Annotated in this window: 49 protein-coding genes, 1 tRNA gene, 1 other RNA gene and 1 riboswitch (2 of these 52 only partly in view); of the genes, 40 read left to right on the top strand and 11 right to left on the bottom strand. The window is 43.9% G+C overall.

Annotated elements, in window-relative coordinates:
• Window positions 1–1,090, bottom strand: partial view of an ABC transporter substrate-binding protein gene (locus tag AC27KT_RS01505; RefSeq protein WP_487126790.1) — the 5' portion only. 614 nt of this gene lie to the left of the window's left edge; 1,090 of the gene's 1,704 nt are visible here — the first part of the coding sequence; the start codon lies at window positions 1,088–1,090; the stop codon falls past the left edge of the window.
• Between the two features lie 3 nt (window positions 1,091–1,093).
• Complete coding sequence (pspF, locus tag AC27KT_RS01500) at window positions 1,094–2,215, bottom strand: phage shock protein operon transcriptional activator (protein WP_487126788.1); 1,122 nt, start codon at window positions 2,213–2,215, stop codon at window positions 1,094–1,096.
• A gap of 220 nt (window positions 2,216–2,435) precedes the next feature.
• Between pspF and pspA the strand changes: the two genes are divergently transcribed.
• The 7 genes from pspA to maiA all read left to right on the top strand — a co-directional run bounded on the left by pspA (window position 2,436) and on the right by maiA (window position 8,849).
• Entirely contained in the window at window positions 2,436–3,119 is a 684-nt protein-coding gene (pspA, locus tag AC27KT_RS01495) for a phage shock protein PspA (RefSeq protein WP_487126786.1), read from the top strand.
• 75 nt (window positions 3,120–3,194) lie between these two features.
• Window positions 3,195–3,434 carry an envelope stress response membrane protein PspB gene (gene pspB / locus AC27KT_RS01490; RefSeq protein ID WP_014948683.1) on the top strand — a complete coding sequence of 80 codons (240 nt, stop codon included), beginning with the start codon at window positions 3,195–3,197 and terminating at the stop codon, window positions 3,432–3,434.
• Entirely contained in the window at window positions 3,431–3,877 is a 447-nt protein-coding gene (pspC, locus tag AC27KT_RS01485) for an envelope stress response membrane protein PspC (RefSeq protein ID WP_039222982.1), read from the top strand. The genes pspB and pspC overlap by 4 nt, the downstream gene beginning before the upstream one ends.
• 202 nt (window positions 3,878–4,079) lie before the next feature.
• Window positions 4,080–4,880 (top strand): phenylalanine 4-monooxygenase, encoded by an 801-nt coding sequence (phhA, locus tag AC27KT_RS01480; protein WP_487126783.1) that lies wholly within the window; start codon window positions 4,080–4,082, stop codon window positions 4,878–4,880.
• Window positions 4,881–5,094: 214 nt separating this feature from the next.
• The gene (gene tyrR, locus AC27KT_RS01475; RefSeq protein ID WP_487126781.1) at window positions 5,095–6,651 is read left to right on the top strand and encodes a transcriptional regulator TyrR; all 1,557 of its coding nucleotides are present in this window, start codon (window positions 5,095–5,097) and stop codon (window positions 6,649–6,651) included.
• Between the two features lie 364 nt (window positions 6,652–7,015).
• The gene (locus AC27KT_RS01470) at window positions 7,016–8,026 is read left to right on the top strand and encodes a fumarylacetoacetate hydrolase family protein (RefSeq protein WP_487126779.1); all 1,011 of its coding nucleotides are present in this window, start codon (window positions 7,016–7,018) and stop codon (window positions 8,024–8,026) included.
• A 169-nt stretch (window positions 8,027–8,195) separates the two neighbouring features.
• A complete protein-coding gene (maiA, locus tag AC27KT_RS01465; RefSeq protein WP_487126777.1) occupies window positions 8,196–8,849 on the top strand; it encodes a maleylacetoacetate isomerase in 654 nt (217 codons plus the stop codon).
• A 44-nt stretch (window positions 8,850–8,893) separates the two neighbouring features.
• Here maiA and AC27KT_RS01460 read toward each other — a convergent pair whose 3' ends face one another.
• Window positions 8,894–9,361 (bottom strand): Lrp/AsnC family transcriptional regulator, encoded by a 468-nt coding sequence (locus AC27KT_RS01460; RefSeq protein WP_014948689.1) that lies wholly within the window; start codon window positions 9,359–9,361, stop codon window positions 8,894–8,896.
• Between the two features lie 319 nt (window positions 9,362–9,680).
• On the opposite strand from AC27KT_RS01460, the gene AC27KT_RS01455 reads away from it, so the two are divergent.
• Window positions 9,681–10,739: a Glu/Leu/Phe/Val dehydrogenase dimerization domain-containing protein gene (locus AC27KT_RS01455; RefSeq protein ID WP_487126774.1), complete on the top strand. Its 1,059-nt coding sequence runs from the start codon at window positions 9,681–9,683 to the stop codon at window positions 10,737–10,739.
• Window positions 10,740–10,825: 86 nt separating this feature from the next.
• An RNA gene (ffs, locus tag AC27KT_RS01450) (signal recognition particle sRNA small type) lies at window positions 10,826–10,922 on the top strand.
• 14 nt (window positions 10,923–10,936) lie between these two features.
• On the opposite strand, the gene AC27KT_RS01445 is transcribed toward ffs, so the two are convergent.
• Window positions 10,937–11,230: a late competence development ComFB family protein gene (locus AC27KT_RS01445; protein WP_487126772.1), complete on the bottom strand. Its 294-nt coding sequence runs from the start codon at window positions 11,228–11,230 to the stop codon at window positions 10,937–10,939.
• A 270-nt stretch (window positions 11,231–11,500) separates the two neighbouring features.
• Between AC27KT_RS01445 and AC27KT_RS01440 the strand changes: the two genes are divergently transcribed.
• The 7 genes from AC27KT_RS01440 to AC27KT_RS01410 all read left to right on the top strand — a co-directional run bounded on the left by AC27KT_RS01440 (window position 11,501) and on the right by AC27KT_RS01410 (window position 23,258).
• A complete protein-coding gene (locus AC27KT_RS01440) occupies window positions 11,501–12,589 on the top strand; it encodes a tryptophan 2,3-dioxygenase family protein (RefSeq protein WP_487126770.1) in 1,089 nt (362 codons plus the stop codon).
• Between the two features lie 251 nt (window positions 12,590–12,840).
• Complete coding sequence (locus AC27KT_RS01435; protein ID WP_487126768.1) at window positions 12,841–15,786, top strand: TonB-dependent receptor; 2,946 nt, start codon at window positions 12,841–12,843, stop codon at window positions 15,784–15,786.
• 324 nt (window positions 15,787–16,110) lie between these two features.
• On the top strand, window positions 16,111–18,912 hold the full coding sequence (locus AC27KT_RS01430; RefSeq protein ID WP_487126766.1) for a TonB-dependent receptor domain-containing protein: 2,802 nt from the start codon (window positions 16,111–16,113) through the stop codon (window positions 18,910–18,912).
• An 88-nt stretch (window positions 18,913–19,000) separates the two neighbouring features.
• Window positions 19,001–20,131, top strand: a complete 1,131-nt coding sequence (locus AC27KT_RS01425) for a prolyl hydroxylase family protein (RefSeq protein WP_487126764.1) — start codon at window positions 19,001–19,003, stop codon at window positions 20,129–20,131.
• Window positions 20,132–20,136: 5 nt separating this feature from the next.
• Entirely contained in the window at window positions 20,137–20,409 is a 273-nt protein-coding gene (locus AC27KT_RS01420) for a hypothetical protein (protein WP_487126762.1), read from the top strand.
• 51 nt (window positions 20,410–20,460) lie between these two features.
• Entirely contained in the window at window positions 20,461–21,450 is a 990-nt protein-coding gene (locus AC27KT_RS01415) for an aspartyl/asparaginyl beta-hydroxylase domain-containing protein (protein WP_487126760.1), read from the top strand.
• Window positions 21,450–23,258, top strand: a complete 1,809-nt coding sequence (locus tag AC27KT_RS01410) for a 2OG-Fe(II) oxygenase family protein (RefSeq protein WP_487126758.1) — start codon at window positions 21,450–21,452, stop codon at window positions 23,256–23,258. The genes AC27KT_RS01415 and AC27KT_RS01410 overlap by 1 nt, the downstream gene beginning before the upstream one ends.
• A 9-nt stretch (window positions 23,259–23,267) precedes the next feature.
• On the opposite strand, the gene AC27KT_RS01405 is transcribed toward AC27KT_RS01410, so the two are convergent.
• Entirely contained in the window at window positions 23,268–23,822 is a 555-nt protein-coding gene (locus tag AC27KT_RS01405) for a 2OG-Fe(II) oxygenase (RefSeq protein ID WP_487126756.1), read from the bottom strand.
• A 543-nt stretch (window positions 23,823–24,365) separates the two neighbouring features.
• Between AC27KT_RS01405 and AC27KT_RS01400 the strand changes: the two genes are divergently transcribed.
• From AC27KT_RS01400 to AC27KT_RS01375, 6 genes are read left to right on the top strand one after another with little or no spacing between them, the layout of a single operon-like run.
• A complete protein-coding gene (locus tag AC27KT_RS01400) occupies window positions 24,366–25,127 on the top strand; it encodes a DUF3450 domain-containing protein (protein WP_014948702.1) in 762 nt (253 codons plus the stop codon).
• Between the two features lie 6 nt (window positions 25,128–25,133).
• Window positions 25,134–26,492, top strand: coding sequence for a MotA/TolQ/ExbB proton channel family protein (locus AC27KT_RS01395; protein WP_487126753.1), 1,359 nt, complete (start codon window positions 25,134–25,136; stop codon window positions 26,490–26,492).
• Between the two features lies 1 nt (window position 26,493).
• Window positions 26,494–27,018 carry a MotA/TolQ/ExbB proton channel family protein gene (locus tag AC27KT_RS01390; RefSeq protein WP_012517736.1) on the top strand — a complete coding sequence of 175 codons (525 nt, stop codon included), beginning with the start codon at window positions 26,494–26,496 and terminating at the stop codon, window positions 27,016–27,018.
• 11 nt (window positions 27,019–27,029) lie between these two features.
• Window positions 27,030–27,428, top strand: coding sequence for an ExbD/TolR family protein (locus AC27KT_RS01385; RefSeq protein WP_039222950.1), 399 nt, complete (start codon window positions 27,030–27,032; stop codon window positions 27,426–27,428).
• A 1-nt stretch (window position 27,429) separates the two neighbouring features.
• Complete coding sequence (locus AC27KT_RS01380; protein ID WP_012517738.1) at window positions 27,430–28,041, top strand: energy transducer TonB; 612 nt, start codon at window positions 27,430–27,432, stop codon at window positions 28,039–28,041.
• 2 nt (window positions 28,042–28,043) lie between these two features.
• Window positions 28,044–29,309 (top strand): tetratricopeptide repeat protein, encoded by a 1,266-nt coding sequence (locus tag AC27KT_RS01375; protein ID WP_487126749.1) that lies wholly within the window; start codon window positions 28,044–28,046, stop codon window positions 29,307–29,309.
• 144 nt (window positions 29,310–29,453) lie between these two features.
• On the opposite strand, the gene AC27KT_RS01370 is transcribed toward AC27KT_RS01375, so the two are convergent.
• On the bottom strand, window positions 29,454–31,781 hold the full coding sequence (locus AC27KT_RS01370) for a GNAT family N-acetyltransferase (RefSeq protein ID WP_487126747.1): 2,328 nt from the start codon (window positions 31,779–31,781) through the stop codon (window positions 29,454–29,456).
• Window positions 31,782–31,840: 59 nt separating this feature from the next.
• Here AC27KT_RS01370 and AC27KT_RS01365 point away from each other — a divergent pair, with 59 nt between their 5' ends.
• The 10 genes from AC27KT_RS01365 to AC27KT_RS01320 all read left to right on the top strand — a co-directional run bounded on the left by AC27KT_RS01365 (window position 31,841) and on the right by AC27KT_RS01320 (window position 39,770).
• Window positions 31,841–32,266, top strand: coding sequence for an acyl-CoA thioesterase (locus AC27KT_RS01365; RefSeq protein WP_487126745.1), 426 nt, complete (start codon window positions 31,841–31,843; stop codon window positions 32,264–32,266).
• Window positions 32,267–32,396: 130 nt separating this feature from the next.
• A riboswitch (TPP riboswitch) is annotated at window positions 32,397–32,500 on the top strand.
• A 55-nt stretch (window positions 32,501–32,555) separates the two neighbouring features.
• Window positions 32,556–34,646: a TonB-dependent receptor gene (locus AC27KT_RS01360; RefSeq protein ID WP_487126743.1), complete on the top strand. Its 2,091-nt coding sequence runs from the start codon at window positions 32,556–32,558 to the stop codon at window positions 34,644–34,646.
• Window positions 34,647–34,663: 17 nt separating this feature from the next.
• Entirely contained in the window at window positions 34,664–34,927 is a 264-nt protein-coding gene (locus AC27KT_RS01355; RefSeq protein WP_014975943.1) for a hypothetical protein, read from the top strand.
• Window positions 34,927–35,571 (top strand): nicotinamide riboside transporter PnuC, encoded by a 645-nt coding sequence (gene pnuC, locus AC27KT_RS01350; protein ID WP_020743106.1) that lies wholly within the window; start codon window positions 34,927–34,929, stop codon window positions 35,569–35,571. The genes AC27KT_RS01355 and pnuC overlap by 1 nt, the downstream gene beginning before the upstream one ends.
• Window positions 35,537–36,379, top strand: coding sequence for a phosphotransferase (locus AC27KT_RS01345; RefSeq protein WP_487126741.1), 843 nt, complete (start codon window positions 35,537–35,539; stop codon window positions 36,377–36,379). Before pnuC ends, AC27KT_RS01345 begins: the two co-directional genes overlap by 35 nt.
• A gap of 210 nt (window positions 36,380–36,589) precedes the next feature.
• A tRNA-Trp gene (locus tag AC27KT_RS01340) sits at window positions 36,590–36,666 on the top strand.
• A 293-nt stretch (window positions 36,667–36,959) separates the two neighbouring features.
• A complete protein-coding gene (locus AC27KT_RS01335) occupies window positions 36,960–37,688 on the top strand; it encodes an alanine acetyltransferase (RefSeq protein WP_487126739.1) in 729 nt (242 codons plus the stop codon).
• An 8-nt stretch (window positions 37,689–37,696) separates the two neighbouring features.
• Window positions 37,697–38,197 (top strand): ribosomal protein S18-alanine N-acetyltransferase, encoded by a 501-nt coding sequence (gene rimI, locus AC27KT_RS01330; RefSeq protein ID WP_487126737.1) that lies wholly within the window; start codon window positions 37,697–37,699, stop codon window positions 38,195–38,197.
• A gap of 129 nt (window positions 38,198–38,326) precedes the next feature.
• The gene (locus tag AC27KT_RS01325; protein WP_487126735.1) at window positions 38,327–38,623 is read left to right on the top strand and encodes a 2OG-Fe(II) oxygenase; all 297 of its coding nucleotides are present in this window, start codon (window positions 38,327–38,329) and stop codon (window positions 38,621–38,623) included.
• Window positions 38,624–38,849: 226 nt separating this feature from the next.
• A complete protein-coding gene (locus tag AC27KT_RS01320; RefSeq protein WP_487126733.1) occupies window positions 38,850–39,770 on the top strand; it encodes a DMT family transporter in 921 nt (306 codons plus the stop codon).
• Between the two features lie 11 nt (window positions 39,771–39,781).
• Here AC27KT_RS01320 and AC27KT_RS01315 read toward each other — a convergent pair whose 3' ends face one another.
• Window positions 39,782–40,678 carry a LysR family transcriptional regulator gene (locus AC27KT_RS01315; RefSeq protein WP_487126731.1) on the bottom strand — a complete coding sequence of 299 codons (897 nt, stop codon included), beginning with the start codon at window positions 40,676–40,678 and terminating at the stop codon, window positions 39,782–39,784.
• Between the two features lie 192 nt (window positions 40,679–40,870).
• Here AC27KT_RS01315 and AC27KT_RS01310 point away from each other — a divergent pair, with 192 nt between their 5' ends.
• From AC27KT_RS01310 to AC27KT_RS01295, 4 genes are all read left to right on the top strand, one after another.
• The gene (locus AC27KT_RS01310) at window positions 40,871–42,037 is read left to right on the top strand and encodes an MFS transporter (protein WP_487126729.1); all 1,167 of its coding nucleotides are present in this window, start codon (window positions 40,871–40,873) and stop codon (window positions 42,035–42,037) included.
• 222 nt (window positions 42,038–42,259) lie between these two features.
• The gene (gene dkgB, locus AC27KT_RS01305) at window positions 42,260–43,096 is read left to right on the top strand and encodes a 2,5-didehydrogluconate reductase DkgB (RefSeq protein ID WP_487126727.1); all 837 of its coding nucleotides are present in this window, start codon (window positions 42,260–42,262) and stop codon (window positions 43,094–43,096) included.
• Window positions 43,097–43,126: 30 nt separating this feature from the next.
• Window positions 43,127–43,792: an alcohol dehydrogenase catalytic domain-containing protein gene (locus AC27KT_RS01300; RefSeq protein WP_487126725.1), complete on the top strand. Its 666-nt coding sequence runs from the start codon at window positions 43,127–43,129 to the stop codon at window positions 43,790–43,792.
• Window positions 43,684–44,061, top strand: a complete 378-nt coding sequence (locus AC27KT_RS01295) for a zinc-binding dehydrogenase (protein ID WP_487126982.1) — start codon at window positions 43,684–43,686, stop codon at window positions 44,059–44,061. The genes AC27KT_RS01300 and AC27KT_RS01295 overlap by 109 nt, the downstream gene beginning before the upstream one ends.
• Here the strand turns inward: AC27KT_RS01295 and AC27KT_RS01290 are convergent.
• The 4 genes from AC27KT_RS01290 to AC27KT_RS01275 all read right to left on the bottom strand — a co-directional run bounded on the left by AC27KT_RS01290 (window position 44,056) and on the right by AC27KT_RS01275 (window position 48,557).
• Window positions 44,056–45,813 carry a diguanylate cyclase gene (locus AC27KT_RS01290; protein ID WP_487126723.1) on the bottom strand — a complete coding sequence of 586 codons (1,758 nt, stop codon included), beginning with the start codon at window positions 45,811–45,813 and terminating at the stop codon, window positions 44,056–44,058. The two genes, AC27KT_RS01295 and AC27KT_RS01290, sit on opposite strands and share 6 nt — an antisense overlap.
• A gap of 151 nt (window positions 45,814–45,964) precedes the next feature.
• Window positions 45,965–46,996: a DUF2955 domain-containing protein gene (locus AC27KT_RS01285; protein WP_487126721.1), complete on the bottom strand. Its 1,032-nt coding sequence runs from the start codon at window positions 46,994–46,996 to the stop codon at window positions 45,965–45,967.
• Between the two features lie 8 nt (window positions 46,997–47,004).
• The gene (locus AC27KT_RS01280) at window positions 47,005–48,078 is read right to left on the bottom strand and encodes an HlyD family secretion protein (RefSeq protein WP_487126719.1); all 1,074 of its coding nucleotides are present in this window, start codon (window positions 48,076–48,078) and stop codon (window positions 47,005–47,007) included.
• Window positions 48,078–48,557, bottom strand: a complete 480-nt coding sequence (locus tag AC27KT_RS01275) for a MarR family winged helix-turn-helix transcriptional regulator (protein WP_487126717.1) — start codon at window positions 48,555–48,557, stop codon at window positions 48,078–48,080. The genes AC27KT_RS01280 and AC27KT_RS01275 overlap by 1 nt, the downstream gene beginning before the upstream one ends.
• A gap of 352 nt (window positions 48,558–48,909) precedes the next feature.
• Here AC27KT_RS01275 and prfC point away from each other — a divergent pair, with 352 nt between their 5' ends.
• From prfC to AC27KT_RS01255, 4 genes are all read left to right on the top strand, one after another.
• Window positions 48,910–50,499, top strand: coding sequence for a peptide chain release factor 3 (gene prfC, locus AC27KT_RS01270; RefSeq protein WP_487126715.1), 1,590 nt, complete (start codon window positions 48,910–48,912; stop codon window positions 50,497–50,499).
• A gap of 33 nt (window positions 50,500–50,532) precedes the next feature.
• Window positions 50,533–52,263: an arginine--tRNA ligase gene (gene argS / locus AC27KT_RS01265; RefSeq protein WP_487126713.1), complete on the top strand. Its 1,731-nt coding sequence runs from the start codon at window positions 50,533–50,535 to the stop codon at window positions 52,261–52,263.
• Window positions 52,264–52,552: 289 nt separating this feature from the next.
• A complete protein-coding gene (locus AC27KT_RS01260; RefSeq protein WP_014978661.1) occupies window positions 52,553–53,119 on the top strand; it encodes an NADPH-dependent FMN reductase in 567 nt (188 codons plus the stop codon).
• 299 nt (window positions 53,120–53,418) lie between these two features.
• A protein-coding gene (locus tag AC27KT_RS01255; protein WP_487126711.1) for an EAL domain-containing protein crosses the window boundary here: on the top strand, window positions 53,419–57,671 show its 5' portion. Its footprint extends 403 nt past the window's final position; 4,253 of the gene's 4,656 nt are visible here — the first part of the coding sequence; the start codon lies at window positions 53,419–53,421; the stop codon falls past the right edge of the window.

The raw sequence follows: 57,671 nt of genomic DNA, 5'->3' as shown, positions 1-57,671 counted from the left end.
GCGTAGCGCTATCGAAATACACCGCTTCTAATAGGGTGTTCTTATCAATAGCGACAGCGAGTGCCCGTCTTACATCTGGGTTATCAAATGGTGGTCGCTGGGTGTTAAAGGCCCAAAAGCCAATGTTAAGGCCCGGTTTTTCGGCTAGTGTCAGGTCACTTTCGGTGCGGATCACTTCAAGCTCGGTTTGTGCAGGAAACGCTGTTGCGTCACATTCCCCAGTCATTAGCTTTGCCAATCTAAGTGAGCTTCGTGGGGTTATATCAAAAATGAGTTGCTCGACCACGGGCGTTTCCCGCTTCTGTTCTTCGCTCACCCCCTGAGGTTGTGATGTCACGCCACTGTTGCCGTTGGTGTGTTCTTCCATTGCTTGTATGCGCCAATAGTTGTCATGGCGTTTATACTTAATAAAGTGATCTTTGCGATAGCTGTAAAATTTAAATGGTCCAGTGCCAATGGGAAGTTCGTCAATTTGGCTCGGTGTACCGGCCTTTGCAAGCGCGTCGGCATACTCTTCTGACAAAATAACGGCGAAGTCTGTGGCTAAATTTGATAAAAATGAGCTATCGCGGCGTTTAAGCGTTATTTCAACGCGATAGCCGTTGACACGCTCTACCGATTCAATATTTTGAGCAAGACCAATACTTTCAAAATACGGGTAACGCCCACCTGACACATAGTGGTAAGGATGCGAACGCAAACGCCATCGGTTTATACTAAAAATAACGTCGTCGGCGTTGAAATTCCGCGTTGGTTCGAAATAGCCTGTTTTGTGAAACCAAACGTCTTTGCGAAGCTGAAAAGCATAGGTGAGTCCATCATCGCTTACTAACCAACTACTCGCTAGGCTTGGTACAATGCGACCAGAGCCTGGATCGAAATCGAGCAGTCTATCGTACAGTTGGTGAGACGAGGCATCCGAGGTAGTACTTGATGTATCGAGCTGGGGGTTAAAAGTAACTGGATTGCTTTCAGAGCAGTAAATGATGCCTGTATTGTAAAACGCTTGCTTATTCTGTTTAGCACAAGATGCTACTAGAAGCGCCGTACATAAACACAATGACAAACGCGTTACCAAACCATGGGACATGCTTTACGCCTCAACGTTTTCAGCGGAAGAATCTAATAAGTTATATTTTTTGAGATAGCCTCGTAGCTGATGATAAGTTAGGCTCAATTTTTCTGCGGTTTTCTTTTGATTAAACTGACTATCAGCAAGTGCCTGTTTTATCATATCTATCTCGTGTTGTTGAGAGCGTTCTTTCAAATCAATGGGATATTCAACAATTTCTTGCTTTGGGGCTGAGGCAAGCGGAGTAACGTCAACATTTTCTGTCCGCTCGCTGACAAATGGTATGTCTGTCTGTACTTTTTTGCTAACCGAGTCTGATGTGCTCACTCTATCGTTTGTTTTTACTCTGCTCTTTGGACGATAGACAGACTCGAAAGGATCAAGCACTATTTCATGTACTGGAAGATGAGGGTTGTTGGTTCTGTAAACCGCTCGTTCGACTACATTTTTGAGCTCCCGAATGTTACCAGGCCAATCATAATCTAATAGCGTGCGTTTGGCTTTCTCGGTAAATCCGCTAAATAACTCCATCTCCATTTCGCGGGCCATATTAATAGCAAAATTTTCAGCTAACATCATGATGTCTTCACGACGTTCACGAAGAGGAGGGATAGTAATAACGTCAAACGCAAGTCGATCCAAAAGGTCAGCGCGAAACTCACCAGCGTCAGCAAGAGCCGGTAAATCTTCGTTTGTCGCTGCGATAAGGCGAACATCAGTTTTTACTGATTTGCTGCCACCAACGCGCTCAAATTCACCGTATTCAACGACACGCAGCAGCTTTTCCTGAATAAGGCCTGATGTGTTGGCAAGTTCGTCCAAAAACAAGGTACCGTTATGAGCGACTTCAAAACGGCCTTCACGACGCTTTGACGCGCCAGTAAACGCGCCTGCCTCATAGCCGAAAAGCTCACTCTCTAATAAACTTTCGCTTAACGCTGCGCAATTTAGTTTAATGTAGTTTTGATCCCAGCGCTTCGAGAGGAAGTGGAGTCGGGCCGCTATCAGCTCTTTACCTGTGCCTCGCTCGCCTATAACAAGCACAGGCTTGTCTAGCGGTGCAATCTGTGAAATTTGCTCTAGAACTTCTAGAAAACTATTCGCTTGACCAAGCAAATTATCTTGCTGTCGATACCTACTCATTAAATCCCTCAAAAGTTAGTCATTTCGACCAATTAATAGTGTAGAACAAAATAAATTGATAAACGAGTATTATTTGGTTGCGTGAAAAATGTATAAAAAATAGTAGGTTAGCATCGACGGAAAGTTGGCAAGTATATTGAATACTATGTTTACCAAGGGTAACCTATTTATCAAGTGTGGTGTTTTTAACACTTACCATTTTTAGCAAGAGGTAATTATTATGGGTATCTTCTCGCGTTTTACAGATATTGTGAATTCGAACATTAATGCGCTTTTAGATAAGGCAGAAGATCCTGAGAAAATGGTTAGATTAATCATTCAGGAAATGGAAGACACATTGGTTGAGGTGCGCTCTGCATCTGCAAAAACCTTAGCCAATAAAAAAGAAATTGTGAATCAAATTGCGAAGTATGAAAGCGATGCAAGTGACTGGGAAGCGAAAGCAGAACTTGCGTTAAGTAAGGACAGAGAAGACTTAGCACGTGCTGCACTGCAAGAAAAGAAAAAGTCTGCAGAAGCTGCCGACGCACTAAGTAAAGAACTGACCATTGTTGATGAACAAATCAGCAAACTTCAGGATGAAATTGGTCAGCTTCAAGAAAAGCTTGCGGATGCCAAGAGTCGTCAGAAAGCGATTATTATGCGCCAGAAAACCGCTAGCTCACGTCTTGAAGTGAAAAAGACGCTAGATAGCTCTAAAGTTGATAACGCGATGGGACGGTTTGAGCAGTACGAGCGTAAGATCGATGACCTTGAATCCCAAGTAGAAGCCTATGATTTAGGTAAAAAGACACTGCAAGACGAGTTTGCCGAGTTAGAAGCTAGCGATAAAGTGGAAGACGAACTTGCGGCGCTGAAAGCGAAAGTTAAAAGTGCGAATAAAAGCACTGAAAAATCAGAATAATAAGAATAGGTTGTACCCTCCTGATGTTAAACCGCAAGGGGGGTAGTTACATCAGAGTTTGTAGGAGAGATTGAGATGGATGAAGGTACAATTGCAATGTTGGTTATGCCCCTTGTGGTGTTCTCAATATTTGTAGCTCCCATATGGCTAATTTTACACTACCGCAGTAAAAAGCAGGTCAACCAAGGACTGAGTGCAGAAGAGCATGCTTCCTTACAAGATCTGGCCGAGAAAGCTGAGAAAATGAGTGAGCGAATTGAGACATTAGAGGCCATTTTGGATAGTGAGGCGCCTGAGTGGAGGAATAGAGCATGAGAAATGGTAAACAGCTCTATCGCAATCCAGAGAATGCAAGGATCGCAGGCGTCTGTTCAGGGGTAGCCGAGTATTTTGGCCTTGAAACCTGGTTAGTTCGAATTTTAGTAGTAACAGGTTTCTTTTTGTTGGCTGGACCTTTCATCTTTGTTGCTTATATCGCAGCTTGGTTCATTCTTGATAAGAAGCCCATTGGGTTGAAAAATGCACCAGCACAACCTGTTTTTTCAAAGGGGAAGGGATGGACAAATCCCAACGGTGGTCAGGTAAAAAGTTCAAAAGTCGAAGTGAAGACGAAAGTGTGGCAAGCGGGTGAGCCACCTAAGCAAGCATTTCATGATATTCGTAATCGCTTTGAAAAAGCCGAAGTCCGTCTTCGCAAAATGGAAACATATGTAACGTCTCGCGAATACCAACTTAATAAAGAAATTAGTCGTCTTTAATTGGCGATGGCGCAACAAGCAAAGTTGAATGAAGCCGCTCGTAATGAGCGGCTTTTTGTTATATAAAACAACGCGTTTACTTGGTTTTGTAAAATTCCTGTTACAGCAAAATCGAGTCGCTCGTAAGGGCTTACACTTTTCGACGTCACGAATTTCATTAGACTGATAGGCAAGTTTTTAACTCTTATTGGTTACAGAAGTTATGCCAAAATCAACGCAATACCAGTCGAGACAATCTGACGAAAATGGCATTATCCATTGGTCAGACGAAGAGAACCAAATTTGGTCTGAACTCTATGCGAGACAAATTCCGCTGGTGAAAGAGAGAGCGTGCCAAGAATACTTGAACGGGCTTGATTTGTTGAAGTTAAATGAAAAGGAAATCCCTCAGCTACCCGACATCAACAAAGTACTGATGGAGAAAACGGGTTGGCAAACAGCAGAAGTGCCTGCGTTAATTAATTTTGGCGAATTTTTCAGATTACTGGCGAATAAGCAATTTCCTGTTGCCACCTTCATTCGCACTCGTGAAGAATTTGATTACCTGCAAGAGCCCGATATCTTTCACGAAGTGTTTGGCCATTGTCCGTTATTAACTAATCCAGCATTTGCTCATTTTACTCACACTTACGGAAAGTTGGGCCTTGCTGCCAGCAAAGAAGACCGAGTTTATCTTGCTCGTCTTTATTGGTTCACCGTAGAGTTTGGATTGGTGCGCGCGAGGGATGAACTTAAGATATATGGCGGCGGCATCTTATCTTCACCTGGCGAAACCATATACGCATTGGACAGCGACACCCCATTGCGTAACCCGCTTACTGCTATTGATGCGCTTAGAACACCTTATCGCATCGATATTATGCAGCCTTTATATTACATTCTGCCTGAGTTTGACCATCTCTTCGAACTAGCTGAAATGGATATCATGGCGCTTGTGGAAAAAGCTAAATCCCTAGGGTTGTTTTCCCCGCTTTTCCCTCCGAAAGAGAAAAAAGCCAGTTAACACTATTGTTAAATAAATGTGTTTTATATAGGATGCCGCTCATTGAAGCGGCATTCGAGTTTGAAGGCGTTGTTTAGCCTTCTATTTCGTGCTTTGAGCGTCCCTACTGATTTTTCCAACACAAATTTAATCATCTGTAACATTTATCTTGTTATCTTTTTGTAAAAGTGTGATATTCTGTACAAATATGTTTACAATAAAGCTATAACACCCTATGCGTCTAGAAATAAGCTGTCAGGACCGTCTTGGAATTACTCAAGATGTTTTGGATATTCTCGTTACTAAAGAAATAGACCTACGCGGTATTGAAATTGATCCCGCAGGTAAAATTTTCCTTAATTTTCCCAATATCGAATTTGCAGATTTTCAACATCTTATGCCTCAAATTCGCCGTATTGACGGGATCGATGATGTAAAGACGACCCTTTTCATGCCAGGTGAGCGTGAAAAGAATCAGCTGTCTGCGATATTAAGAACGCTACCTGACCCTGTGTTCTCAATAGACGCTAAAGGTAACATCTTATTGTGTAACGAAGCGGTGAGCGCTGGGCTTGAGATGCCGAGCAGTGAAATCGTAGGTACAGAGATCAGCGAGGCTGTTAAGGGGTTCAACTTTACAAAGTGGATGGATGGAAAGTCACCAGGCCCACAATCGTCAAAAGTGAAGTTCATTCAACAGGACTATCTTGCCGATATGCTGCCTATAACTGTACCTGATGGTGAAAAAAATATGATCATGGCGGGTGCCGTAGTTATCTTGAAATCAGAAATGCGCCTTGGTCAACAATTTACTGCTTTTCACCAGTCGCCCACCGACAGTTTTGATCGCTTTATTACCCAATCTCCGTTTATGAAACGCGTCGTTCATGAAGCGAAGCGAATCGCTGATTTAGACGCTCCTATTCTAATATTCGGCGAAACGGGAACGGGTAAAGAGATGATTGCCAGAGCATGCCATCAGTCTAGCCGACGCAGTGAAGGTGCGTTTTTAGCGCTTAACTGTGCTTCATTACCTGATAGTGTGGCTGAAACTGAGTTGTTTGGCTATGCGGCGGGCGCATTTAATCAGCCAAACGCAAAAGTAGGTCTGCTGGAGCAGGCGAAAGGCGGTACTTTATTACTCGATGAAATAGCGGATATGTCTTCACAGCTTCAGGCCAAATTACTGCGCGTTCTTGAAGATGGCGAATTTAGAAGAGTAGGAGATTCTGAGCCCGTTAAGGTAGATGTTCGATTTATTTGCACTACCTGTCGTGATTTAGGTCAACTTGTGGAAGAAGGGAGATTTAGAAAAGAACTCTACTACCGCTTAAATGTACTAAGTCTAGTTATGCCATCATTAAAAGACCGAAGACAAGATATCGTGCCTCTTGCCGAGTCTTTTATTGTTCAACACAGCACAAAGTTAGGCCGTCGTCCTGCGAAGCTGAGCAAATCATGCGTTGATTTTCTGCAGCAGTATCCATGGCCCGGCAACGTTAGACAGTTGCAAAATGCATTATATCGCGCGTTGTCACTGCTTGATGGGAAGGAAATAACGAAAGAAGATATCCAGCTTCCAAGCTGTGCCCCTAGTGTTACCTATATAGATGAAAACTTTGACGGAACATTAGATGAGGAAGTGAAGAAATTTGAGAAGGACCTGCTCAAGCGACTGTACCCTTCCTATCCGAGTACTCGCCAATTAGCTAAAAAGCTAGGCTTGAGCCATACTGCTATCGCGAACAAGCTGCGAGAGTACGGCATCAACAAAGCGACGGTTAAGCTTTAACTCATCCATGTGCTGACCTTTGTAATTTGGCTAGGGTCAGCGCGTTCCGTTGTTGTCTCTTTTTCATTCAATAGCCCAACAACATTATCTGTTACGAAAAATTTACATTGCCTGTACAGCAAGCCTGCTATGACATGTCTATAGGATAGACGGTGTAGTGCGTACATCCTTTCTTACAGCGAAATAAAACTTCGTCGCTCTAACACTTCTCAAGTTATACCGACTAGTGGCATAACTGTAGTTAGAAAACTAACGCTTACGCACAGAGTTGTAGCGCTGAAGCATCAAATTCGTTGTTCACGCCAAGTGATCTAACACTGAAGCTATAAGCGCAGCAAATAAATTATTCGTCGAGGAAAGAACAATGAAATTAGCGACCTACAAAAATGAAACCCGCGATGGCTGCCTGATGGTAGTGTCGAAGGATCTTTCTCGCGCGTGCAGTGTACAAGACATTGCGAAAACGATGCAGCAAGCATTGGATAACTGGAAAGAGATTGCTCCTCAGCTTCAGATGAAATACCAAGCACTTAATAATAACACGTGCGACAGCGTACCCTTTGACGCGTCTCGCTGCGAGTCACCGCTGCCTAGAGCTTATCAATGGGCTGACGGAAGTGCTTATGTGAATCACGTAGAGCTTGTGAGAAAAGCAAGAAATGCAGAAATGCCGGAAAGCTTTTGGACTGATCCCCTGATGTATCAAGGTGGTTCAGACGATTTTATCGGACCTCTTGATGACATCATATTGCCAAGCGATGACTGGGGAATAGATTTTGAAGGCGAAGTAGCGGTTGTCACCGATGACGTTCCGATGGCATGCTCACCCGAGCAAGCTTCAGAGCGTATCCGCCTTGTTATGCTGGTTAACGATGTCTCGCTTAGAGGGTTGATACCTGGCGAACTAGCAAAAGGGTTCGGCTTCTTTCAATCAAAACCTGCTTCTAGCTTCTCTCCTGTGGCGGTAACGCCTGATGAATTAGGCGATGTGTGGAAAGATAGTAAAGTGCACTTGCCTTTACGCTCGACTTATAACGGTGAATTGTTTGGCAAGCCAGAAGCGGGTCAGGACATGACATTTGATTTTGGTCAATTAGTTGCACATGCAGCGAAGAGCAGAAATCTAGGTGCTGGCGCTATCATTGGCTCAGGCACGGTTTCAAATAAGCAAGGTACTGATCACGGCTCAGCTATTAGTGAAGGCGGGGTGGGTTATTCATGCATTGCCGAAGTTCGAATGATTGAAACGATTCGCGACGGTAAACCTTCCACGCCTTTCATGCAGTTTGGCGATCGCATTCGCATTGAAATGCTTGATAGAGAAGGCAACTCAGTATTTGGTGCAATCGAACAGCAGGTAAAACCATTGAGCTAACTACTTAGCAGGTTGCTTTAAACGGATATAAGCATTTGAGTGGGAAAAAAGGTTTCACCATTAAGACGCTTTGTTGTTTTCCGCACTATTGTTGATGAAGGAAGTTAACTGCAGTTAAACAAGTACAAGCAGACGCTTCCTTAACACTCGTTTGATAAGTGGTGAGTACATGAGCATAAAACTATACGGCTATTGGCGTTCAACTGCTTCGTATCGAGCGCGCATTGCGCTTAACTTAAAAGGTGTTGAATACGAGTATGTGCCAGTACATCTTGTAAATAATGGTGGTGAACAGCATAGCAGTGAGTATTCACGGCTGAACCCCGCACACCTTGTTCCAACTTTCGTCGACGAAGACGAAGATATTATTCTGAATCAATCGCTATCAATCATCGAATATCTTGATGAACGGTATGAAGGCGAACACCAGCTGGTTCCTGAACATCGAACAGAGAGAGCCAGAGTCAGAGCGCTAGCACAAGATATCGCGTGTGATATTCAGCCTTTGGGTAACCTACGTGTACTAAATGCGCTAAAAGGGAACTTTGAGGCGTCACAAGATGATGTGGCGAAGTGGGCATCCCACTGGATAACACTGGGGTTCGACGGCATTGAAAAACGTCTTCAGACCCAAGCTGGAAAGTTCTGCTTTGATTTCGATGTTACGCTGGCTGATATTTGCTTAGTACCCCAAGTGTATAATGCGCAACGATTTAACGTCGATATGAGTCGTTACCCTTTAATTAGTAAGATAGCGAAGAACTGTAACGAGTTAGATGCTTTTGAGCGGGCTAAGCCCGAAAATCAAATAGACGCCACTTAGACTGACGGGGCAGAGTATAAATGTACTCTCACCCCATTTTTGAGTTATTGGCGTTTAATCGGTAGTTCGGTGGTGTTTTTCACCTGTTTGAGCGCAAAAGTTGAACTTAAGTGGTCAACAAGAGGAAGGTGTGTCAATTTCGTTTTAAGTAAGAACTCGTACTCTTCAATACTTTCCACTATCACTTTCAGCAAATAGTCTTTTTCGCCGCTGGTTGTGTGGCACTCAACAATTTCATCAATGTTTTGAACTGCATTTTCAAAATCAGTCAGTGAGTCGCCGTCATGATTCTTAAGCGTGACATAGATGAATACTGACACGCCCAAATTAAGTTTTTTGCTGTTTAGCAGAGTGACCTTACCAAGAATAATACCGTCAGCTTCCATTCGCTTGACCCTTCGCCAACATGGCGTATGTGACAATCCAACACGCTGACTTAAATCTGCCATTGATACCGTGGCGTCCTGCTGAAGTACGCGTAAAATCTCACGGTCAAACTTATCCAATTTCATTAACACTGTTTCCGTCGTTTTTATGATGTTTATTATATATCAAAAAAAATTCTAGGATAGCTGTCCTAGAAAAATAGTATTCAAATCTATTGCGTTTCAGTTTGTAAAATTGATTAACAAACTTTGCAAGGCCTGTCCTCAGAGCAATCAGATACACTTGGCAAAATGTTGTCGATGTTTGCGAGGCCGACTCTAAGGCTCCAAGTGTATCGCAAATCATTATCATACTCTCACATTGACCCAAACGAGCACTGTTTAGAATTCGTGACAGCTCTGGCTTGGGTAGGCTTTAACTCATTACAGTATTAATAGGGAAAATATGTCAGTTTTTGATCACCCAGAGTTCGATAATCACGAACATGTTGCGTTTTATCACGACGAGAAGGCGGGCCTGAGTGCCATTATTGCTGTACACAACACTAATCTTGGCCCTGCACTTGGTGGCTGTCGAATGTGGCCTTACGTCAATAGCGGTGAAGCGTTGACCGATGTACTGAGATTATCTAAAGGAATGACTTACAAAGCCGCAATGGCTAACTTAGAGCTTGGCGGCGGCAAGTCGGTAATAATTGGCGATCCTCGTAAAGCTAAATCGCCGGAAATGATGAAAGCGATGGGTAAGTTTGTAGAGTCATTGGGTGGCAAGTACTTTACTGCCGAGGACTCAGGAATTTCTGTAACAGATTTACAAACGATGGCAACGGAGTCTGACTACATCGCGGGTGTTAAAGCGCAGTATCACTACGCCGGTGAAGTTCCAGATGGAAACCCAGCACCGTCGACTGCCTATGGCGTGTTTGTAGGTTTGAAAGCGACAGTAGAGTATGGTTTAAAGCGTAATTTAGATGGGGTGAGCGTGGCTATTCAGGGAATGGGACACGTTGGGTATCGACTTGCCAAGCACCTACACGAGCAGGGCGCTAAACTCTATGTCGCTGATATTTATCCGGAAGGCGTTGAAAAAGCGGTTGCTGAATTTGGCGCAACTGCTGTGGCACCAGAAGAAATTTTAAGTTTAGACGTTGATGTGTTAGCGCCGTGTGCATTAGGTGCTGCGATAAACGATCAGACATTACCGGCAATAAAAGCAAAAGTGATTGCTGGTGCCGCTAATAATCAGTTGGCACGTGAAGATATTGGTGAATTGCTTCAGCAACGCGGTATTTTGTACGCACCAGATTACGTAATCAATGCGGGTGGGGTGATTGACATCTTTCATCAGCGTATGGAATCAAGTTCTAACGAAGCGCTTCGCACACATATTGAACAAATCGGTGAAACGCTGAAAGAGATTTATACCCGCGCAGAGCGAGAGGGCGCCGCGACTAACCGTGTTGCAAACCTTATTGCTGAAGAGAGATTTTCTATAAAGGGTTGAAAACTCAAAGCCAAATAGTCATAATGCGCCCCGCACTCAAGCAGGGGCGAATGACTTTGCTTTGAATGCGAGTTTCTATGGTGGGCTTTTGGTCCTCCCGCAATGATACTCTGTGAACCCGGTCAGGCCTGGAAGGGAGCAGCCGCAGCAGATGACTCATGTGCCGGGATGTGGCTGGGGGCCCGCCACCCAACTATCTATTCTATTCCTTCTATATTGTCTTTTTTGTTTTTTTCAGTTTCATCTAAGTATTTCAACCCCTTTCTTATTGCGTGCTCAACATTCATTTCCATTTGATTGCGTTCACTTTGCGGCAGATAAAATGCCATGTCGACCTCATATCGAATATAGCGAGGTGGAACCTGATTTAACGCAAGGCAGCATAAGTCGGCCAAATAGTCGGGACTTTTAGTTTTATCAAGCCCAAGCTTACTTATCCTTTCTAGTACAAGATGTTCATAGTAGTTGTGAATGTCATCATCTAGTTTCACCTTCGTTCCCCTTATAATTTTTGTAAGCATGTTGCTTTAGCGGTTTAAATAGTATGCGAGCAATAAGTTGCACAAAGCGCCCCTAGCTTAAAAGCATCTTTAGCTTATACAAACCCTTCAAGTTTGGAATGGATACATTCGTTTACGCACACCGCTGTACGACATTACCCTACGCTATGTAACCTTATAATATATAGCTTGTATTCTGGGGATGTCGAGGTGACGGTGATAGAATCACCCAGTTAAAACTAGTATTAAGGCAGCACTAAAATGAAAAAGAATATAGAGCCCTGCTATTACGGCGATTACTTACATTTAGACAAAGTATTGGGCGCGCAAGAATTGCAGAGTGAAAAATACGGTGATGCTGCGCACGAAGAGATGCTATTTATCATCGTACATCAAGTTTACGAACTATGGTTTAAACAGGTTCTTCACGAACTCAATGCCGTTATTGATACCTTTAACCAAGAAACGGTAAAAGATCAGCAGTTAACACTCGTTGTGCATAGACTCCAGCGAGTCATACAAATACAAAAATTGATGAATGATCAAATTGCTATTATGGAAACCATGACGCCACAGCAGTTTTTGTCATTTCGAGATTACCTTGTACCTGCGTCTGGTTTCCAAAGTATTCAGTTTAAACGCTTAGAAATTTCTCTTGGTTTAAAACGCGATTTTAGAATCGATTTCGATAAGCAAAGCTTTTATAACCGACTGACCGATAAAGATAGGGCGCTACTAGAGAGCCTCGAGAGCAAACCAAGTTTGTTTGAACTGGTCGATAATTGGCTATCTAGAATGCCGCTATTAAAAACAGAAGGGTTCGATTTTTGGCAATACTACAAAAATGCAGCTGACGAAATGTTGAAAGATGACCATCACACCATTTCTACCAGTGATATGTTGTCGGAGACTGAAAAACGTCAGGAACTTAAAGACCTCCAAACCACTACGGAAAACTTCGACGCCCTGTTTGATGAAGCTAAATTCGAAAAGCTTCGAGGTGAAGATAAGTTCCGGCTAAATCATAAGGCGCTACTGTCTGCGCTATTTATAAAGCAGTATTCAGAAGAGCCTATCTTTAATCTTCCGTTTCAACTTATTACTGCATTAACTGAAATAGACGAGCAACTCACTATCTGGCGCTACCGTCATGCAATGATGGTGCAGCGCATGCTGGGCACTAAGATTGGGACCGGAGGGTCTTCAGGGCACCATTATCTAAAGAAAACTACTGAGTCTAATCGTATCTATCTAGACTTTTTTAACATGGCAACATTTTTATTGCCTAAAAGTGCGTTGCCTGAGTTACCTGAATCTGTGAAAAAGCAGCTAGGTTTTTATCTACAGTAGACGTTAATATGCGAAAAAGTGCATTTATATCAGTTGTTTATCGATATTAGAGGCGGGTTCTACGGGTAATCGCTTAAAAGAATCGTTTCGTCGCAATTTATCCTCAAATAAGTTGATCACTATGCTCTGGATAGTCAATTATCCTTTTGGGTAATATTTATTATCTTTAATAATTACAATGATTTAGGTTGGCTTAATTGATTTTTAATAAAAGCTTAATACTAAATCGAGACTAACCAGGGAATACGTACATGTATCAAATCAAGAGAAGTGCAGTTGCATTAGCGGTTGCACTGTCAATTGGTGCAACTGCACCAGCTTTAGCGAATAACACGAATGGCTCTATTCAAGGAACATCTGTTCAAGTAAATGGCAGCAGCCTTGCAAATGTTACCGTTACCATCGAAAACTTAGACACGGGTCTAACACGTTCTGTACAAAGTGATGAGTCAGGAAACTTCCGCTTTCCACTACTTCCTGCTGGTAACTACAAAGTTACCGCCGAAAAAAATGGATTTCGCACTACCATTCAAGAATCTGTAAAAGTTGGCATTAGCGGCAAAACAAACCTAGATATGCGTCTTGCCAGCGATGACGTAGAGCGTATTGAAGTGACTGGTACTACGATTGCGATGGTTGATGTAACAAGTTCAAGCACGGGTATTATTGTAGACAGCGTTACACTCGATAGAGTACCGGTTCCACGTAACCTGACTTCTGTAGCGCTATTAGCACCAGGTACTACTCAGGGTGACTCAGCATTTGGAGATTTGCCTTCAATTGGCGGTGCGTCTGTGGGCGAAAATGGTTACTACATTAACGGATTAAACATCACTAACTTCCGTACTGGCGTGGGTTCAAGTGAGCCACCGTTTGATATGTACGAAACGTTTGAAGTAAAAACGGGTGGTTATTCAGCTGAGTTTGGACGTGTAACAGGCGGTGTTATCAACGCTAAAACCAAAAGTGGTACTAACGAATTCAAAGCGGGTGCCAACTTTTACTGGGAACCAGATGCACTACGTGAACAGCGTGATTCGTCTCGTAATAACAAAAACAATTTGTATCGCATCGACAATACGCGAGATGAAATAGACGAGTGGGATGTCAATGTGTGGGCAAGCGGTGCACTAATAGAAGACAAGTTGTTCTTCTATGCACTATTTAACCCTCGTTCAGCTGAAAATAATTACGTAAGCGACCAAACAAACACCAGTAGCGGCGTATCACAAAACGGCTTCTTTGAAAAAGACGATGATGCATTTTGGGTAGCCAAACTAGACTGGTACGTTACAGAAAATAATATTCTTGAAATTACTGCATTTTCTGATGAACGTTCAACAGAAATCACGACTTATGACTCTGTTGACGGCGGTGAATTCACTGACGGTCGTGTAGGTTACGAAGATGAAGGTGGTTTAAACTACACGGCCAAATGGACGAGCATCATTAATGATGATTTCTCAATCTCTGCTCAGTATGGCATTAACAAACAAGACAGAACCGTGCGAAGCGAGTTAGATGGCAACCCGGTTGTTTATTACCGCTATGACAGCACGGCAGCGTTCGTTCCAACAAATACATGGGCTAACTTTACGGCAGAGCAAGGCGATGATGAACGTGAGGTTATACGACTCGATGCAGACTGGTATTTGGGCGATCACTCACTACGATTTGGTGTTGATTATGAGAAGCTTACTTCAAACAGCAATACCATAAACTCAGGCGGTGCATACTATCTATACTATGTTGATGACAGCGATCTAGCTAACGAGGAAATTTACCAAGTTCGTTATCGCGATTATAACGTCGGTGGTCAGTTCGACTCTGAAAACTTTGCTTTTTATGTTCAAGACCAATGGCAGGTTACTGACACCTTGGTCATTAACGCCGGTATTCGTAACGATACATTCGAAAACTTCAATGCGGACGGTGAGTCTTTCGCTAAACTCGACAATCAGTGGGCACTCCGTCTTGGAGCAGTATGGGACGTGTTTGGTGATGGCGAGACAAAAGCATGGGCGAGCTATGGCAGATACTACTTACCTATTGCTGCAAACACGAATATTCGTCTAGCAGGCGCTGAAACTTACACACAAGAGTACTACGCGTTTGAAGGTTTTGCTGATGAAGCCTTGGGAATCCCTAATCTGACGGGCGCTAAAACTCAGCCTGATGATGTATTCGCTGACGGTACCGCGAAATCACCAGATGAAATTGTGGATCAAAACTTGGATTCAATGTACTCGGATGAATTTATCGCGGGTTACCAATTCCAATTGAACGATGAATGGAGCATGTCAATTCAAGGTACATATCGAGAGCTTTCGACCACTATAGAAGATATGGCAATTGATGCGGCGGTTATTGAGTGGGCGGCAGCGAATGGCTACGGCGACGTATCCGATATCTGGGATGGGTTCCACCAGTATGTACTTACAAACCCTAATTCTGATATGCGTATTGGTACTACCGAGTTGCCGGGTGCTGAAGGTGAGTTAGTTTACATGGACCTATCAGCGGAAGACTTGGGCTACCCTGATTCAATTCGTAAATATGCAGCGGTAGATTTTATGTGGCAACGAGCATGGGACGGAGTATGGATGCTGAACGCGGCCTACACGTGGTCACATAGCTGGGGTAACAACGAAGGCTATGTACGCTCAGATAACGGTCAGGATGACGCAGGTTTAACAACCTTATTTGACCAACCTGGCCTGCTTGATAATGCTTATGGTGACTTACCGAATGACAGACGTCATCAAGTTAAACTTTACGGTGCCTATGCCGTAACTGAAGACTTAACGCTTGGGGCAAACTTACAGTTTTGGACTGGTCGTCCTATAAACGCATTTGGCTATCATCCTACAGATCTCTTTGCTCAAGCTTATGATTCAGAGTCGTTTTTTGCCGGTGGTGAGCCAGCGCCTCGTGGTTCGCGTGGCCGCACGAGCAGCTATTACTCAATCGACGTTTCTGCGTCATACAATATAGATATTGGCGAAGATCAAACATTGGTAGTTCGAGCTGATATTTTCAACTTGCTTAACAACGACCGTGTAACAGAAGTTAATGAAATATATGACGATGAGAGCTCGGCTGACCCAACAAACCCTGATGTAAACCCAAATTATGGTCTACCGACCGCATGGCAAACACCTAGATATGTTCGTTTCAGCGTAAATTACTCGTTTTAAATAGTGTCATAACTAAAAATAAGAATAGGCGCGGGTATACTTAAGGTGTAAACCGCGCCTTTTTTATTGGTTAGTGTAAAAAGCATACTGGCAGGTTGTTTTTTGCGCTCCAAATGTTAAATGTAAGTTAATATTTACGAAACAAGGTAAAAATAGAAAAAAAAATTGAACTTTTACGGAACACCCGTCTGATCCCAGTTGACCGTTCGCTAAGGATGTGGTTATTATCAAAGTGAGGCTTTGACCTTACTAATAATAATTCGTTATATAAACGATTTAAGAAACACACACTAAAGAGTTTTTAGTGGTCCAGGGAGACAATACATGTTTATAAACTCTAAGCTGGCTAAGTCAGTGAAGTTAGCGTGCGCATTCGGTGCTGCATCATCTATCGGCTTCACTGGTGCAGTTAACGCACAGGAAACCGAAGAAGCAGCGGACGCAGTAGAAAAAATCGAAGTAACAGGTTCTCGTATCCGTCGTACCGACATTGAAGGTGCAAACCCAGTTACTGTTATGTCACGTGTTGATATCGAAAAATTCGGTATTACTTCAATTGGTGACGTTCTTCAGTCTATCCCAGCAGCTGGTTCTGCTATTAACACAAACAACAACAACGGCGGTAATGGTACAACTACTATTAACATCCGTGGTATCGGTTCAAACCGTACACTAGTTCTTGTTAACGGTAAGCGCTGGTCTCCAGGTCTTACTGGTTCTGTTGACCTTAACAACATCCCAGCGTCTATCATCGAGCGTATCGAGGTACTTAAAGATGGCGCATCTGCGGTTTACGGTTCTGACGCGGTTGCAGGTGTTGTAAACATCATTACTCGTCAAGATTTCGAAGGTGTTCACGCATCTGGTTACGTTGGCCAATATGACGAAGGCGACGGCAACAAAGAGCAGTGGGATATCGGCTTTGGTACAGCTAACGACAAAGGTAATGTTTACGTAAACATCAGTTACGTAGAAGAAGAGCCTACACTAGCGGGTGACCGTGAAATCTCTGCTGTTCCAACGTTTGGTACGCCAGAAGGTTTTGGTGGTTCTTCGGCTCCTCCTCAAGGTCGCTTCTTTACGTTTGACCAAGATGGCAATGCTTTCAGCGAGCAAGGCGATAGCAATGGTGGTCTAGAGCCGTGGGTTGAACCAACTAGCCGTTTTAACTTCGCGCCGTTTAACTATCTATCTACGCCGCAAGAACGTACTAACATCTACAGCCAAGCACGTTATGAGCTTACAGATAACCTATCTGTTAATGTAACGGGCTTCTACGGTAACCGTAAGTCAGAGCAGGCTCTAGCGCCTACTCCATTATTCATCGGTACTGCTTTTGGTGATTCGGGCTTTACGCTAGCAGCGAACAACCCGTTCAACCCATATGGCGTAGACATTTCAACTGACCAATCAGTACTAGATGCAGATCCAAATGCACGCGAAATGTTCTTATTCGGTCGTCGTATGATGGAAGCGGGCTTCCGTAGCTTCAAACAAAACGTTGACCAGTTCCAGTTCAACGGGGGCTTCGAAGGTGTAATTGAATTTGCTGACAGAGAGTTCTTCTGGGATGCAAACTACACATATGCTGACATCACTCAGAACCAGTTGACTGATGGCCTTCTAAACATGAACCGCGTAGCACAAGCTATTGGCGACCCTGCTAACTGCACGGGCGAGTGTACTCCGCTTAACCTATTCGGTGGTTCAACAGACATCGGTGAAGGTACTATCACGCAAGAAATGCTTGATTACATTACATTCACTGCACAGGATGAGCAAAGCACTTCTTTAGAAAGCTACTCTGCAAACATCTCTGGTGAGCTTATTGAGCTTCCAGCTGGTTACCTAGCGTTCGCATCAGGTTACGAGAAGCGTTGGCAGGAAGGTTATGACCAGCCAGATGCAATCATCGCTGCGGGTATCACTTCAGGTAACGCGCGTCAGCCTACCGCTGGTGCATTTAGTGTAGAAGAAGTTTACCTAGAACTTGCTGTTCCACTACTTTCAGATATGCCTGGCGTAGAGCAGCTAGACCTAGAACTTGCTACTCGTTACTCTGACTACAGCAACTTCGGCGACACCACTAACTCTAAAGTAGGTGTTAAGTGGCGCATTAATGAAGATCTACTTGTTCGTGGTACTTGGTCTGAAGCATTCCGTGCTCCATCACTACAAGAATTGTTCCGTGGTAACAGCGATAGCTTCTCTCCACTAACTGACCCATGTAATGGCGGTGCGGCTGGTAATCCTGACCTACCAGGCTGTGCAGGTATCCCTGCTACTTATCAGCAACCTAACACGCAAATCCGTACTACTATCGGTGGTAACGCGAACCTTAAAGCTGAAGAAGCAGAGAGCTTTACATACGGTTTCGTATACTCGCCAGAAGCAGTTGAAGGCCTATCAATCACGTTTGATATCTTTGATATCGAAGTTGATAACGCGGTTTCTACTGTAGGTGCACAGACTATCCTTAACGCTTGTGCTGAAACTGGCGTTAACCTTTGTTCACTAATCACACGTGGTGCAGGTGGTAACGTTGTTGACCTATTCAACGGCGCAACTAACCTTGGTGGTCAGACAACGTCTGGTTTCGACTACAATGTAGCTTATAACTTTGAAACTGAGTACGGTGACTTCCGCATCAACTGGGATGGTACTTATGTTGACGAGCGTACTACTATCGTAATCGACCCAGTAACAAATACATCTACTGAGTTTAACGATGCCGGTCTTGCAGGCGACCGTGACGTTGTTCCACGTCTACGTACCAACCTAGCAGTTACTTGGGCATACGACGACTGGACAGCTAACTGGCTAGTTCGCTTCATCGGTCACACGACTGAACAGTGTTCAATCAGCGATTCACTTGACCAAGAACTATGTAGTGATCCAAGTGAAGAGATTGGTGGTGATAGCTTCAACGAGCTTGAAGATATGGCGTACCACGATGTATCACTAGGTTATGCGGTTAACGACAACCTACGCATCACGCTTGGTGTGAACAACTTGTTCGACACTGACCCAGAAGTTTCTTACTCGACGTTTGCTAACAGCTTCGACCCGTCTATGTATGAAATCCCTGGACAGTTCTTCTACTCACGAGTAAACCTTAACTTCTAATTGAAGTTGTAGATAGAATAAAAAAAGCCTCTTCGGAGGCTTTTTTGTTATGTGTGACCCGTCCTAAATATTGTGTGGACAACAGGTAATGAATATAGAACAGTGCATCAAGAATGCTAACCAAGCCCATGTGTCAGGCAACACCGATGAGGCAATGCAATGGCTTAAGCAAGCTGGCGAATTGGGAGATGTTAATGCAGCGCTAGATTATGCTTATTTTATATCAGGGGAGAACCCTGGTGAATCAGTCGCGTTCTTAAAAGGGGTAGAATGTGCTGATAAGCCCGTCGTACAGTTCCATAAATTACAAATTGGTTACTTTGGTGACGTAATAACGAATACCGAGCTGGTGGCTAAAACGTTACTTGCACTCGGTAATGAAGGTGTTGTAGAGGCTTACTTAGTTGCGCTTTCTTATCTATCGGTAGGTAGCACTACATTTTCTTATGTTGCGAGCAGAGTGCGTAACTTAGCGCCAAATATCTTTCAACAGCTCAATTTAAATTCAACGGCACAAGCGACTAATGACGAGAGCGTGCAGCAACAAGTTATTCAAGAAATATCTGAGTCCCTTGATAGCGTATATGAACCTTCAAACGTGTTAGATAAATCGTTACCTATAAAGGTGTATGAAAGCATACTGTCTGAATATGAATGTCATTACATAATTACTAAATTCAGTGCATTGTTACAACCCTCAATGATTGTAGATCCTCTAACGGGAGAAGGCAGAATCGACAGTGTGCGTACTAGTTATGTTGCTATCATCGCGCCTAATCATTGTGACTGGATCACCAGAAAGCTAGATAAAGTTATATCTCAAATCACTAATACGCCGAAAAGTAACGGTGAAGCGTTAAATTTATTGCGGTATGAACCCGGCCAACAGTACAGACCTCACTATGATGGGTTAAACGAAATAAACGATGCGCACATGTTTAAAGACGGAAAGCAGCGCACTAAGACAGCGCTCGTTTATCTGAATACAGTTGGCGAGGGTGGAGAAACCCTTTTTCCTAAACTTAATATTAGGATTGCGCCAATAAGCGGAACTGTCGTTGTTTTTTCTAACACGGATGAAAATGGTAAGTTATTACTAAACAGCTATCATGCAGGCGCACCGCCTATTTCACAAAATAAATGGTTAGTTACAAAATGGATTAGAGAATGTCCAACTATTTATGGTAACGTAGTTCACGGTACTTATACTAAGGGATAACACGGATGAAAAAAGTAACGAAAGTAATTCTTGCATCAAGCCTAGCTCTAGCCTTAGGCGCATGTGGTTCAACTGGCAATCAAAGCTCTCAGTATGCTAAAGCTAATACCAACGCAGAAGACGATGGTATGGTATGCAAAATGGAGAAAAAGATTGGCTCGAATCGCATGCAGCGCGTTTGTTACTCTGTAGAAGAAAGAGAACAAATGCGTGAAGCTGGTCGCGATGGCTGGTTGCGCATGCAGCGTGGAACAGAAACTGGCGGCGGTGACCTGTAAATACATCCAATGTTAGTTTAATATGGGAGGCAAAACGCTTCCCATTTTTGTATGACTAAAAAAAACGATAATAGCCCTGAAGACGCACTAGCGCGGATCACAGTCGCAATCAATTCGGGCGACTATGATGACGCACTTTCTCTTTACCGCGATGTTTATTCGCACTACCCTGAATATCTGTCGCCAGAACCTGACGTTCTGCTTTCTAAATCTCAAGCTACACATATTCACAACGCCGCGAATTTGGCTCGACGTGATCTATTTGCAAAAACCGCATCAATGGGTTCGAGTGAAAGAATTAAACGTGCTATCTCGATGTTTTGTGGCGCGGAACAAAAGAGGTTTGATAAGGCACTTCAAGCCCCTAGTTTTTTATTTATTCCAAACCTTCCCTCCGTGCCGTTTTCAGATATAAGTGTGGTAGAAGGGCTTGATATATTTATTGAAGCGCTTAGTACCCATAAAGACGCTTTTATGTCTCTATTGTCACGTGCTAACGAACAGTACATTCATGAAATAGGCGTTGTGCCTGACACCGAAGAGTGGGCAAGGTTAACGGAAAATTGGAATTCGCTCCATGTTATGAAAGCAGGCAAGTTTACCGAACATAGTGATAACTTGCCCAGCGAAGTAAAAGCATTATTTAACTCGCCAATTCTGGCCCATTGTCCGGTACACGCGCCAGAGGTAGTCATTTCTGTGCTGCAGCCACGTACTAAAATCCCTCCCCATTTCGGCATTTCTAATCTTAAGTGGACGTTACATATTCCACTGATAGTTAATGATAAGTCCTATTTACAGGTCGCTAATAAACGCATGTATTGGAGCGAAGGAAAAACAGCGATTTTGTTTGACGACAGCTATCAGCATAGCGCAGAAAATGAGGCCGAAACGGCCCGGGCAGTCTTAATAATAGACATTTGGAATCCCCATCTAACGCTTAAAGAGCGAGAAGATGTAGCCCATTTTATTTCCAAATATGGCGAATGGTCTGTGCAGTATGGAGCGCTAGCTTCTTTGGATAAAAGGTTATATAAATAATGCAGTCGCAGCCAAATATTGTCATTCCAACCCTCATTAATGCTTTTAACGGAGGGGATTTTCTTTTTGTAATTAATACATTAAAAAAAAACGGGGCGTTAGTTCGTGTAGACCCTGTAGTCTCTCAATTATACGGCAGTGCGTTAAGGAAAATAGGTAAACTTGATGACGCTGGTAAAGTCTTTGAGAAAGGCTTAAAGCTGTTTCCACAGTCTACTGACCTAATGAACAGCTATGGAAATTTGTTCCTCGACAAAATGCAAAGCGAAAAAGCTATTTTATGGTTTACAAAAGCCCTAAAAATCAAGCCTAACGGGTTTGATTACAGATATAATTTAGCTAGGGCTTTTTATGCTGCCAAGCGCTATTGTGAAGCTGAAAAGCAATGTCATCAGCTGCTGACAACACAGCCAAACAAAAACACAGTTTTGCTGCTAATGGCATCAATTTTAGTAGAGGACCATCGCGATGATGTGGCTGAACGTTATTTGAAGCAATTATTAGACACCGAACCACAAAATATAAAAGCGCTTAATAACTTAGGAAATATCAAACGCAAAAATAGCCAGTTCGACGAAGCAATATCGCTTTACAAACAAGCGTTATCGACGGGAAACCCAACCGCAGAACTGTTCCAGAATCTAGCTGCAGTATTAGCATTAAAGGGGTCAATGGATGAGGCCTTCGCCACTTATAAAGAGGGGATACGGCTTTTTCCTACTAGCGTAAGTTTGCATAAAGAATATGCTCATTTAGCTTGGGTTCAAAATCTGGAAACGCCGTTTTCTTATTTAGAAGCAAACTTATCAATTAACAACCCTGATTTAATTTTAGCTTATACGGAATTTATGATTAGGGTAGAAGAGTACGATAAAGCTAAGCTATGGTTAGAAAAGCTCATTGAAGCTAAACTTCCTACTTATCAAATTGCCGTAGCGGCCAGTTTATCAAATACGCTAAGAGAGCTTGGCTATTTTGAAAAAGCGCTAGCAACCGTTAATGTCAAAGCGTCTAATCCCACGCTAGAGACGCTTCCTTTACTGATTGAGAAAAGTTACTCATTATTAAGTCTTAAAAGGTACAAAGAGGCTGTAAAAGCGCTCGAGCTTGTGTGCCGAATTGCGCCCCTTAATCAGGGCTACTGGACATTACTATCTACAGCGTACAAAGCTAATGGTGATGAGGCCAAATATAATCAGTTATGCGATTATCAAAGGTTTGTGAGTGTGCAGCCGTTGTTAGGAAACGAGGACACAAACACAAAATTTATAAACATCCTCAAAGCGCACCTCAATACGCTGCACAACAACGAAAAGCATCCTATTGGGCAATCGCTTCGCAATGGTTCTCAGACATTTGAAAACCTTCTCGATTCAGCGCACCCAGTAATTAAAGAGCTAAAAACTTCAATTGAAGCTAGGGCTAAATCATTTCTATCAACACTTACTAAAGAGAAAAAACATCCATTTTTATCCCGTCTGAGTCAAGACATTGATTTTATCGGCAGTTGGTCGGTAAGGTTGCGACAGAAAGGATTTCACAAATCTCACTATCATTCAGAAGGGTGGCTGAGTGGAGTTCTGTATGTGGACGTACCGGCTGAAGTTAAAACAAATGGCAACGGTTGGTTGGTCTTCGGGCGGCCAGATATAAGTGGCGTCGAAATGCCAGAAGACTTTGCAGTGAAGCCGAAAGAGGGAAATATTGCTTTCTTCCCTTCCTATATGTGGCACGGCACAAATCCAATTGTAACTGATGAGCAAAGATTAACCGTCGCTTTTGATATCGTGCCAGATAAAACGAGTTAAGAGCCCGACTTAAGCTGGCTCTAACTTAAAAGCAAGGGTATATCGCGGCATGAAGCAAATTCGACTTGGTGGTCTGCCTACATGTTTAATTGCCCCATGGAAAATAACAGTTCTGCCAGGCTTTGGCGTACAGGCGAAAACGCAATCATTTTTGCTGTTATAAAAAAGCGTTTCGCCACCCCATTCAATATCCCATTCCGGGCACAGGTAAACCAGTACAGTAAGTTCGTCTGCTTCAGGTAAACAGTCAGTGTGTGTAAACAGCATGTCTCCGTAAGACGCGTAATTCACATAACCGCGATATGCCTTGTAGTGCTTTCCTGTGGTATTAAATATTTCACTAATAGCGTGTTGATAAACTGCCAGCCCTCGCACCTGTGTATCACTTAGCTCTACCGCCCAGTGTTTGTATTGCGCCGTGTCAGGGCGTGCGATTTCTGTGTGCTTGAAGGCACTTATCTCTAAACCCTTGTATATACCAGTTGCTTCATCTAGGGTGCATAAATCGTCGAATACCCAAACTGGCTTGTCATCTATTGTATAGCTATATGCAGGTGCGCTCACGTTGTAATCATTCTTGTAATGTATGGATGCGGTATAAATAACAAATTGTGCATGGCAAGCCAATGTTAATTTTCAACGCTTTATTTAACATTTACGATTAAAAACACTGTCATCTGAAATTCAAATACCGGCAATATAAGGTGCCTTGCAACAATAATGATGGCTTTTTATGATCAATATTAGTGCAAAGCGCAGCGCACTTTTGCACCTATCTTTCATTTTCGTGCATTTAAACGTATTAGTTTTGAGTAATTATTAAACGATTAAGATGTGGCTAGAATTATGCAAGATTATTTTGAATGCTTATTCAACCTAACTGAACGGAAAACGAGCAGTTAAACGAAAATCTGTTAGGTGTAAACAGTGTGTTACTTGACTAAACGTAACATTCCGTGTGAGTATACTACGTTCGTAGTACTGGCTTTTGATGTCAGCGCTACATTCCTGAAACAAAATTGTGAAAGTTTTATACGCCCCTTGCCCGAATATTTTCCTTATCGGCGAGGATTCAAATAAGAAATTTGGTTGGGAACTATGTCCAAAATGAGCAAGAGAACTCTTATTGCTTCTACTGTTATGGGTGCATTCGCACTAACAGGTAGTGCAGTCTCTGCAGATACGCTTGAAGATCTTCATAAAGAAGAAGCGAAAATCCACGCGGCTGCAGCGAAATCTCAAGAAAAAATCAACACGTTGTTTGAACAGTCTCAAGAACTACTTGTTGAGTATCGTCAAACAGTAGATGAGACAGAAAACCTTAAGATATACAACGATTATATCGCTAGCCTTGTTGCAGACCAGCAGCGCGGTATCGACTCTCTACAACGTCAAATCGACAGTATTGAGCAAACTAAGCAGGGCATCGTTCCTCTTATGTTCCGCATGATCGACAGCCTAGAGCAGTTCATTAAGCTAGACCGTCCTATTCACTTAGACGAGCGTCTACAGCGCGTTGAGCGTCTTCGCGATCTAATGGCTAACTCCAACGTTACTGTTTCTGAGCAGTTCCGTCAGGTACTAGAAGCCTACCTAGTAGAAGTTGAGTACGGTACTAAGATCAACTCTTACCAAGGTACTATCGACGACGCAGGTACAGAAGTTACTGTTGACTTCTTCAACCTAGGTCGTACGGCGCTAGTTGCACTTTCTCTTGACCAGACTCATGCTTGGGTATGGAACAACGAAAGCCGCGCATGGGAAAAACTGGGTGACGAGTATCTGTCTTCAGTTGTTGACGCAGTTAAAATGGCTAACAACGTCATTCCTGCGGATCTGATTAAACTACCAATTAGCGCAGCGGAGTAATTGTTAATGAAACCAGTATTCAAATCTCTTTTAGCCGCTGCGACAGTTGCAGTTGCAGCAACCGGAGCGCAGGCTCAGGAAGCAAAGAGCCTGAAAGACCTTCTAGACCAAGTTCAACAGAACCGTGTTTCTGAAGCACGTCTAGACAAGCAACGCGAAGCTGAGTTCCAATCAGCACGTGCTGACAAGCAAGCGCTTCTTCGCAAAGCACAAGCAGACCTTAAAGCTGAACAAGCTCGTGGCGACCGTCTACAGAAGCAATTCTCAGACAACGAAGTAACGCTAAACGAAAAAGCAGCTGAGCTTGACCAAGCAACAGGTACACTTGGTGAAATGTTCGGTGTGGTACGTCAAGCATCTTCTGAAGCTTACGGCCGTATCTCTACGTCTATCGTTAGTGCACAGTTCCCTGGCCGTGGCCAGTTCCTAGCTGAAATGTCAGAAGATTCTAAAGGTCTTCCAAACATTAAAGAACTAGAAGACCTATGGTTTGCGCTTCAAAAAGAAATGACTGAAGGTGGTGAAGTAGTTAAGTTCACTACAGAAGTAGTTAATCTAGACGGCGGTTCTTCACAGCAAGAAGTTGTTCGTGTTGGTACATTCAACCTTGTTGGCGAAGCTGGTTACCTAGCGTATGACGCTGAAGCTGAAGTTGTTCAGCCTCTTGGTCGTCAACCTGATGGTCACTTCGTAGCATCTGCTGACGATCTAATCGACGCTACTTCTGGTTTCGTTCCTTTCTTCGCTGACCCATCTCAAGGTGCAATCCTTGGTCTATTGAAGCAGAAAGCAACGATGTCTGAGCGTTACCATGCAGGTGGCCCAGTTGGTTACACAATCACGCTTATGCTAGCGATTGGTCTACTAATTGGCGTTTACAAAATGATCACGCTTACGATCACCGGTGGCAAAATGCGTTCACAGCTTAAGAACGTTAACAGTCCTTCTGAAGGCAACCCGCTAGGTCGTATCCTTAAAGTTTACCAAGAGAACAAAACTGCTGATGCAGAAAACCTTGAACTTAAACTTGATGAAGCGATTCTTCGCGAGCTTCCAAAAATTGAAAGCGGCATCAATGTAATCAAGATTTTCGCAGCGATTGCACCTCTACTAGGTCTACTAGGTACAGTACTAGGTATGATCGAGACGTTCCAAACCATCACACTATTCGGTACTGGTGACCCACGTATGATGGCAGGAAGTATCTCAATGGCTCTTGTAACTACTGCTCAAGGTATTATCGCGGCTCTGCCTCTAATCCTTACTCACAGCATCGTAGCTTCTCGTAGCAAGTCAATCATCCACATTCTTGATGAGCAAACTGCTGGTATCGTAGCTGCTCACTCAGAGTCGGAGAAAGCGTAATATGAATTACCTGATTGGATTATTCGAATCGGTCAGGGACTTTATCGCTACCGGCGGTGACGTACTTTACTTCGTTGCTGCCGCGCTCTTTCTTATGTGGGTTTTAATGATTGAGCGTTACTGGTATTTAACCTCGGTCTTCCCAAAGGTGAAGAAAAACATCATCGCGAATTGGGATGCCCGAGCAGATACCACATCATGGTATGCGCATAGAATCCGTGACGCGTGGATTTCTCAAGCGTCAGACGATCTAAACGCTAGAATGCTGATTATCAGAACCATTATTGCAATGTGTCCATTAATCGGTCTACTTGGAACAGTAACCGGTATGATCAGTGTTTTCGAGACAATGGCAACACAGGGCACCAGCAATGCACGCCTAATGGCAGCTGGTATCTCTATGGCAACTATCCCGACAATGGCGGGAATGGTAGCCGCGCTATCTGGGCTGTTCATCAGTTCACGTCTTGAAGCGAAAGTGAAGCTGGCAAGAGAAGGGCTAGTTGATAGCCTGCCACATCATTAGAGAGAGAGATTATGGCTCGAAAAGTCAGAACCGAGGAAGAAGATGCACAGATCGACATGACGCCCATGTTGGATATCGTGTTTATCATGCTGATCTTCTTTATCGTTACCACTGTTTTCGTTAAAGAAGCAGGGATCGAAGTCAACAAGCCAGATGCGAGCCAGGCGATTCTTCACAAAAATGCAAACATTTTCATCGCCGTAACGGAAGACGGAAATGTATGGCTAGACAAGCGTGAAGTAGCGCCGGACAGCGTAAGAGCGAATATTGAAAGACTGCTTACCGAGCAGCCAACTGACTACGTAATCATTCAAGCTGATATAAAAGCGAAGCATGGTTTAGTAGTTGAAATTATGGATCAGGTTAAAGCCGCTGGCGTTAACCGAGTCTCGGTAGCGGCAAGGGGATAAGATGTTACGTATACTTGTATCTATTGTATTAGGTGCTGCGGTTGCATTTGCCCTGTTCGTTCTAATGGCCAAGTTGATTGAAAATTCATCTAGACCAGCAGACGAAGTACCGCCTGCACCGGTGATCGATATTGTAATGCAGGAACCAGACGACCAGACGCAAACGCGTACTCGTGTTCCACCACCACCGCCGCCACCGCCTCCACAGCCTCCTAAAATGGAGCAAGTAGAGCCGGAAACCGCGGAACCTGATGCAGATGGCTTTAGCTTAGCTATTCCAGCTATCGACACAGGTGGTGTTGGTGTAAACATTGGTGGTGTTGGTGCAATGCAACGTGATGGTGAAGCAACACCTATCGTTCGTATCGACCCGAAATATCCACCTGATGCAGCCCGCGATGGCCGTGAAGGTTGGGTAAGACTGTCTTTCACTATCAACGAAGTTGGTGGTGTTGAAGATATCGAAGTTATCGAAGCTGAACCTAAGCGCGTATTCGACCGTGAAGCACGTCGTGCTCTACGTAAGTGGAAATACAAGCCTAAGATCGTTGATGGCAAGCCGGTTAAACAACCTGGCATGTTCGTACAGCTAGACTTTAAACTGGAGCAATGATCATGATGAAACGTACATTCAAAATGTCAGCCGTTGCTTTAGTGCTAGGCGCAGGTGCGGTGCTATCAGCACCCGCTGCTCTAGCGCAGTCAGCACCTGTTGTTTGTCCTGGCTATGAGAAAGGAAAAACAACGCTTGTAGGTGAGCGTACCGGTAAAAAAGTTCAGAAAGCTTTTGAATTTTACAATGAAGACCAAGTCAATGAAGCACTAAACGTACTATATGAAATCGACGCATCAGACGATTTCGATAGAGCGTACGTAAAGCGTTTCATTGGTAACTTACTTGCTGCGCAAGAAGGTCAGGGCGGTAAAGCTTTAGGATATCTGGTTGAATCAGTTGAACCTAAAGTACTAAACGACCTTGAGCACTCTCAAACACTTAAACTGCTAGGTGATTTGAGTATGCAGGAAGAAAAGTACACCGATGCCATTAAATGGTATAACGCGTGGATGGACTTCACGTGTAAGGAAGATGCTGACGTTTATACGCGTTTGGCCCAAGCCTATTTTGAGTCTAAGCAATTAGCCAAGATGGTCGAGCCAGCTGACAAAGCGATTGCTTTGTACGAAGAGCCAAACAAAAACCCGTATGTACTGAAGTTAACGTCTTATTACGAGCGTAAAATGTACCCCGAGACAGTTGCTGTTGCGGAAGATCTTGTAAGAACTTTCCCACAGGAAAAGACTTGGTGGTCTCGTTTAGGCTTTTTCTACATCTTGGTTGAAGACTATAAGAAAGGTCTATCAACACTAGAACTTGCTTACATGCAGGGCTATTTAGAGAAAGAGTCAGAAATCAAAACGCTTGCACAGCTTTATCAAAGCAACGGTATGCCTTACAAGGCTGCGAAGTTGCTTGAAAAGCACATGAAAGACGGCTTGCTTAAGAACGATGCAGATATGCTGGCTAATATTGCTAACGCGTATCACCAGGCTAAGAACTTCAAAACAGCGGCAAACTTGTATGCACAAGCTGCAGCTAAGAGTTCAGACCCTGAGCATTATCGTAAGCAAGGTACGCTTCTTCTTGTAGCTGAAGACTATAAAGGCGCTATCAAAGCTCTAGAAAATGCTCTAGAACGTGGTGCTGAAGACCCTGAGAAAATTCACTTCACATTAATGGAAGCGAACTTCTACGCGGGCGATTTTAGGTCTGCTTACAAGCATGTTCAAGAAGCTAAGAAAGATCGCTCACTACGCCGTAACGCGGCTGCGTGGGAACCTTACATTAAGGAAAAAGCTAAAAACCGCGGTATTAATATTTAATATTCGGATTTAGCTCAAAAGCCTCCTTCGGGAGGCTTTTTTTTGTCTTTAATTAAGGCTTTTTTGCCCCAAAGGTGAAGCAATAAAAGTATAAATTCGTTTACCAACGAACAGTAGAAGCATTCAGAACTATTTTGAATAGCGTTATATAAATTGATTAATTGAATCGAAAGCGGACTGGACAGTCGTTCTAATTAAGGATGTGAGTTCTTTCAATCCGTTTACTTTTATATCGTGCTCTTCTAATAACGCCTTGATACACCCTATTTCTCTATCAGAACTTGTAAAGAGTGCTTTCAAGTAACCCTCTGATTTTATAATGTTAACTAGCTTATTGAGTAGAGCAAGCAATTCTGCGCGCTCTAGAGCTAAGTTACTGTATTTCTGTCCTTCGCTATTTCGACGCGACTTATGGTCATTCGTGTTGCTTATCGGTTGTATTTCGCAAGCTAACTTATTTAAGATGGGCCACACATCGTCTAGTGTGCGTGTTCCTTGAGTAAAGTGAGTAAGCTTGTTTACATAGGTTGAAAGAACAGAATGGGGAAGTTCATCTAGTTTTGCTGCACTGTTGAGGCTAGTTTTCAACGCGATAAGCCTCGCAACCATAGCTTTTGCATTAGAGGTTTTGGGTAAGATAGCTAAAGCACTGGTTTCTCCACTGGCTTTGTTTGGTTTTCTGCCATAATCAACAATGTGAAAACCCTTATTAGACCAAAACTTGTCAAGTTTAGCTGTTGTCCCGTACGACGTGCACATAGCATCAATGGCTTGACCATGCGTTGTCTCAATCAATTTTTGAACAAGGTAGCTACCAATCCCTCTGGCTTGGTGCTTTGGCTGCACTGCTATACGGTTAATTCTCCAGTAATTAAACGTCGCGGCTTCAGGGTCTGCCGACAGCAATGTTAACCGCTGTGCACCTAGGTGACCTTGAGGACGGCGACGCCCCGACGCAATCTCACAAGATAAAGTGCCCAAGCTGTTACCTCCCTCAATATTAATTATCGCCGCAGCAAGCACTAACCTTTCTGTTTTAATTGTGGCAACAAGCACGTCAGGGCTGTCTAATAAACGCATGAAATCGTCAGGCGTTGTTTGGTAATGTGCAAGCGCAAGAAGTGACATCACTTGTTGAAGCATGTGTTCAGCTATATTTTCAAATGAACAAATATTGAAACTACATTCCTTCATTAACAACGCACTGTCTTCTTGTTCTATATGAGCGATGTTATTAGTTCGGTTTTCAGGGGGGGAAAGACACGGGGTATCTTTCTCGGAATATTCTTCAAACAAACAGGTGTGATTTAAGAACCTCTCAACAGGATCTTTATCAAACCAACGCAGCGGCGTCGACAAACTTAGATGTTCAACAGTGTTGGGTAAGTTAGGTATGAGTTTGTGAATGAAACCATTTCCCGAGCCTTCGTAACCTTGAAGAGTAGTACTTAATACCCACTGTGGGTTATGGGCCAATATACGTGCCACAACAGGTAATGGTAAGGACGCCGCCTCATCAACCACAACAAGATCGAAACGGGTGTTGTTATTGCAATCAGAAGAAGGACAGCTGCCATAGAGAAGCTCACTGTCAGGGGGCACCCATTTAACCGAACCTAAAGGTGTTATTTTGTGATTAACTGGCATTTGGTCTTTATCATCAGAGGAGCCATAAGATGATGAAAGTGAGGAGGGCATTGAACCCTTGTGCTTATTAATACGCGACATTAGGTTAGTAACGTTACTCACTTGCTCGCTAGTAAGCAGCACGTTTTTCCCTTCGCTGATCAAGCTATCAATGAATATACCTAATAGAGAAGATTTGCCTCGTCCCCTTGGAGCAGTGACGAGAGCATTTAATTGGTTTACTGAGAATGCCTGATATAAACGTTCATAGGCATCTTGTTGTTCTTGTGTTTTAAACAGCGCACTTTTAAAAGCGTGTTGCTTGGATATTTGCTCTGCGCGATACCTTTCTATATCAGGCAGAATTGTTTTAGTTTCTGTATGAAAGGCTACATAAGCATTATTCCGAAGGCGTTCAATAAAGCGAGCAAGGTATCGGCTGCGAGAAAGCGTAAAACCTTCTGAAATAAACGGCACAGAAACATTCTCGACCCATTCACTAAAATCTGGGCACACAATTACTAAACAACCTTTGCGTTTAACAGTGCCTGCTACAGCCATCATATCTCCTGGCTTGAAAGTATCGCGGCAGTCCAAGATAGCCATGTCGTATTCGCTACCTAATACCTGTTTGCGCTTTTTTCCTTTCAGCGTGTTGCCAGTAAAACTTGCAATGCTGATAGATGAAACGTCATCCGCGAGCGAGTGTATGCTGCAAAGTGCGGCATTACAGAAAGCATTTCCGCCAGAGACAACAAGCATTTTTCGGTGGAGCGGGGGAGTGACGTTTGAGCCATCTTTACAATAAGGGGCTAATAGCCATTCGCGTAATTGAGTTAGCGCCATGAATCAGTTTTTTCGGTATAATCTTACGCTATAGTAGCGATTTATTATGAGGAATTCGAATGCGCTTTCTTTCTCGGCGTTTAGTTATGCCAAACGACCTTAATTACGCCAATTCGTTGTTCGGTGGCCGCGCGTTAGAATGGATAGACGAAGAAGCTGCAATTTGGGCAATTTGTCAGTTAGAAACTAATTGCTTGGTTACCAAGCATATCGGTGAAATTAGCTTTGAATCACCGGCTATGCAGGGAGATATTGTAGAGTTTGGTTTAGAAACTAAAGCAGTGGGCCGCACGTCTATAACTGTAAGCTGTTTGGTTCGTAACAAAGCAACGAAAAAAACCATCTGTTTTGCAGACGATATCGTTTTTGTAAAAGTTGACCCAGATACCCGTCAACCAACCGCACACGGCAAAACCTTGGAAGGGTTAAAGGCTCAGACTGACGATGAAGTACGTCGTCTTAATATGAATATTGGTGCTGAATAGCCCTTGGCTCTTTACGCCTTATATCATATAAAATTTATGACCTTAGCTTAATGTGTTATCTGCTTGACGGCGTGTATCGAACTGGTAGACTCCGTCGCAGATGTTGAGTTTGCTAGTTTTAGCAGCGCAACACTATACCAAGGGGTGTCCGTTTTCGGTCTGAGATCCACATTCGTGGGAACCCTTAAACCTGATCCGGATAATACCGGCGTAGGGATGGTTCACAATATAGCCTTATCACCTGCCGTTAGACCCGGATCTTTTTTCTTAAATAAGAATAAGAGATCCCATGTATAAAACACTTTTCACACTTTCACTGCTTGCTAGTTCCGTTGCGGCCTATGCGCAACACGCCAATGTAAGTAACACTTCAGATAGCACGCCATCAGATATTGAGCGCGTCGTCGTATCTGGTGATTTTCGTCAAACTACACTCGACCAGTTAAGTGCTAGCGCGACCATTTTAGATCAAGAGCGTCTTCGCAGTAGACAGCCGAGCCATATCGACAGTGTGCTAAACAGTATTCCAAACGTAAACTTTGCAGCTGGTGCGTCTCGCGGACGCTTTGTGCAAATTCGCGGTATTGGAGAGCGTAGTCAGTTCGCCGAGCCTATCAATCCTTCCGTAAGCTTTATCGTCGATGAATTTGATTTTTCAGGCCTTGCTGCGGCAGGTCTTATTTTTGATACTAAACAACTAGAGGTATATCGCGGACCTCAGGCTACCTTATACGGCACAGGTGCATTGGCCGGTGCGGTTAAACTCTCCAGTAATGACGTGGGTAGCAACGCCCCAGACTACGTTGAAGCCCGCATTGGTAACAAAGACAGTTACCGCATTGAAGGTGCCACTGGCGACGATATCAACGCCGACTGGGGCTATCGCGTAGCGCTGGTGCATAACCGTAGCGATGGCTTTGTAGAAAACACCTTTTTAGATAGAAGTGACACCAATAATATTGATGAGACCGCATTGCGCTTTGCCGTTGAAGGCAGCGTAGATGAGCGAACCACACTTGCACTTACTTATCGCTGGTACGATATCGATAACGGTTACGATGCATTCTCGCTAGACAATGACAACAAAACGCTGTCTGATGAACCAGGATTTGACGAACACCAAACCCACGCTGTTAGCGCGCGCTCTACAACCAATACAGCTGCGGGCGACTTTATTCTAATTGCCACCCATGCTTCTCATAATATTGCTTATGGCTACGATGAAGACTGGACATTCACAGGGTTTCACCCGTGGGGTTATACGTCTTTTGACGCCTATTATCGCGATGTAGAAACACAGACCGGAGAGATGCGTTTCGTGTCGTCTGACAGTGCCGCACTTTTTGATGGTATGACTGACTGGACAATAGGCGTATTTTATAAAAGTACGGAAGAAAAGCTGCTACGTCAGTACACTTATTTGGATAGTGACTTTGCCAGTGAATATACGCCTACGACTACCGCTATCTATACTCAGACTGAAAGTCGTTTGAACGAAGATTTAGTACTTGTAGCAGGGTTAAGAGTCGAAAACTACGATTTTGATTACGCTGATAACAACCAGCTTACTCGCGCGTTCGATACCACCATGGTCGGCGGGAAAGTCGCGCTTCAGTATACACAGGGCGATCACTTCTATTACGGCAGTATTTCACGCGGATATAAAGGGGCAGGCTTTAACCCCGACAGCCGCGTGAACGACAATCAGCGATTCTTCGACGAAGAGTATAACTGGAACTACGAAGTAGGCGTTAAGGGCCCATTACTTACGCCTGACCTAATTGCTCGCGCTGCAATTTTCTACATGGATAGAAAAGATACCCAGGTGAGCGATTTTGACGTTATCACTCGCGATGACGGTACAGCAGGGTTTGTAGATATTATCGATAATGCTGATTTAGGCACAAACAAAGGGGCCGAGCTGGAGCTTAGCTGGATTGCTAGTGATGCATGGCAGCTTGATGCAAGTGTTGGTTACCTAAGCGCTACCTTTGAAGGGTATACGCTTGCAGACGGTACTGAAGTGTCTGAGCAAAGACAGGCTCAATCACCTAAGTGGACCGCAAACCTGTATAGTGAGTACGCACTTACAGATAACATGCTTTGGCGTGTAGATGTAGATTACAAAAGCGAATACCGTTTTTCTGACGGCCATGATGTAACCTCGCCAAGTACTACGCTGGTTAATTCGGAGATTGTGGTGTTACACGGTGATTGGCAGACATCACTGTGGGTACAAAATGCGTTTGATCGTGAGTACTACACCCGTGGATTCGGTGGTTTCAGCAACGACCCTCGCGATGAGTATGCCTTCGATGAGCCATATTACCAAATAGGTAACGGTCGTCAGTTTGGCGTTACTGTAAAGTACGCGTTTTAAAATAAAAGGAAACAGACATGCAAGTTATGGTTGAACTGTCGTTGTACCCATTGGTTAACGAATACATTCCACCTATTCAAGATTTCATTGATAGGTTAAATAGCTATAGTGATATTACAGTTTCAACAAGTTCAACCAGCACGCAGGTTACAGGTGACTATGGTGTGGTTATGAAAGTACTTGGTGAAGAAATGCAAAGGACCCATGAAGAGGTGGGGCAGGCTATTTTCGTAGCCAAGTTCCTGAACTTCGATGCCATGCAATCTAGAAAATCATCTTGATGGCTAGCTTTTTTTCTGAGTTTACCTCACAAATTGCCGCTACTTCGCTTTTAGAGTGGGTAGCGGTTGTCCTCGCTATTGCCTATGTGCTGTTAGCCGCAAAACAGAACAGCTGGTGTTGGCTGTGCGCCTTTGTAAGTACCGCAATTTACACCTGGCTATTTTGGCAGGTGACTTTGCCATTTCAGTCTGCGCTTAACTTCTTTTATATGATAATGGCGGGATACGGTTATTATCAGTGGTCGAAAGGGGCGGAAGACGGCGATGTTAAGCCAGTGCTTCATTGGCCTCTCTGGGCTCATTTGCTCATTGTGCCGAGTATGTTATTGCTCGCTTGGGTTCTGTCTGAGGTGGCAGGCTCACAGTTCAATAGTGAGTACCTACTATTAGACGCGAGTATCAATTTATTGAGTGTAGTCACAACATTTATGGTGGCGCATAAAATCCTGCAAAACTGGGTTTATTGGTTTTTCATCAATTTAGCGTCCGCCTATTTATACCTGCAAGTGGGTTATGCATTATCTGCTTGCCTGTTCTTAGGCTATGTTGGTTTTGCGGTATTTGGGTATTACCAGTGGCTAGTACAATATAAAAAACAAGGTGAACAGGTTGGATATCATCGCCACGCTGCAAAAGGCGCTTAATCTTAGCGACAGTGCGAAAATTTCGTCACACCCTGCTGGAGCGGTAAATCACGTTTACCGCGTTCAAGAGCTCGCAGATAGTCAGTTATCCTTGATTGCAAATAACCTTCAAAGTAGTGGGCAACCAAAGTCGGATCATAACCCTGTCGACTTAGCGGTGAAATGGATGGGCGATGATGACTTTAGTGGAGTTAATCGTGCGCACCAATTTGCTTTGCAGCAACAGCTTTATAGGTTGGGAGTAGCGCCGCAACCTATATGGTTAAGCGATGATGAAACCATCTGGGTTGAGCAGTGGCTAGAGCACAGTGAAAGTGCGACGCTTTCAACGTTTGACCTGGCGAACACTCTTGCTCGTATTCATTCTTCGCCCATTACCGCTAGGCCATTAGATTTAGCATCAAGATGGCAGCATTATATTAATGTTGCACAGCTTAATATGAGCAGTGAGCTTTATCTAAAAGCCCAATCATTGCGGAAACAAGTAATAAAAAGTGAACAAGACGATGACGACTATGTGTTATGTCATAATGACTTGCTAACTAATCACTTATTACTGAGCGCAGATAACTCACTCAAAATTATTGATTGGGAATATGCCGCCATGGGAAACCGCTACTTCGATTTAGCAAGTTGCTGCCTTATCAATAAACTTGAAATCAATGAAAGTAGAGAGCTCGTTAAGCATTACGCCAAGCTAATGAATATCGATGAGCGCGACGCGATAGCGAAATTTGATCTGCACACCGAGATTGTCGCTATCACTAATGACCTGTGGTTTGCTGCGCTTAACGCCAATAAGGTCTAATTGTCATAAACTGCTCCGCATTTAAAGTGACGCTGCATAGAAGTCGGTTTAAAAGCGGGCAATAAGACAAAACACAGGTGATGGATAAAGCCTATTTGGTGTTATTCGATTGAAAAAACAGCGCATTGCGTGTTAATTAAGCATGCAGTGCATGGTAGTGATAAAAAGGCTTTACCTTTTTAATGTCATCCGTATAATGCACAGCGCGCTAGGGGTGTAGTTCGAATTGGTAGAACAGCGGTCTCCAAAACCGATGGTTGGGGGTTCGAGTCCCTCCACCCCTGCCACTTTCTCTTCTTGCGAACGTTTACGTTCAAATCTTAAATCGTTTCTTTGTTAAATTCTTCTTAAATTTTATTGGTTTCTGTTGCTAGTGCTTAATTTGCTGCAGCTGTTTTATTTCCTCTTATACCAAGGGCTAGGCATTTTAAATTCGCGAACAACCCTTATGAATTAGCGCTTGAGCATTAAACAGCAGGTGCAATCCGAGTAAAAGAACGCGATAGTTATTCAACCAAGCCTGCAACTTTAGTAAACTAAACAAATATAATGAACTATCCACGTTAGGTGTTTTTGCGCAATGTCTCTTACTTCATATCAGCAGGCGGTTTTACAAGAAATGGGGATCCCGGTTTGGATCACCAAAGACGCCTACACTGAGCTAAAGCAGGAAGACCAAGCGAAACAAAACAACGCCAATGCAACACAACGCAACGTCGGCACTGCTAGTAGTTCATTGACCCAAATTCCTTACAGCCAAAACGCTCAAACCAATAAGCCGCCTTCAACGCCAATATCTCAAGAAGAAAAGCAATCACGGCTTGCTCAGTTGCGGGCAAATGTTGGCAGTAGCGCGAAAGATAAGGCTAAGCCTAAAGACGGCGGGGCTGCAAAACTTTCCACACCTAGCGCATCGCACAATGAAGGGAAAGTAGGGCAAACCGAAACAGGCGTTTCACGGTCACACAACATTTCGCCGTCTTTCGACAATGCGGTTACCTCGCAAGAGTCTTCAACAAAGTCTATTGCCGCAAAAGGGCCGGTATCGCCTGAAGGTATCCCGTTAAGTGCCGAACAGAAAGCGAAATCACAGCAATGGCTAAAAGACTTGCAGCTAGCCTGTGTTCAGTTGGGTATACCGTCTCAGTGGGCTAGCACCATAATGATTGGCCGTACGCTATCAGTAACCGAAACAGCCATTATATTGCCAGCCACACCACTTAAACTCACAACTGTGCAAAAACGGGAGCTGTGGGCGCAGCTTATCAGCGTAGCAGGCGCATTAAACCACTCCGCTAACGGCCAGTAGTCTTGTCAATGAAATTGACCATCGTGCCGCCGCAAGGCTTCGACGAGCACATAGAACAAGCGCATGCTATCCATCAAGAGGCACAAGTGTCGCCTTGGAAACTAAGTACCTTCGCAGACTGTTTCACCAAACCCTATTACGGGGTATTCGCCTTTGATAATGACAAGATTGTTGGCTATGCCATTATGCTTGAAGTTGTTGATGAAGCTACGCTGATGGATATTGCGGTAGACAGTGGCGCTAGAGGCAAGGGCATAGGTCGCGCTTTAGTTGATTTTGTCATTGAGACATCGGTGAAAAATGCAATGCGTGAAATGTGGCTAGAAGTGCGTGAAAGTAATGATACTGCTATTGCGCTTTACGAGAGCTCTGGGTTTGAGCATATAGAAACCCGCAAAAACTATTACACCGTAAAAAGTAATGATGACGGGAATGACAAGAGTAATGGAAACAGCGCACAAAAAGAAAACGCTAAAATCATGAAGTGGACAAACCCCACCTTAGCTTAGTTTTTGTATCCCTAGGCATATGCGTTTCGCGTATATCAAAGCACTATCTGAACTCAGCATACGCTTCCCAGCTTATAGCAGCGCGTGTTTAAATCGCATCACGTTCTCTTCACCTAAGGTAGAATCAGCATGGCTAATGTGCTCAACAAAGCGATAGTCTCTTCAAAGCGATTTGCTATTAATGTGGTTACCTACAAAGAGGGTCATAGAGTGTTAGAACATAATGACCCTATGGGCAGCGGCCGTTACTTTAAGTTCAATGTGGTGCTTAAAAAGCCGGAGCGGGGCGGCCAATTCTGGGCGGAGAAAGTCATCTTTAGTCTCTTCAACCGCATTTACTTTTTTCGGCCAGATAAATACATGCATAGCGTTAGCAAAATAGAAAAGGGCGAGAGGAAGCTTTTGTCCGTAGCGTTGTACGTGTAAGTCATATTTCTTAAGGTCAGTGTGTGACATGTACAGCAAAGTTTCCACCCTGATCTAGAAAGTTGACCATTTGGTCTATAAATTGTGTTGTAACATGGTCTGGCAGGTTCCAATCTTCTGCCAATTCACTTATATTTGCGCCCGTAAAATTCCTCACCTACATTCACCTCTCTCGGTGGGGAAATATCTCTTAACGCAATTTGTGCAATTGGATTTTTTAAAACGCATGTCTTCATTATCTTTGGCGGAAAAAGAGCAATCAAAAGGTATAAAAATGCTTTTGGTTGCGGTGTTGTGCTTAGGGCTTAACTGGCCAGGTATGAAATTAGGACTAGAGATAGTTGGCCCTGTATGGATGGTGTGCCTGCGCTTTTTGTTAAGTCTTCCTGTACTTGCGCTGTTTGTAGTTATCACCAAAAAACGTTTACCGGTGCTCAACCGTAAAGATCGCTCGGTGGTGTTTGTCGTTGCGTTTTTCCAGTTTATCTTATCAATGGGGCTTATTACTGTCTCGCTGCAGTTTATCCCTGCGGGCACGGCCAGTATTCTTATTTACACCACACCGCTTTGGATGCTGCTTATCGACACTCTATGGTATCGACAACGCCCGCCTTCTAAGCGATTAATCCTTACCGGTATATCTACCATTGGCTGTGCAATGATTTTATTTGCTTCGGGACAACCGGGCGCATGGCTACCGCTCTTTGGTATGTTGCTGGCATCTGCATTGTGGGCGGTCGCTATTCGAAGAGTGTCTTTTCACAAGTGGAAGGGAAGCGTCATTGAAGCTGTCTTCTGGCAGTTTACCATCGCGGGTTTCGCCATGCTTGCCATTGCACTGATGGTTGAGCCTACACCTAATTTTGGGGCTTACGATATAAGCGATTGGTTGTTACTGACGTATATTGGCCCAGTGGCAACAGGTCTCGGTTTTGGCCTTATGGTAGCGGCGGGGCCTAAATTGCCACCAGATAAAATTGTTCTTATTAGTACACTCACTCCGATAGTGGGCTATGTAAGCTCTGTGATATTGCTTAAAGAAACGCTACTGCCTATGGTTATGGCCGGCGCAATATTGATGATAGCAGCGCTTATCGTTAATGGTCTTCCAAAAAGCGCGCTTAAAAAGATACTAGGTCAACGCTAAACAAAGGTGAGTTAAAGGGTTAGTCGCGGCTGTATAAAATCCAAAAACGCAGAGATACGAGACGATACTGCGCTATTTTTGTAGTACACCGCTTGTACCGACTCTCTGCGGTTTGGGCTGACGATGTCGTCACGAAATAGCTCTACCAGCGTGCCAGCGCTGATATCCTTGTGTACCATAAAGTGAGAAAGTAACGCGATACCTTGACCTGCCAAGCACAGCTGGCGAATAGTTTCGCCGCTTGAGGCACGAAGACTGTACTGCAAGTTAATATCTTGTTTGAGCGGCCATTTATTTAGACTTGTTGAGTCGCTAAAGCCAATCAGTTTATGTTTGTTTAGCGTGCTAATTCCACCTTCGTCTTCAGAGATGGGATATTTTTCAAGATACTGTGGGCTTGCCACAATATGCAGCTTACTTTTTCCTAAACGTCTGGCGTGCAAGTTAGAGTCGCTTAAATCACCAATACGTATTGCGATATCGGTTTTATGTTCCAACAGGTCGATAATGCTGTCGTGACTGGTGATATCAAGTGTTATGTCAGGAAACGCTTCTCGAAATTCACCCACTAACGGCGCTAGCTGGTGGAACACAAACGGGCTCGCAGCATCAACCCGAAGTTTTCCAGAAGGGGCCCGCTTTAATAGCCGTAATGCTTCTTCACCTTTTTCTAATATATTTAGCCCGTCTCTGGCATATTGCAGGAAAAGCTCACCTTCTTCTGTTAATTCCAGCCGTCTGGTAGTGCGATTCAATAGAGTTACATCTAAGCCATCTTCAAGGCGGGTAATCGCTCTACTAACTTTTGCAACCTGCTGATTGAGTAGATTGGCGGCACTGGAAAAACTACCTGTATCCACAACGGTTAGGAAGGCTTCTAAATCTTCAGTTTTTGATGAGACTGGCATCGCACACCTTATATTTTCAAATATCGCAAAAGTATTTTGTCATTAGTGCTGTTTTTTGCAAATAAATTTATCGTCAAACTGTACGCACTTTATTAATGGTTTTCAAAAAACGGTGTAGTTGTTCGTTATAGAAGCCAGTGTTGGCGTTGTTAATCAAGCCATCTCGTTAATTACTTTTTGAGGATAATTGAAATGCCTATTGCATTATTTGCGTTAACGTTAAGTGCGTTTGCTATTGGCACAACAGAGTTCGTGATAGTGGGGCTTGTCCCCACCATTGCTACTGATCTTGGCGTTACGTTACCGAGCGCAGGCTTACTTGTGAGCTTGTACGCCGTTGGTGTTGCCGTTGGCGCACCGGTTCTTACCGCCCTTACGGGAAAGTGGAATAGAAAGCATGTTCTACTTAGCTTAATGGCGCTATTTGTGGCTGGTAATATTCTTGCTTGGCAAGCGCCTAGCTACGAGAGCTTAATTTTAGCTCGCATTTTGACAGGCTTAGCGCACGGTGTGTTCTTTTCCATAGGGTCAACTATTGCTACAGGGCTAGTGGCGAAAGAAAAAGAAGCCAGTGCTATTGCCATTATGTTTACGGGCTTAACCGTAGCCTTGGTTACTGGCGTACCTTTGGGTACCTGGATTGGTCAAAACTTCGGTTGGAGAGCAACCTTCCTTGTGGTGTCTGCGCTTGGCACACTTGCGCTAATTGGCAGTGCGTTGCTGGTACCGAACAATCTTAAAGAAAGTAAACCGGCCACCTTGAGTGAACAAATGAGGGTGTTGGTTCAGCCTCGTCTGGTATTAGTGTATCTAATGACGATATTGGGCTATGGCGGCACATTTACGGCATTCACCTATCTCGCTCCTATATTGCAGGAAGAGGCGGGGTTTGCGCCCTCAGCCATCAGCTTAATTATGCTGGTTTACGGTGTATCTGTCGCGGTAGGCAATATTTATGGCGGCAAGCTTGCTGACAAAAAAGGCCCAATCCGCGCGTTAACTATCATCTTTTCAGCCCTTGCAGTCATCTTGTTTGCCCTGACGTTTACCATGGGCAGTAAAGTTGCCGCAGTGATCACCGTTTTAGTGTGGGGCGCCTTTGCCTTTGGCAATGTTCCAGGACTTCAGGTGTACGTTGTTCAATTAGCAGAGAAGTTTACCCCTAATGCTGTTGATGTGGCGTCAGGTTTAAATATTGCGGCATTCAACATTGGCATAGCTGTGGGCTCAATTCTGGGTGGTGCAATTGTAGATGGTATGCAGTTATCTGATACCGCGTGGATTGGTGCAATTATTTCTGTTGCAGCATTACTTGTCACACGTTACAGCGGCTATTTAGACAAACGCGCACAAGCTTGAGCGACGAAGCGCCCATAAAACGCCACCGATTCGGAGTTGAAACTGGTGTAAATGGGCTTATCAAAGAATGCTAACACAAGAGCTTTTGCAATGAAGGAAGCGGGGGATCATATTGGCCTGCACTTCAGACGTAATACGCAACCAGTAGAAGTCGCGATGCAGCGCATTGCTGACAACGTATTACCTCACTTTCATAAATAACGGAACCAACAAGGAGGCATCATGCCGAATGTAAATCAGTCACAATCTAAAATTCCTTCGCTAGGTGTAGGCACGTTTCGCTTAAAAGACGATGAAGCCTATAACAGCGTGACAATGGCACTTGAAGTGGGTTTCCGTCACATTGATACGGCGCAAATTTACGGCAATGAAGAAGCGGTAGGTCGCGCTATTAAAGACGCTATTGCAAACAATCTTGTTGCACGCGAAGACCTTTACGTCACCACCAAGGTGTGGAATGACAAGCTGAATAGAGCAAGCTTTGTGGATAGCGTAAAAGAGAGTTTGGAAAAGCTTCAACTGTCGTACGTTGACCTACTACTTATTCATTGGCCGTCACCGGAAAACGGCGAAAGCATGGAAGAGTACCTAGGTGAATTGCTGCGCGCTAAGGAACTGGGACTAACAAAAGAAATTGGTATTTCTAACTTTACCGTGGCACAAATTGAAGAAGCGGTGAGTATCTTGGGCGAGGGCGTTATTTCCACGAATCAGGTAGAGGTACACCCTTATCTTACTAATGAAAAAGTGCGTGCAGCCTGTGAGAAACACGGTATCACAGTCACAGGATATATGCCGTTTGCTGTTGGTAAAGTGCTAAAAGACGAGACCATCATTGCGATTGCAGATAAGCACGGCGTGAGCACTGCTGAGGTAGTGGTAGCCTGGGAGCTGGCTCATGGTTTAGTCACTATTCCATCGTCGACCAAGCGCAAAAATCTGGAAACCAATTTCAAAGCCCTTGAACTTACCTTAGACGCTGACGATATCGCAAAGATTGACGCGCTAGACTGTGGTGACCGTCAAGCTAACCCAGATTTTTCACCTGCGTGGGACTAATCGGAAGAATCACCTTGTTAAGGAGCTTTTATGCAAGCTAACGTTTGGCAATTTGAACAAGCTGGCGCAGCACTGATACAAAACGTACAAGAGTTTTCTGAGCCGGAGGCAGGGCGTATTATTGTGCGCAACTATGCTATTGGCATTAACCCAGTTGACTGGAAGTTTATCGATGATAACCCGCGCGATTGGGAAAAAGGGCATATTCCCGGTGTGGACGGTGCGGGTGTGGTTGTAGCTATAGGTGAGGGCGTTGATAACAGTCTATTGGGTAAGCGTGTGGCTTACCATCATAGCCTAGGTGAAAACGGAAGCTTTGCCGATCACAGTGAAGTGTATGCTAGCCGTGTAATGGTTTTGCCAGAAAGCGTTGATTTTGCACTCGCTGCTGCGTTGCCATGTCCAATGCTTACTGCCTGGCAAGCGTTCAGTAAAGTGCCGGTCCGAAAGGGGGCTGACGTGTTAATCAGCGGTATGGGCGCCGTTAACAAATTGCTGGCGCAAATGCTTTCTCAGGCCGGTTTTAATGTACATGTTATCTCAGGGAGCTTTTCGCAAGAGCAAGCCGGTGAGATGGGCGTAAAGCCATCCATCGCGGTAAACCTGAAGGGCAAACCTTTTACGCGGTATTCGACGCGAATGGAGCAGACTATGCGGCGTCGCTTGTGCCGCTTCTTGAAGCCAATGGGCACGTAATAAGTATTTTAGGCAGGATTGAAGAGCCTGTTGATGCGCCTTTTACGCGCACTATTTCTTATCATGAAATAGCCCTAGGCGCGCTGCATGATTATGGCGATTTAGCGCAGTGGCAGCGTTTGGTGAAAGACGGTGAGGCTCTACTTGAACAAGTTGCTGCGCAAACGTTGGTTGTCGAAATACCTAGCGTGTTTGACTTCGATAATTTGAACGAGGCGCTACAATTTTCAAAAGAAGATAAGCGAAAAGCGGTGGTTACGGTGTCATAAAGCCGGAACGATTAGGTTTCTTCCTTTATCTTTAGCAACGTAGAGGGCTTTATCAGCTCGCCTAAAGGCTTCGACAATATCGTCGGAGCCTTTACATAATGTCCAACCTATACACGCTCCTAACTTCCTGTCATTAATCGATGCGATGGCTAATTGGTTTATAGCACAGTGAAGGGCTTCCAATTGCTTTGCAAATTCCTCGGCTTCGCTAGACTGGTTATAATTAGGCTGTGTGACGCGCTTTGCGATGGCAAACTCTTCTCCACCATAGCGTGCTGCTATTTGCCCCTCATTATTAAGTGGCGCAAGAATGTTAGCAATGCCCTTTAGTACTTCGTCACCGACATCGTGCCCAAACGTATCGTTAATACTTTTAAAGTGATCTAGGTCAATTAGCGCAATGGCTAGCACGTCATGATCGTGTAAGGTTTTATCAAACGTATTGTCTACAAACATATCTAGCGTACGCCGATTGGGCAATTCGGTTAAACTGTCTTTGGAAGCCAACTCTGCCAGGGTGCTATTTGTTTTTTCAAGCGCTAGGGTACGCTCTCTTACCAACGCTTCTAATTTAGATGCTTGCTCACTTTTTAATAGTGCAGCTTCTTTTTGTGCGTCTCTTTCTCTTTGCACAACTTTCACCATGTAGCTTGCGGTAAGTGCGACCATAAATAGGCATGTCATAACTAGCCCAGTCATAAAGGTGGCAACGGGCTCTAGGTAAAGGTCAACCTCAAAAAGAGCAATGACGGTCAAAATAAGCGTACTGACGGTCACGGGAAGCATGGCGGCAGCAAGCCATTTGGCTCTGTCAGAGCCCCGCTTATGCTCTACGAAGATAACAATACCCGCTATCAGTATGTAAGGGAAAAAGAGGACAACAGGAAGCTTTAAAGCAATATCTAACCCCACCGTTTGCCAAAGTAAAATACCCATAAAAGGCAGCACTATGCAAAAACGTTTAACCGTATTTGCCCCGTACACTTCATGGTTGTCTCTGGCCAGTGTCTGAAACAATACCCAAAAGGCGGTAATCAAAACAGAGTAAATACTTACAGCATAGCTAATGTCGTTCAAACTTGGTGTATTGGGCCACAGTAGTTCAAATGCATAGCCAAAAACTCGGAAGAACCAAAACGTTGTGGCAAAGATAAATGACGCAAAGCTAAGAAAAACTAAATTGCGGCTAGCAATAAAACCCAATGTACAAAGAACAGTAAGCAGCCCCATTGCGCCGAAAAACGCCATATCACGCTGCAAGGTTTTCATATACAAATTACTGTAATATTCCGGTGTAGCAACAGAGAAACTGTATCTAAGTATTTCGCCTGACATGCTGCCGGTGAACTCGGTGTAAGACAAAGGCTGCAATACAGACGGGAAGTGATAGTTGGGCGTGTTAACCGCACGAGTGCTGTAAGGTGTATCGTCTCCCGTTTCCCATTGATAGGTACCGTCGGTGACGGCGAGTGTTTTAATTGCAGGAAAGCTTATTGAAAACCAGACTGGAACCTGCGTATCTAATTGGTTATAAATACGAACTTTAAAATGCAAGTACTGTGAAGGCGATCTTTCTATAACATCAGCGCTATAAAACCACTGTTCACTGCCTGTAAGTACAGCAGAGTTGCTTACTGCAAAAACGGTATCGCTGTCTAAAGAGAGCATAGACTGTGGATCATTGAAACTAGCTGCGCTAGCGGTTTGGCAAACACATGCTATCACAAGCCATGCGAACAATATTCGCAGCATTCATCGTCCTTGTAGTGTTGGTCATTTCTTGTCTAAAAATCAATATAGCACATTGTTTAAAATGTAAGCCTTCAAAAGATAAAACAAAATTACATAATCATCATCTTATATTTTTAGAGCACTGTTCAAGTCTAGCCTGTTATAAGCAAGATCAAGAAAATGTGTGATGCCGGGTAGATTGGTATTGATTCAGTAGGCCATGCACAAAAAAAATAGCACATAGGCTCAATGCTATAGCTACGACAACGGACGAAAAGCGATAAAGCGCACTGTATATAATATCTTGTTGGGGGGAAAGTGACTGTCCATATAAGATACCAAAGGTGGTTAGTACGCCAAAGCCGGTCCCTGCGCCCCCACCGTTCAGCACGTGCTGCCGACTTATAAAAAAGACCAATATCCACAGGCTAAAACTAGCGAAAAATAATGTATCGCTATAATTCAGCAAAACCAGCTGGGCGAGCAGGGCAAGATTACACCCAATTAAGGTGCCTATTGCTCGCTGCCAACCACTCATAGTGGCCCCTTTCCAGCAAAGAGGGAAAAGAATCAGTACGCTTGCTGCTTGCGCCGAAATAGAATCAACTAAATCGAAGGTTTGAAACACAGCAAAAGATAACGTAGCTACTGTAGTGCATAGTATGACTTCGTGTCGGATGCTCGCTTGGTCTTTAGATAACCTAGGCGTTGGCGTTCGCGGTGCTCTATCAGGAAATATCAGGTGCAAGACAAAAGCGATGGCTAAAGCAAGTAAAATTGCGCCAATATTTGAAATCACCAACGGGTAAATGTCTATTCCATCGTTACTGTAACTTGCGAAGTGTAATTGTAACGACAGCCCAACAAGAGAAAATGCGCCAAACAAAAACAATGTACCCTTACTCATTTGCCAAAATAAAAAAGCAAAGGTTGCTGCGATTAATGGTGTAATAAGCAGCGGATGGGTGCCAAACAAACCATACACTACTAGCACAATCATTGCCGGGAACACGGTCGCTGCAAGAAACTGTCTTATTATGTGCCCATTTAAAACAGCTACCAGCCCTAACAATAAGATGGGATAAAGGGTAAAAAATATTGGGTTCGGCCAGTCCATCGCCTTAGATATCGTAAACCCGAGAGTCGCGCCGCTGGCAATCCTAAGCATCTGTTGGAAATCGTTTTCACTGAGGTGTGTTTTCATAACCTGCTTTAGTAGATGTAATGCAATAAACTGATAAAGCGAATTTGTGCATTCGCGACAAAACTTTCTATAGGGTTATTAGGAACAATTTGAACCGTCGCCCGGGCACCACTCGTCAGATGGTTTAATGGTGCTTCACTTTCTTCTAAGCTGATGTGAACACGCTGGCGCTGCGCGTCACGCACCCATCGGTTCGATTTTTCAACTGCGGCTAGCGTACCGTTTGCTGACAGTTGGCCATCACTAACGCCAGCCTCGAAATCTTCCACCTGCGCCGAAAAGACCTTCCCAGGTATCGCATCAAAAACAACTTTAGCACGCACGCCTTTCTTTACATTGATTAGCGACTTTTCTCTAAAGTCAGCAACCAGGTCAAGCCTATTATCTACAACAGATGCAAGGGGAGCGCTTTGTTTGGCATAGGTTCCTTTTGTCACCTGCATATTTGCCATAATACCGTCGTGTGGAGCCTTTATTCTGGTGTATGCCAGATTTAATTCGGCAAGATTTTGCGCGTTGCGGGCTTCTCGATATTTGAGGTTACGATCTCCTCTTTCTCCTCTAGCAACAATTTGCTGGTTTAATTCAGCTTTAAGTGCGCTTAATTCAGCCTCGGCGCTTTGAAGTTGAGCGTTAGCTTTATCCACGTCTTGTTGAGAAACCACGTTGCTTTCAATTAGGGTGTTCAACCGTTGATAATCACTTTTGCGCTCTACGAGTGTGGCAGTCGCGGCTGCTATTCTTGCCTTCATTGCTTCTGCTTGGGCGTCAATTTGAGCGTTTTCTTGTGCCACATTTGCTAAGTCAATCTGCGCTTTTTCAAGCGCAATATGGTAGGGTGTATCGTCAATCTCGAACAATACTTGCCCTTTTTTAACATATTGGTTATTGCTAACTAATACTTTAGTGATTGGGCCATTTAGCTGAGGTGATATTTGTGTAACATGATGGTATACCCTTGCCTGAGGTGTCATTGGCATGCGGATATCAGCAACTACAAAATATACAAAACAGGCAGCAAAGGCTACTAACGCCAGTTTTACGTACCTTGCAAAAGCTTGGTCGGGTGTTCTTTCACTCACTAATTCGCCTCCAGAAGCCGAACGGCATTTTGCTCAATTTTGTTAATACATAGAGCCATTGTATTTAGCTCTTCATCGGATATACCTGCATAGACCTCATCCCGCAGCGCGGCTAGCGTGCTTTCAATATCGTTCATACGGCCTTTTCCCATTGGTGTGAAATAAAGCAAACGGCTTCGCTTATCGTTGTCATCAACAATACGCTTGATCAAACCCGCGGTTTCCAATTGCTTGATTGTTCTAGTCAGACTCGGCATCTCTATTTCAAGACTTTCTGCTAATGTTTGTTGGGTACATCCTTCGCCAAGCAAAGCCATATGAATCATCACACGCCATCTCGATTCAGTGAGGTCAAGGTGGGCTACAGATTTAGTGACCGTTTTTCTGCACGTTCTTGAAGTACGTGCAAACAGCGCAATTAAGTGAAGCGGCATAGGTTCTGAAAACATCATCATAATACCTGTTGAAATACTTAGCATGCTAAGTATTTTATTTTCTTAGCATGCTAAGTAAATGGCTATGGGACGAGTAGGTTAATAAGTTCGTCGAGCGCCTACGTAAAGGTTTTCGTTAAATTGAATGATAAAAACTTGAAGGCATCTTTGAAATTAAACCGTAGATTCATTTAACCCGTTATGAGGCAGATGCTACGTAATTTCGCTCTACTGTTACGGCCAGTAAAATGCTAAAATCCGCGCAATTAATTACCAAGCCGTATCAAGCGTTTCAACGCAATATACAATTTGCGCGGACAAGCATTGCTTATCCGGTGTAAAACGCGCCTGTAAGTTATTGGTTTACAGGGATAATAGATAACGAAGATAAGTATTGATGTCAGATAAGAAACTTCTAGAAGAGATTAAAAAGCGACGTACGTTCGCAATCATATCGCACCCGGATGCGGGTAAAACCACCATTACTGAAAAAGTATTGTTGTTCGGACGTGCTCTTCAGACCGCCGGTACTGTAAAAGGTAAAAAATCAGGTCAGCATGCTAAGTCTGACTGGATGGAAATGGAAAAAGAACGTGGTATCTCAGTAACTACCTCGGTGATGCAGTTTCCTTATAGTGACCACTTGGTAAACCTGCTGGATACCCCCGGACACGAAGACTTCTCTGAAGATACCTATCGTACACTAACAGCCGTTGACTCATGCCTTATGGTTATCGACGCCGCAAAAGGTGTAGAAGACAGAACCCGAAAGCTTATGGAAGTTACTCGTTTGCGCGATACGCCGATTGTGACTTTCATGAACAAGCTTGACCGCGATATCCGCGACCCTATGGAACTGCTTGATGAAGTTGAAACCGAGCTTGATATCCTGTGTGCACCAATCACTTGGCCAATTGGCTGCGGTAAGAGTTTTAAGGGTGTATATCACCTTCACCGCGATGAAACGATTTTGTACCAAAGTGGTCAAGGCCACACTATCCAAGACGTGCGCATCATCAAAGGGTTAGATAATCCTGAGTTAGATACTGCCGTAGGAAGTGATCTTGCTGAAACCTTACGTGACGAGCTAGAGCTTGTACGCGGTGCATCTAACGAATTCGAACAAGAGCTTTTCTTGGAAGGCCAGCTAACGCCAGTATTTTTCGGTACAGCATTAGGTAACTTTGGTGTTGATCATATGCTTGACGGTTTGGTTGAGTGGGCACCAGCGCCTCTTGGCCGCGAAACCGAAGAAGGGGCTATCGAAAGTACCGATGGTAAGTTCAGTGGCTTCGTATTTAAAATTCAGGCCAACATGGACCCGAAACACCGTGACCGCATCGCGTTTTGTCGTATTGTGTCGGGCAAGTACGAAAAAGGCATGAAAATGCGCAACAGTCGTTTAGGTAAAGATGTGCGTATTTCTGATGCATTAACCTTCTTGGCTGGTGATCGTTCACTGCTAGAAGAAGCGTATGCCGGCGATATCATTGGCCTTCACAACCACGGTACCATTCGTATAGGAGACACCTTCACGTCAGGCGATAACTACCGCTTTACGGGTATTCCAAACTTTGCTCCTGAGCTATTTAAACGCATCCGCCTGAAAGATCCGCTTAAGCAAAAGCAGCTGCTTAAAGGACTGATCCAGCTTTCTGAGGAAGGGGCGGTACAGGTGTTTAGACCGCTTGCCAACAACGATTTGATTGTGGGCGCAGTAGGTGTGCTTCAGTTTGACGTAGTTGTCGCTCGCTTGAAAGCCGAATACAACGTAGACGCGCTTTATGAGCATATTAACGTAAGTACTGCCCGCTGGGTTTACTCTGACAATGAGAAGAAGCTTGATGAATTTCGCCGTAAAGGTGAGCAAAACCTTGCACTAGATGGCGGCGATAACCTGACGTACATCGCACCTACTATGGTGAATTTACAGCTAGCGCAAGAGCGCTACCCTGATATCCAGTTCAAGAATACGCGCGAAAATTAAGCTAATAAAGATTAAATAAAGACACAATATATTATGAATATACATGCACTATTAGTTAACCGTTTTACTGAAGCTCTACAAGAAATGGGCGTAGAAAATGCGCCGGTGCCAGTTTCGCGCAGCGCTCGACCTGAATTTGGTGAGTATCAGTTTAACGGCGCGATGGCGCTTGCTAAGCAGCTTAAGCAAAAGCCGCGCGATATCGCAGAGAAAATTGTTGAGACTGTAAAGCTCGACGATATTGCCAGCAAGCTAGAAGTGGCGGGCCCTGGTTTTATCAACGTTCATTTAAATGACGGATGGCTGTCTAATCAGTGTGAGTTGTCGCTAACCGACCCACGTTTAGGTATTGCTAAGTCAAAAGAGCAAAACATTGTAGTCGATTACTCATCGCCTAACCTGGCCAAAGAAATGCACGTAGGTCACCTGCGTACTACCATCATCGGCGACGCTGTGGTTAAAGTACTTGAGTTCTTGGGGCACAACGTTATTCGTCAAAATCACATGGGCGACTGGGGCACACAGTTCGGTATGTTGCTGGCGCACCTATCAGACAAGCTGGAAGATGAAGTGGCTGAAACTGCGTTATCTGATCTTGAAGACTTTTACCGCGAAGCCAAAGTACGCTTTGACGAAGAAGATGGTTTTGCCGACCGCGCCCGTGAATACGTAGTTAAGCTGCAGGGTGGTGACGCTCAGTGTCTGGCGCTGTGGGAAAAGTTCATTGATGTGTCTATTGCTCACTCTGAAGAAGTGTACGACAAGCTAAACGTAAGCCTTACCCGTAAAGATATTATGGGTGAGTCGGCGTATAACAACGATCTAGCCAACGTAATCAGCGACCTTAAAGCGAAAGGTCTTGCAGTAGAAGATCAAGGTGCACAGGTAGTATTTATTCCTGAACTTGCCGATAAAGAAGGGAACCCAGCGGTTTACATTGTTCAAAAATCCGGTGGTGGATACCTGTACGCAACGACTGACCTTGCGGCAATGCGCTATCGCAGCGGCAAACTAAACGCTGACCGTACGCTGATTCTTACTGACGCGCGTCAGGCACTGCACTTCAAGCAAACTGAAATTGTGGGCCGTAAAGCGGGCTTTATGAAAGAAGAGCAAACTTACGAGCATTGCCCGTTTGGTATGATGCTAGGCAGTGACGGTAAGCCATTTAAAACCCGTACTGGCGGTACGGTTAAACTGGTCGAATTGCTTGATGAAGCCGTTGAGCGTGCGGGTAAGTTAATTGCTGAGCGCGACAACAATTTAAGTGAAGACGAACTTAAAGAAGTTGCAAGAAAGGTAGGTATTGGGGCAGTGAAATACGCTGACCTGTCTAAGAACCGCACAACTGATTACATGTTCAACTGGGACTCTATGCTAAGCTTTGAAGGTAATACAGCGCCGTATCTGCAATACGCCTATACCCGTGTGAAAAGCTTGTTCAGAAAAGCGGGTGTGGATATGGCCACCATGCCAGTAGATATCAATATTGCTGAGAAACAAGAGCACACGCTAGCCGTATTACTTATGCAGTTTGAAGAGGTGATTGGTACAGTATCTCGTGAAGCCACGCCTCATGTACTGTGTACTTACCTCTATGATGTGGCTTCAGCATTTATGTCATTCTATGAAGCCTGCCCGATGTTAAAAGACGGTATTGAGCCAGCTGTACGCGATAGCCGTCTAGCCTTGTCAGCTCTGGTTGCCAAGACGCTAGAGCAAGGATTAACGCTACTTGGTATTGAAACACTAGAAAAAATGTAGTGTTCGCGGTACAACATACATATTGATAACAAAGAGGCTGACATTGATTGTCAGCCTTTTTTTTATACGAAACATAATCGTCAACCCTACAACGCTCGTTTGCGCTAATCGTGACCCTTCTACCAGTGGGCATAGATAATTGCGGACTCAGCGAGATTTAAAATGTTCGTAATCGCGGCGTGTAACCGCAGGTAAAGTGGTATTACATTTCGATTAGAACCGACAGGGCGATAGCTTCCTATAAATCAGACAACTAGAACACTACTTAAATTAACGACAGGAAACTCAAATGACTAAGATCCTTGCATTTGCAGGTAGTACCCGCAAAGGTTCATTCAATCAAGCTATTATGAAAGTTGCCGCAGAGGGCGCACGTGAGGCTGGAGCAGAGGTTACCGTTATAGACCTGGCTGACTTTCAAATGCCGTTGTTTAATGAAGATGAGGAAGCCGAGTTTGGTATGCCTGAAAAAGCACAGGCGTTCAAGGAATTGCTAATGAGCCATGATGGCTTTCTTATTGCTTCACCAGAATACAACTCAAGCTATCCCGCACTGCTAAAGAATGCCATCGACTGGGCGTCGCGCATGGGGGAAGGCGAAAAGCCATTACAAGCCTATCGCGGTAAGGTGGCTGGAATTATGGCTGCGTCTGCTGGTGGGCTAGGCGGCATGCGCGTGCTGGTGGTACTGAGAATGTTACTTGAAAATCTGGGTACTATGGTGCTGCCGAATCAAAAAGCTATCGCGAAGGTAAATACGCTTATGGAAGATGGCGCAATTACGGATGAAAAGACGATTAAGCAGCTTAAAAATTTGGGTAAAGAAACTGCCGAGTTGGCGGGTAAAGTGTCTTAGATGTGAGCGACCTTGCTAGAGTAACCCCAAGGGGACTCTAGCTTACCAGTCAATAAGACAGTTTATACATTCGTCCATGAAAGTGCCCTGAAATGTTGTGTAGTGGATGCGCGTGCCAATTAGGTTCGCTGGACACAGCCTTGGCATTTGTCTACAGCTCAAGTATTCGCTAAAGACCAAACTTGGTCTGGTCTTTTTAACTAATTTGAAATAGTCGGCATAATAACTGTCAGTAACCTAGTCGCCTACCTAAAGTACAATTGTCATTCGCATTTTTTGTTTTAATATTCAGACATGCTATGAAGCAAGTATTCGATAAAGAATACTTTTTAGGTTCTTATTTACTGATGTTAGCGCAGACCCGAATTATTTTCTTTTTCTCTTTAGCAACGAACTTATCGTTGGTGACGTTAACCACCTCCTTTTTGTTCATTTCCTCCTCAATTGCAAAACCAGTCGTTACAATGCCTTCCTTCAGGATACTTTCTACTGAAAATGGCCTAAGTCAAAACACCGTGAACGATATGCTTATTGATAAAGAAGGGCTGTTGTGGATAGCAACCGACGCTGGGCTAAATCGGTTTGACGGCAATCAAAATAAGCAATACGTGGGGCAAGATAACGAGTTTGCTGACGATGGTATCTATACATTATTTGAAGACCAAAGAGGTGATTTATGGGTAAGTACTTACAGTAGTGGTATTTATCGCATCAATCGGCAAACCGGCAAGTCGAAAAGATTAATTAATGTTCCTTACAAAGAGCAACCTTCGTGGTACCAATACGCTTCTCATTTTATCTCTGCGCCTGGAAACATCATATATGTCGCCTTTGACCATCTAATAATCAAATTTGATTTAGTCACTGAGAAAAAAGAAACCGTTTTTGACCTTTTTTCCTCTAATAGTGAGCTTTCAAATGACGATGTTATCCGTTACACCTATCTAACCCGAGACGTTTTATTCGTAGCCACTTCTGTCGGGCTTTATGCTAAAAATCTACAAACAGGCGATATCAAGAAAATTGACCATGTTAGTTCAGAGAGCGCCAATCTAAACAATATTAATACCAAGCTTATCTTGGTTGATGAACATCAGAGGTTTTGGCTGGGTACGGTTGAAGGCCTCTATCAATTTGACTTTACTGGTTTAATAAATTTCGTGAAACACGACGGCGATATGCCAGCAGCAAAGCTAGTCGTAAAGCATTTGAATGTCTGGGATCTCGAACTGATTGAAAACTCCCTCTATTACATGTCCACAGACCAAGGGTTGTATACTATTGACTTGTCATCTAATGAGCTAACACATTTATTTAGACCATCAGACTCGCGTTTACAAATAACAGACGATGACTTGTACGAAGTGGCAATAACATCTGACGAGCAGGTGTGGCTTTCTACCGGCACAACGGGAGTATTGCTATGGTCACCTCAGTCTACGCTATTTAAAAACGTTATGGGCGATGGAAAAAGTAGTGACAAGTTGAGTAATAATATTGTCTATAGCTTATATGAGACCGATGACGAAAATTTATGGTTAGGGACTAACAATGGTCTGAATTTGTATCATACGGACACTGGGAAAGTAGAGCAGTTTTTAGTGACTGACGATGATAAAGCCGTTGTTTCTTCGGGCTCAATATTTACGATTAGGCCCGCCGAAAAAGATCGGGTTTGGTTGCTTACTTACGGCGGCATTGTAAAGTTTGATACGGAACATAAACGCCCTGTACCCTATCTTTTAGGTAGCCAGCAAGACAAACTATTAAACTCAGACAAGGCATACGATTTAATTCGTACATCAAAAGAGAATTATATCGTCGCCTCAGATGGCAAGTTTTGGAATTTTGATGACAAGAAAGGGCAAGTATCCCTCTCCGAAACACTTTCTTCAAACCTCGAATACGACCAGTTTTATACGTTTCTACCTGATCATGGGGCGCAGGATGGTTCAATACTACTGTCTATGATTGGGGAGCTATGGCGATTTAACACGTCAAGCGGAAGCCTAGAGAAACTGCACCAAGCAAGAAAGTCTCAAGCGGAATATGCAATCCATCCTACTGACACTATTTTGGATGATAACGGTATTTTATGGATTACTTATCCCGGTCATGGGTTATACGGAATCGATGCAAAAACCAATGAGCAGAAATACTTTTTTGACACGAGTAACTTATTGCCGACTAACCTCGTCGTTAGTTTAGAGAAAGATCAAAATGGTGATATCTGGATTGGGAGCCACCAAGGCATCCTTAAGCTCGATCCAAAGACCATTAAATTATCGCAATATAGTGCTACAGAAGGTTTGTCCACTAGTGAGTTCAGCTGGGGGGCAAAAGTAGGTTTGAGCGATGGAAAAATAGCATTCGGTTCGCAAAAAGGTTTCACTATTTTGCAACCAGAGCGCCTCAGAGACCAAGATAATGTGGCAACGTCAACATTTATTACTGATGCAAGCTTGCTCAGTCAGCCGTTAAAGCTTGGCATCGGCACCATCAACAACAGTGCCGTATTACTAGAGCATGACGATGTAGGGCTAACTATTCACTATTCCGATATGCGGTCTAAGAAGACATCGGCTTCCTACTATCAGTATGAATTAAAGGGAGATGTTTCTGTTGTATACCCCCCTACAAATTCTACCGAAGTCACATTTCCTCAGTTAGAGCCTGGTGAATACGAATTTAGTGTGGGTCGAATTGACCCCGTTAGTAACGTTTATGGGCCGCGCGCAAATTTGAAAATCAAGGTGGCATATCCAATTTATGCATCGCCTTTGGCGTATTCTATTTATTTTTTTGTTTTCCTTGTGTCGACCTTAGTTATCTATGCTCGACGCAAGAAAAACAGCGAGGTACTGCGCGCTGCGCACTCTGAGGCACTAAAACATAAAAACAGATTGTCTATGGCGCTAACTGCGAGCAATACCAAAGTTTGGGCATGGTATGAGGACTCAGATAAAATTACCCAAGAGCGTATCGTGGATGACTTGGGTTACTCAGACACGGAGACAAGGTTGTCGTTCAGAGAGCATATATCTCTCGTGCATAAACACGATATTACTGGATTCTTAGAGCAATGGGAGAAAGCGGCTAGCGGAAAGTCTAAGGGTATTGATATCAGCTATCGCATGAAAGCGAAAGACGGTCATTATGAATGGTTCAGAGATGTAGGTTCTTTGGTTGAAAGTAATGAAACGGATAGTTGCAAAAGATTAGTCGGTACTTATTCCAATATAACTGAGTCAGTGAATGCCGAATTTAAAGCACGGTTATTTGGCGAAGCATTTCGATATACGCGTGACTGGGTAGCCATCTTCGATAGTAATTTTCAGGCTATTGTTGTTAATCAATCCTTCAAAGAAGCGCTTGGCATTAACAAAGACGCAAATCTAATAGAAGAACTCGACCTTCTATATCGTGGCCAGAAACAGCAGCTCGAAGAAACGTATACGGAAATGCGCAGGCTTGGTCCTAACGAACACTGGAGTGGCGAGGCTTATATTAACAGTTTCACAAACCAGCGCTACGCGGTAAGTATAAGGGTGACCTCAGTTTCGAGTGAGCGAAATGGCCAAGAAATTGATCGCTACCTGGTGATATTGTCGGATATAACGCAGCAAAAAGACGCACAAAACGCGCTTGTTCAGTTGGCAAACTATGACAATTTAACAGGTCTACCTAATCGCACTCTTCTGCTTGACCGCCTGCAGCACGCTTTCCATCAAGCTGCACCACAACAAAGCAGAATAGGGTTATTCTTCATCGATTTAGACCGCTTCAAACAAGTTAACGATAGCCTTGGACACGAGGCCGGTGATGAACTCCTAGTAACGGTTAGCAAACGTCTCGAAAAGTTAATCAGGAAGTCTGACACGGTAGCGAGACTTGGCGGTGATGAATTTGTAGTTCTTCTCGAAGGTGTTGGTAGTGTGCAGGACCTTGGTCACATTGCCAATGATATTATACAAGCCTTAGGGCAACCTATTACGCTCTCCAACCAAGAGGTGAGTGTATCGGCGAGTATTGGTATTTCACTTTATCCAGATGATGCGCAACTTCCAGCAGAATTATTAAAGAATGCTGATATTGCCATGTACCATGCTAAAGAAGCCGGCAGCAATAATTTTCAGTTTTTTACCGAGCACATGAATGAGCAAGCGCGTTCAAAACTTCAATTAGAAAATAAACTGAAACATGCTTGCATCAATAAATCTTTTTCAAACTACTATCAGCCCATTGTGTGTTGTGCGACAGGTACTATTGAAGGCTTCGAAGTGTTAATGAGATGGAAAGACGGTGATGAAATGATCTCACCCGATATTTTCATTCCAGTTGCGGAAAACATAGGAATGATAGCCGAAATAACGACGCAACTTATTGAGCGAGCTTTACCTGTTCATAAGCAACTGTACGCAGATAATAGCCGCGCTTACTTATCAATTAATTTAAGCGCAAAACACCTCATAAATGAGTATTCGTTAAAGGATATAGTGGCGCTATTGCAATCGAATGGTGTTCCACCAGAAAACATTCGATTTGAAATTAC

Source organism: Alteromonas sp. 5NW40-0090 (assembly GCF_057552975.1).
The sequence above is the reverse complement of the archived record's forward strand: the minus strand, read 5'-3'. Positions and strand labels throughout refer to the sequence as shown.

Coding starts and splice junctions, on each gene's coding strand:
- pspF (WP_487126788.1), bottom strand. CDS start 2,215: ATGAGTAGGTATCGACAGCAAGATAATTTGCTTGGTCAAGCGAATAGT.
- pspA (WP_487126786.1), top strand. CDS start 2,436: ATGGGTATCTTCTCGCGTTTTACAGATATTGTGAATTCGAACATTAAT.
- pspB (WP_014948683.1), top strand. CDS start 3,195: ATGGATGAAGGTACAATTGCAATGTTGGTTATGCCCCTTGTGGTGTTC.
- pspC (WP_039222982.1), top strand. CDS start 3,431: ATGAGAAATGGTAAACAGCTCTATCGCAATCCAGAGAATGCAAGGATC.
- phhA (WP_487126783.1), top strand. CDS start 4,080: ATGCCAAAATCAACGCAATACCAGTCGAGACAATCTGACGAAAATGGC.
- tyrR (WP_487126781.1), top strand. CDS start 5,095: ATGCGTCTAGAAATAAGCTGTCAGGACCGTCTTGGAATTACTCAAGAT.
- AC27KT_RS01470 (WP_487126779.1), top strand. CDS start 7,016: ATGAAATTAGCGACCTACAAAAATGAAACCCGCGATGGCTGCCTGATG.
- maiA (WP_487126777.1), top strand. CDS start 8,196: ATGAGCATAAAACTATACGGCTATTGGCGTTCAACTGCTTCGTATCGA.
- AC27KT_RS01460 (WP_014948689.1), bottom strand. CDS start 9,361: ATGAAATTGGATAAGTTTGACCGTGAGATTTTACGCGTACTTCAGCAG.
- AC27KT_RS01455 (WP_487126774.1), top strand. CDS start 9,681: ATGTCAGTTTTTGATCACCCAGAGTTCGATAATCACGAACATGTTGCG.
- AC27KT_RS01440 (WP_487126770.1), top strand. CDS start 11,501: ATGAAAAAGAATATAGAGCCCTGCTATTACGGCGATTACTTACATTTA.
- AC27KT_RS01435 (WP_487126768.1), top strand. CDS start 12,841: ATGTATCAAATCAAGAGAAGTGCAGTTGCATTAGCGGTTGCACTGTCA.
- AC27KT_RS01430 (WP_487126766.1), top strand. CDS start 16,111: ATGTTTATAAACTCTAAGCTGGCTAAGTCAGTGAAGTTAGCGTGCGCA.
- AC27KT_RS01425 (WP_487126764.1), top strand. CDS start 19,001: ATGAATATAGAACAGTGCATCAAGAATGCTAACCAAGCCCATGTGTCA.
- AC27KT_RS01420 (WP_487126762.1), top strand. CDS start 20,137: ATGAAAAAAGTAACGAAAGTAATTCTTGCATCAAGCCTAGCTCTAGCC.
- AC27KT_RS01415 (WP_487126760.1), top strand. CDS start 20,461: ATGACTAAAAAAAACGATAATAGCCCTGAAGACGCACTAGCGCGGATC.
- AC27KT_RS01410 (WP_487126758.1), top strand. CDS start 21,450: ATGCAGTCGCAGCCAAATATTGTCATTCCAACCCTCATTAATGCTTTT.
- AC27KT_RS01400 (WP_014948702.1), top strand. CDS start 24,366: ATGAGCAAGAGAACTCTTATTGCTTCTACTGTTATGGGTGCATTCGCA.
- AC27KT_RS01395 (WP_487126753.1), top strand. CDS start 25,134: ATGAAACCAGTATTCAAATCTCTTTTAGCCGCTGCGACAGTTGCAGTT.
- AC27KT_RS01390 (WP_012517736.1), top strand. CDS start 26,494: ATGAATTACCTGATTGGATTATTCGAATCGGTCAGGGACTTTATCGCT.
- AC27KT_RS01385 (WP_039222950.1), top strand. CDS start 27,030: ATGGCTCGAAAAGTCAGAACCGAGGAAGAAGATGCACAGATCGACATG.
- AC27KT_RS01380 (WP_012517738.1), top strand. CDS start 27,430: ATGTTACGTATACTTGTATCTATTGTATTAGGTGCTGCGGTTGCATTT.
- AC27KT_RS01375 (WP_487126749.1), top strand. CDS start 28,044: ATGATGAAACGTACATTCAAAATGTCAGCCGTTGCTTTAGTGCTAGGC.
- AC27KT_RS01370 (WP_487126747.1), bottom strand. CDS start 31,781: ATGGCGCTAACTCAATTACGCGAATGGCTATTAGCCCCTTATTGTAAA.
- AC27KT_RS01365 (WP_487126745.1), top strand. CDS start 31,841: ATGCGCTTTCTTTCTCGGCGTTTAGTTATGCCAAACGACCTTAATTAC.
- AC27KT_RS01360 (WP_487126743.1), top strand. CDS start 32,556: ATGTATAAAACACTTTTCACACTTTCACTGCTTGCTAGTTCCGTTGCG.
- AC27KT_RS01355 (WP_014975943.1), top strand. CDS start 34,664: ATGCAAGTTATGGTTGAACTGTCGTTGTACCCATTGGTTAACGAATAC.
- pnuC (WP_020743106.1), top strand. CDS start 34,927: ATGGCTAGCTTTTTTTCTGAGTTTACCTCACAAATTGCCGCTACTTCG.
- AC27KT_RS01335 (WP_487126739.1), top strand. CDS start 36,960: ATGTCTCTTACTTCATATCAGCAGGCGGTTTTACAAGAAATGGGGATC.
- rimI (WP_487126737.1), top strand. CDS start 37,697: ATGAAATTGACCATCGTGCCGCCGCAAGGCTTCGACGAGCACATAGAA.
- AC27KT_RS01325 (WP_487126735.1), top strand. CDS start 38,327: ATGGCTAATGTGCTCAACAAAGCGATAGTCTCTTCAAAGCGATTTGCT.
- AC27KT_RS01320 (WP_487126733.1), top strand. CDS start 38,850: ATGTCTTCATTATCTTTGGCGGAAAAAGAGCAATCAAAAGGTATAAAA.
- AC27KT_RS01315 (WP_487126731.1), bottom strand. CDS start 40,678: ATGCCAGTCTCATCAAAAACTGAAGATTTAGAAGCCTTCCTAACCGTT.
- AC27KT_RS01310 (WP_487126729.1), top strand. CDS start 40,871: ATGCCTATTGCATTATTTGCGTTAACGTTAAGTGCGTTTGCTATTGGC.
- dkgB (WP_487126727.1), top strand. CDS start 42,260: ATGCCGAATGTAAATCAGTCACAATCTAAAATTCCTTCGCTAGGTGTA.
- AC27KT_RS01300 (WP_487126725.1), top strand. CDS start 43,127: ATGCAAGCTAACGTTTGGCAATTTGAACAAGCTGGCGCAGCACTGATA.
- AC27KT_RS01290 (WP_487126723.1), bottom strand. CDS start 45,813: ATGCTGCGAATATTGTTCGCATGGCTTGTGATAGCATGTGTTTGCCAA.
- AC27KT_RS01285 (WP_487126721.1), bottom strand. CDS start 46,996: ATGAAAACACACCTCAGTGAAAACGATTTCCAACAGATGCTTAGGATT.
- AC27KT_RS01275 (WP_487126717.1), bottom strand. CDS start 48,557: ATGCTAAGTATTTCAACAGGTATTATGATGATGTTTTCAGAACCTATG.
- prfC (WP_487126715.1), top strand. CDS start 48,910: ATGTCAGATAAGAAACTTCTAGAAGAGATTAAAAAGCGACGTACGTTC.
- argS (WP_487126713.1), top strand. CDS start 50,533: ATGAATATACATGCACTATTAGTTAACCGTTTTACTGAAGCTCTACAA.
- AC27KT_RS01260 (WP_014978661.1), top strand. CDS start 52,553: ATGACTAAGATCCTTGCATTTGCAGGTAGTACCCGCAAAGGTTCATTC.